Source organism: uncultured Chryseobacterium sp., from assembly GCF_936933875.1.
Lineage (GTDB): Bacteria > Bacteroidota > Bacteroidia > Flavobacteriales > Weeksellaceae > CAKZIK01.
Genome location: NZ_CAKZIK010000068.1, coordinates 1 through 57,671, shown reverse-complemented (window position 1 = coordinate 57,671; position 57,671 = coordinate 1). Strand labels below are relative to the sequence as shown.

Sequence of the window (57,671 nt, the reverse complement as noted above, 5' to 3'; positions counted from 1 at the left end):
GTTCCGGCGAAAAAAATTAAAGATATTTCCTGTGAACTTTTAGAAGGTGAAGTGAACAGAATTGCGAACAATTACGTGAAATATTCTTCATGGTATAAGGAAAGTGAATAAGTGAATTGTGAAATATCAAAGTTGAATTAATTTTCAGAATTTTTAAAGTTTTTTACATATAAATCATCCCTAATTTTTTAGGTACAGATTTGGAATTCTGATTTCCAACCATGACAAAGTACCTAAAATATACTTGGGAAATTCTTAAAGAAACCTTCTCCGAATGGAACAATTCTCCGGCATCCAAAGATTCTGCGAGTATGGCGTATTATGCCATTTTTTCTTTACCCGGATTGCTCATTATTATTGTTTGGGTTGCTGGTGGATTTTTAGGTGATGAAGCGATTCGCGGCGAAATTCAGAAACAAACGGCCGGAATAATGGGTAAAGACGTTGGTGATGCCATTCAAAATCTGATTACGAGCGGCGTTCTGGACAATAAAAATGTCTGGATGAAAATTTTCGGTATCGGAACCCTTCTTTTCGGTGCTACTACCCTGTTTTTTCAAATGCAGAAATCCCTCAATGCCCTTTGGGATGTTGAAGCAGCTCCTAAAAAAGCCATCGAAAAATTTTTTTTGGATCGTGCCAACTCTTTCGGAATGATTTTAATGATAGCGTTTCTGTTGCTGATTAGCTTATTAATTACGTCCTTTATCGGCATTGCCAATGAGTGGATTACAAGACAGTTCAGCATTGAAACGTATGTCGCTCTAAATATCATGAATTTCCTGATTGGATTCATCTTCGCAACTGTACTTTTTGCATTGATTTTCAAAGTGTTACCCGACGTTGAAATTTCCTGGAAATCAGTTTGGATGGGTGCATTTATTACTTCCGTTCTGTTCGGTCTCGGAAAATTTTTGTTGGGAATTTATTTTGATATTTCGAAGCCAACTTCAGTTTTCGGCGCTGCAGGAACCATTATATTATTGATGATGTGGATCAATTATTCCTGCCAGCTGTTGTTTTTCGGGGCAGAATTCACCAAAATATTTTCAAAGAAAATGGGTTACCACATCAAACCTTCGAGACACGCCAAATGGAGTGCTACCAAAAATATTAAAGATAAACTGCCCGAAGAAGTACAGAAAAATTTTTATTGAATGCTTTCGTTGGAAGAAATAAGAACTGCTTTTCCATTTTCACATTTAACTCCGGAAGGAGGCATTACCATCATACAATCCGAAACGATGCCGTATTTTTGGTTAAAAGCAGATTGCTGTCTTGTATATTTTTGAATTTTAGGAAGAATGTCGTCCTCTTTATCTTTCGGGTAAGCCAAATAAGAAGCAGGACCACCACAAGCCTTAGAACCTATTGGTGAAATCCTCCAATCTTCAGCATTAGTACAAGTTTGAGCATTAATTAAATCATCAATTTCCGCCCTTAATTTCGATAAATCTTCATTGTCTTTTTCCTGAGAATTATTTTTCACAGGCTTCTGGGAAATATCTTTTGGCAAAGTATCATCAGGTTCAACTGATTTTTTGGATTTGCAGGCAGCGAGCGACAAAAGTGCGATTCCGAAAACGGCGATGATTTTCATTCGAGATAATTTTCCTCAACATCAGCAAAAATGTTGCCTTTTTTGCGAAAAAATATAGCAAATTTTCAAAATCCTATTCTTTTCATTTTTTTTAAATTTGAACAATGAATGATTCTCTGTTCAATTTAGCAGAACACACCAACCGAAGCATATTTCTTACCGGAAAAGCCGGAACTGGAAAAACCACTTTCCTCAACGATTTTGTGAAACGCACCCGCAAAAAACATATCGTTGTGGCTCCCACCGGAATTGCCGCCATTAATGCTGGAGGTGTAACCATTCATTCGATGTTTGGGCTGCCTTTGAGAACATTTTTGCCAACAACAGAGCGCATCGATGGAAATTTGGGGAACAATATTGCTGATTTGATGCATCATTTCAAATATCGAAAAGACAAACTGAAACTGCTGCGCGAAATTGAAATTATCATTATCGATGAAGTTTCAATGCTTCGGGCTGATGTTTTGGATATGATGGATTTTTCTTTGCGCCATGTCCGAAGAAATCAGCAGAAGTTTGGTGGAGTTCAAATGTTGTTTATCGGAGATTTATATCAGCTTCCACCGGTTGTTCGGGACGAATATGTTTTGAGCCAATACTACAAATCGCCGTTTTTCTTTGACAGTTTAGCTTTGCAGGAACTTCCTTTAATTACGCTTGAACTCACCACAGTTTACCGACAGAAAGACGAGAAATTTCTTGAAATCCTCAACGAAATCCGCGATGGAGAAATTGGTGATATCGATTTTGAAACTTTAAATGAACGTTACATTCCGGATTTTGAACCGAAAGATGAAGCCTACGTTTATCTTACTTCGCATAACCGAATGGCAGATGAAATCAACCAGAAAAAACTGGCCGAACTTCCCGGAAAAATTCATCAGTTTAAAGCTGCAATAACCGGAGATTTCAACGAAAACCAATATCCAAACGACGAAGTTTTAGAATTGAAAGTTGGCGCTCAGATTATGTTTATCCGAAATGACGCTAGTAATGAAAAACGTTATTTCAATGGAAAATTGGCCGAAATTGTTGATATCGACAACAATGAAATTACCGTTCTTATCGATGGCGACGACGAAATTTACAAGCTCAAAAAAGAAACCTGGGACCAAAAACGTTACACTTTAGGCGAGGACAAAAGCATTCAGGAAGATGTTTTAGGAAGTTTCGTTCAGTATCCGATTCGTTTGGCATGGGCGGTAACAATTCACAAATCACAAGGTTTAACTTTTGACCGACTCATTATTGATGCCGGAAAGTCTTTTGCTTCAGGCCAGGTTTATGTTGCGCTTTCGCGCTGCCGAACTTTAGAAGGAATTGTTTTAAAATCGAAAATTACGCCCGAAGTTATTTTTGCTGATAAAAGAGTTTCAAAATTTCAGGACGAAACCCATGCAAACGACCGTGTTGAAGAAATTCTGAACATTGAAAAATACGACTACAGCATCCAGAAAATTATCAACAGATTGGATAACCGTTGGTTTTCATTGGCTTTAGAAACTTGGTATTCGAATGCGAGAATCAGTAAGTTTTTGGATAAAGACAAAGCAAAATTTTTGTATGATGCCATTAAACCTCAAGCGCAAAACTTCAACGGAATTTATGAAAAATTTGAAAAAATAATTCGTCAGAAAACGCAGAAATTCATTTCCGGAAACGAAGATTGGAACGAAGTTGAAAGCAAAGCAAAAGGCGCTGTAAATTTCTTTTTCAAAAACGTAAATGAAAAAATATTCAATCCTTTAAAAGAATTTTATGCCGAAACAAAAGGCGTAAAAGGTTTGAAACAGTACAACGAAGATTTTCGCGTTATCCTCGATGATTTGGAAGATTATCTGAAAGATTTAAAAACGTTGTATCTTCTGGAAACCAAGCTTTTCGACGAAGCAAACGATGTGCAAATTACTTCAAAAGTTGCAAAAGTTCCGTCGCAGGTTCTCAGCTTTCAGCTTTTTGAAGAAGGAAAAACGATTCCTGAAATCGCCAAAGAACGCGGTTTGGTAACCGAAACCATTTACGGACATCTCGCTAAATTTGCTGAACAGGGATTGTTGGATTTAAACCGAATTTTCGCAAAGGAAAAGATTGAAATCTTCCAGGAAGAATTCAAAAAAAACAATCACGAAACTTTAACCGAATGGAAAAAAGCCTTGCCAAATGATTTTGAATTCAACGAAATCCGGTTACTGCAAAACCATTTTGTTTATCAAAAAGAAAAGAAGAATTCTGAATAATTTTTATAGATTTTAATGAGGAATTTTCCATTTGGGTCGCAATTAAGACGTAATCTTCGCCTGTAGTAAATGCTTAAATGAGTATTAAAACCGCTAAAACAATCCAAATAATGATGACTGAAAAAATAAAATCGATGATGTAGTTAACAAAACGAACCCGCTTTTCAGATTTGTTTCGTTCGGCAATTCTGGAGATTTGTGTCATAAAGTTTTCAATTAGTTTTTTTACATTCCCTGCACCAACAGTTTCAATTGGGCATCGGTATCAATCACAGCTGTGATTCCTGACGAATTTAGTAAAATTTTCGAAGGTTTTAGACTAAAAACTTTCCCCTGCATTTTCAGACCTTTGTAATATTCTTTATTGAAGGCTTCTTCGATACTTTGTTTGGAGGAATCTTCAATTTCAGCAGTTGGAATTCCGTATTCATCCTGAATCATTTTCACGATTTTGCCCTGAAAAAGAAGCGTAGCTGTTTTCTGCAGAATATTTTTTGTTTTGAGTTTGAAATTGGTGTCTGAAAGAACGATTTTTCTTTTCAAAACATCATAAACAGGAATTCCGGAAATAAAAGAAGTTCCACTGACAGCGCCTTCCGTTGCGGCTTCAATCATAATTCGGTCTTCGTCACGATAAACTTTGATATCCGTAATTTTCACTTTTGATTTTCCTTCGCGGAAATCGAATTCTTTATTCAGAAACATGCTTTTTGCAATCGCCGTCGCTTCAGAAAAAGGAATATTTGCAGTAGTTTGAAGCAGAAATTTCTGTGGCAGATTCTGAATCGAATTAAAGTTCGCAACATTTTTAATTAAAGGCGAAGCTGCAGGTTTTTGTCCCGTAAAAGTCTCAGAATAAGCATCAATCCCAATGTTCGCATCAATCGCGTTTCCGTAAAAAGTTAGCGGCGTAATGTTCACACTTACCGGTGTAATTTTCAACCATGTATTATACTCCTCCGAAATATGAAACGGCTGCGAAAACTGATTCCAAGCCATAATGGCGTATTGCTGGAAATTTAGTTGTTTCGACATCATTTCGTCCATAGTTTTGCAGAAATCAGCCTGTTGTTTTTTCAGGTTCGTTTCCACCAAAGTGGTGATGGGAATTTTAATTTTTCCGTAATCCAAAACGGGTTTTGTTACCCATTTAAAACCATTCGGTGAAGTTTTGGTCATCACCGTCCAGTTGTTCAGAAATGAAATCTGTGAGTTGAAATACATCACCGTTTCGAACGTGGTGTTTTGGTAAGAATAAACACCCAAAGTTCCGACGCCTTTTTCAGCCCAAATTTTTAGTGGAACTTCAATCAATAAATTTTGTTTCGTTCCTCCAACCAATCTGATTGGACGTGTTTTCCAAACTTTAATTTTGAATTGGTCGTTATCGTTATCCGTGTACGAATTGTCTTCGTAAATGAGTTCTTTCACAGAAGCGTTCACAATATTTCCTACTTCGGAAAGCGGAATGCGAACTGGCATTGTGAGCGAAGATTTGATTTTAGGGAAATCGTAAACCGCAGTTTGCTGTGCAACAATTTTCAAAGTGAAAATCAGCACGAAAAAGGTAAAATATTTTTTCATCTTTTATCTCAAACTCTTTTCCATTTCCACACTTACGCCTTTCATTTCGCCTTTCATCGGTGGATTTGTTTTGGTAAGTTTTATCTTGATGAACGTAATTCCGGGAAAAGTATTTTCCAGTTTTTTGAAAATTCTTCCAATGACGTGTTCCAATAATTCGGAAGGTGTTTTCATTTCTTCGTGAAGAATATCATTGACCAAAGCATAGTTCACAGTATCATTTAAATCATCTGTATCCGCAGCTTTCCAAAGATCGGCATGAAGTTCAACATTCAGCAAATAATAAGTTCCGACGATTTTTTCTTCGGGAAGAACACCGTGATAAGCGTAGATTTTAAGGTCTTCGAGGATGATTTTTGAAGTCATGGTTTGGCTATAAAAAAAACTTTGTCAAAGATTTTAAAACTTTGACAAAGTGGTGTATGTTTTTATTTGATTGATTTTGAAAGTTCGAGCATTTCTTCAATTGGCTTTAATGCTTTCAGGCGAAGTTCTTCATCGATAAGGATTTCAGGAAGTTCATACTTCATGCACAGATAAAGCTTTTCCATCGTGTTGCGTTTCATGTAGAAACATTCGGAACAATTGCAGCTTTCATCAAAAACCAAAGCCGGAATTAACGTTTTGTGCGGAGCACGTTTTTTCATTTCGTGCAGAATTCCTTCTTCTGTGGCCACGATAAATTTGGTTGCTTCATCTTTTTCGACATAATTCAGCAAAGCTGATGTTGAACCGATGAAATGTGCCAAATCGAGAACAGGAGTTTCAGATTCGGGGTGTGCAATCAATTTTGCATCCGGATTTTCAGCCAATTGTTGCGCTATTCTTTCCATGGAAAATGCTTCGTGAACGATACAGCTTCCGTCCCACAAAATCATGTCGCGACCGGTTTTTTTAGAAAGATATCTTCCCAAATTTTTGTCCGGTGCGAAAATAATCGGACGGTCTTGCGGAAGCGCATTAATAATCGTTTCTGCATTGGAACTTGTTACAATAATGTCGGATTCTGCTTTAGTTTCCGCATTACAGTTGATGTAAGTTGCGATGAGAGCATTCGGATGTTTTTCACGCATTGCTCTCAAACCTTCACCACTACAACCGTCTGCAAGCGAACATCCGGCTTGAGTATCCGGAAGAACTACTTTTTTTGTTGGATTCAGAATTTTTGCAGCTTCTGCCATGAAATGTACTCCGCAGAACGCAATCATGTCTGCATCGGTTTCTTTTGCCTGTCTCGCCAATTGCAAAGAATCTCCAAGAAAATCAGCGATATCCTGAATTTCTGCAGGTTGATAATAATGTGCTAAAATAACAGCATTTTTTTCCTTTTTCAAATCCAAAATTGCCTGAACTAACTCTTCTCCCTGCGGAATTTTAAGGTCGTCCAGTTTTAAAAATCCTCTTACAGGAAGATTGGCTTTTGCTTTTTCTAAGGTTTCAGTGCTCATATTTTTGGTTCGTTATATTTTGTTAATTGCTTAAAGTTAAGCATTTAAAAATTGGGTAATTAAATTTTCGGTTTCCGATTTTGCAGTGTCCAAATCTGTATTCACCACAATTTTGTCGAATTCGTTTTTGAAAGTCATCTCCTCTTCTGCTTTCGCAACGCGAGTTTTGATGGTTTCTGCATCATCTGTTGCTCTTGAAATCAATCTTCGTTCCAATTCTTCAATGGAAGGAGGCATGACGAAAATCGACAAAGCTTTTTCGCCGAAATATTTTTTAAGAGAAATTCCACCTTTTACATCTACATCGAAAATAACGGCTTTTCCACTGTCCCAGATTCTTTCCACTTCGCTTTTGAGGGTTCCGTAATATTTATCGGTGTACACTTCTTCAAACTCTACAAAGGCATCTTCTGAAATTTTCTGACGGAATTTGTCAGGAGAAATAAAATGATAATCAACACCGTTTAGTTCGGTTCCGCGAGGATTTCTCGTGGTGCATGAAATGGAGAACGCGAGTTGCGGAAACTGCTCCAAAGCATGTTTTACCAAAGTTGTTTTCCCACTTCCGGAAGGTGCTGAAAATATGATAACTTTTTGCATAAATTATTTTTGAGGGCGTTTGAAAGGTTTAAATTGATTTGAATTAGTTTGAATTAGTTTGATAATATTTTTTGTTTATCAACCGAACAATTTCAAACGCTCAAACAAAAACAAACTATTCTATAAAACATTCAACGTTTGTTCCTTGATTTTTTCCAAATCGTCTTTCATCATCACCACCAGTTTCTGAATATCAGCGTGATTGGCTTTTGAACCCATCGTATTGATTTCCCGACCAATTTCCTGAGCGATGAATCCGAGTTTTTTTCCATTAAAAGATTCATTGTCCATCACCTCAACATAATATTTCAAATGCTGCGCAAGACGGACTTTTTCTTCCTGAATATCCAGTTTTTCGGTGTAATATGCCATTTCCTGATAGAAACGGGTTTCATCAATATTATCAAACTCGCCCAAAACTTTGCGGTAACGCTCTTTCACACCGTCCAAACGTACTTCTTCGAAAGGTTCAACCTGAGATAGGTAATTCTCAATATTTTTAATATTTCTTTCCAACTCCTCATGCAAAATTTGCCCTTCAGTTTTTCTGAAATTTTCGAATTTATCAATAGCGTCATTCAACAGACCGTTCAGGAAAATCCATTCATTATCGTTCAGTTCATCGGGTCTTGAAGAAATAGCTTCAGGCATTCTGATCGCCATTTTAAGGTATTCGAAATCTGGACCGTCGTTGGTAACTTTTTTCAATTCAGAAATGTAGGATTTCACCAGTTCATGGTTGATACTCACATCGTTACTGTCGTCCAAAACTTCACAATTGATATAGCAATCCACTTTTCCGCGCAACACTTTATCATTTAAAACTTTTCTGATGTCGAATTCCTTTTCTTTATAACGAAGCGGCATTTTCACATTCAGATCAAAAGATTTGCTGTTGAGCGACTTGATGTCGATGCTGATTTTTTTGCCTTCGAAAACACCTTCGGTTCTTCCGAAACCGGTCATGGATAAAATCATAGAATCATTTATTACTGCACAAAGATAATTAATTTTGATTTCTTGTTTTCATATCAAAATATGCAGAAACTAGAAGAAATTTTTATATTTGATGACACGGTTTACCACGCTCAAACCTTTTGAATATTTGGTTTTGGTAAAATAATTGCTACTTTTAGGTCATGAAAAACTTACTTCTGGCAACCACTTTTTTATCACTTTTAGCTTTACAGTGTAAAAAGGATGAAAAAATAGAAAATGTAGAACATCAAAACGCACTTCCCGTTCCTGCAGTAGATTCTTCGTTGGTAAAAAATGACTTAGAAATGAAAGCTACACCCGGAACCGACGCTTTGAAAGTCGTTCCGTTTGCTGAGAAAGCAGAACAGGGAAAAGCTGTTTTCACTTCTAATGGAAATACCGTTTTCAGTTTTAATTCAGTGAATCAAACCGGAAAAATTATCATCAACGGAACCGAATACAAACTGAACAAAATGGATTTTTCCGAAAACACCTATCATTTCTATGGTGAGAATATCGAAATCAACGCAGAAGATGGCGCTTTTGATGAAATGACTACCGATTGTATGTACGGAAGTTTTGCCGAAGTTTTTGTTACTCTCAATGGAAAACAGACTGTTCTTAGAAATGTAAAAGTTCAGGACTGTCCAAAATATTAAGCCAAAATTTTAGTGATGAAAGCAATTTTGGTGAATAATTTCGCTGCGGAAAAAGAATTTCTTGAATTTCAGCCCAGACTTTACAAAAAAGATAAAAATTACATCCGTCCTTTAGACAGGGATATTGAAGCGGTATTCGATAAAAAAAAGAACAAACTTTTTAGAACTGGAGAATGTGAAAGATTTCTTTTCGTAGATGATAACAACGAAACGGTGGGAAAAATTGCCGTTTTCATCAACAAAAAATACAAGCAGGAACAACCAACCGGAGGAATTGGTTTTTTTGATTGCATCAATGACCAAGAAACTGCCAATTTTATTTTCGGTTTTTCTAAAAACTGGCTTCAGGAACGCGGAATGGAAGCGATGGATGGCTCCATTAACTTTGGAGAGCGTGATAAATTTTGGGGCGTTCTGATGGATGGCTTTACAGAGCCTCTTTATGGAATGAACTATAACTTGCCCTATTATAAAGACCTTTTTGAAAATTACGGATTTCAGGTTTATTTCAACCAACTTTGCTATAGTAGGCCTGTTCATGCAGATGTTTCCAGGGTTTTTACGGTAATGCATGCAAAGCACTCCAAAAATCCGGCAATTACTGCAAAACCAATGAAGAAAAACCAACTTGAAAAATTTGCCAAAGATTTTACAGAAATTTACAATAAAGCCTGGGCTAGTCATGGTGAAGGAAAGCAACTTGAAGAAGCAAAGACTTTGAAAATGTTCAAAAGCATGAAGCCCATCATCAACGAACATATTTCCTGGTTTGTTTACGTAAACCAAAAACCAATTGCAATGTGGATTAACATTCCGGACGTTAACCAATGGTTTAAATACCTGAATGGAAAATTCGGCATTTGGGAAAAACTGAAATTTTTGTGGGTGAAAAAATTCTCAAAAAACACCAAAATGGTGGGGCTTGTCTTTGGGGTAATTCCTGAATGGCAAAGAACGGGAATTGACGGGTATATGATTTGGGAAGGCACCAAACATCTCAGAGAACACACCGATTTTAAAGTAACCGAACTACAGTGGATTGGTGATTTCAACCCAAAAATGATGAAAATTGCAGAAAGTTTAGACGTAAATGTTACCCGAAAATTGGCTACTTATCGATATTTATTTGATAGAGCTAAAGAATTTCAGCGCCACAAAATGCTGTAATTTCCATTTGGAATATGGATAGAAGTGAACCTAACATACCAAGCGTTGTTGAACCTCACCAATGAAGCTGATTCAAAACAAATTTCATCCTTTTAGATAAAATTTAAAATAATTCTCTCGCCACTTTCTTAATATTATCGCTCTTCCCCATCGAGTAAAAATGCAGCACAGGAACGCCGAAATCCAAAAGTTCTCTGCATTGCGCAATCGCCCATTCAATACCGATTTGTTTCACTGCGGTGTTGTCTTTCGCTTTTGTAATTTCAGAAATTAAGTCTTCCGGTAAATCAATTTTAAAGGTTTTCGGAAGCATTGAAAGATGTCTCTTCGTCGCAATAGGCTTAATTCCCGGAATAATTGGAACATTAATGCCAATTTCTCGTGCCTGTTTCACGAATTCAATGTATTTTTTATTGTCAAAAAACATTTGAGTTACTACGTAATCTGCACCTGCATCTACTTTTTCCTTCAATTTTTGCAAATCGTATTTCATAGATGGTGCTTCAATATGTTTTTCAGGATAACCTGCAACACCAATACAAAAACGATTGTCATCCGCACAATTGATATCGCCGCTTAAATATTTTCCTCGTCCCAAATCGTTGATGTGTCTCACCAAATCAATTGCGTACTGATGACCTCCTTCTGTTGGGACAAAATGGTTTTCGCCTTTCATCGCATCGCCACGAAGAGCAACTATATTATCAATTCCCAAATAAAGACAATCCACCAAAAGATATTCGGTTTCCTCCTTCGTAAAACCGCCACACAAAACGTGCGGAACCGTATCCACATCATATTTATGCTGAATTGAAGCACAAATTCCCAAAGTTCCCGGACGCATTCTTGTGATTTTACGCTCCATCAAACCATTTCCCTTTTCGATATAGACGTATTCTTCGCGAGAGGTCGTCACGTCAATAAACGGCGGATTAAATTCCATCAAAGGGTCAATATTTTTGTATAAATCTTCAATTCCTGTCCCTTTTGTCGGCGGAATTACTTCAATTGAAAACAAAGTTTTTCCGTTTGAGTTTTTTATGTGTTCTGTGATTTTCATATTTATAGATTTCAGATGTTAGACATCAGATTTCAGATTATTTTATTTAAAATTTGAGCGTGTTTTTTCTTTTGCTAAACCTTATAGCTTTCGGAAATCTATAAGGTTTTCCATCCACAAAAAACCGCGCTTTCCGTTACAAATCGAGCAACGAGATTCGCCGATTCCTTTAAAAATAAATAATAAAAGAGGTAATTCCTCGCTCCCACGGTTTTTCCAGAGCTTGCTCCGGGATTGCCAATGCAATCGCTCACGCAACAATTCGGCGTTCCAATTATTATTTATTTGATGTCGCCACTTCGTGGCTTGGTTGAAATCTCGTACTTTCATTCATTGGGCTTCACCCAATGCTAGTGATTTCACCGCTTCGCGGCTTCACAAATTCCAAATTATTTCTCTCAAGAAAGTCCGTGAAAATCTGTGAAATCTGTGCGAAAAATTACGCCAAATTCGGAGCCAACCATTTTCTTGCGAAATCCTCGTCAACTCCCTTTCTTTGAGCATAATCTTTCAACTGGTCTTCCGAAATTTTTCCAACCCCAAAATATTTAGATTTTTCATTTCCAAAATAATATCCCGAAACTGCCGCGGTTGGAAACATCGCCAATCCTGGAGTTAGCTCCAAACCGATGTTTTCTTTCACTTTCATTAATTCCCAAATGGTTTGCTTTTCCAAATGGTCCGGACAAGCCGGATAACCAGGAGCCGGACGAATTCCTAAATATTTTTCAGCGATTAAATCTTCGTTATCTAAACTTTCATCTTCAGCGTATCCCCAAAATTCGGTTCTTACCTTATGGTGTAAATATTCTGCAAATGCTTCTGCAAGTCGGTCTGAAAGAGCTTTTGCAAGAATAGCGTTATAATCATCGTGGTCATCTTTAAATTTTTTGACCAATTCATCGGTGCCAAAACCTGTCGTTACTGCAAAACATCCGATATAATCCTGTTTTCCACTTTCTTTTGGTGCGATAAAATCTGAAAGCGCGAGATAATCTTTTCCTGCAGACCTTTTCAATTGCTGACGAAGCGTGTGGAAAGTTGAAATCACCTTTCCATTTTCATCATAAACTTCGATATCATCCTGGTTTGTAGCATTTGCAGGAAAAATTCCGAAAATGGCTTTCCCAGTCAATAATTTTTCGTTTAAAATTTTATTGAGCATCTTTTTGGCGTCATTATAGACTTCTGTTGCCTGTTCTCCAACGATTTCGTCGGTCAAAATATCAGGAAATTTTCCGTGTAATTCCCAACTTCTGAAAAACGGCGACCAATCAATAAAAGGCAATAATTCTCTTAAATCCTGGTTTTCAATAATTTGAATTCCTAATTTTTTTGGCTTAAAAATTTCTTCTTTTTCCCAATCAATTTTGAATTTTTGGGCTCTCGCTTCCTCAATCGGGACATATTCTTTTTCAACTTGACGGCTCAAAAATTTTTCACGGAAATCGTCGTATTCTAATTTTAAATCAATTTGATACTGTTCAGAATTTCTGTCCAACAACTGCGAAACCACACCTACAGCACGAGAAGCGTCATTAATATGAACAACCGTATGGGAATATTTTGGCGAAATCTTCACAGCAGTATGCGCTTTGGAAGTGGTTGCACCGCCAATTAACAAAGGAAATTTTAATTTTTTTCTTTCCAATTCCGCCGCAACGTGAACCATTTCATCCAGACTCGGTGTAATTAATCCACTCAAACCAATCGCATCCACATTTTCATCAATCGCGGTCTGAATAATTTTTTCTGCAGGAACCATCACTCCCAAATCCACGATTTCATAATTGTTACAACCTAAAACTACCGCCACAATATTTTTTCCAATATCATGCACATCGCCTTTTACGGTTGCCATCAACACTTTCCCATTGGCTTTTTGGGTTTGGTCTTTTTCGGCTTCAATAAAGGGTTGCAAATAAGCCACCGCTTTTTTCATCACTCTCGCCGATTTTACCACTTGCGGAAGGAACATTTTTCCACTTCCGAAAAGATCACCAACAACGCCCATTCCTGTCATCAAATTGCCTTCAATCACATCTAAAGGTCTGGAAGTTTGTGTTCTGGCTTCTTCTACATCTTCAATAATGAAGCGGTCAATTCCTTTTACCAAAGCGTGCGTAATTCGGTCTTGCAAAGGTTCTCTTCTCCAAGCCAAATCTTCAACCACTTCTTTTTTGGTGGATTTTACTCTTTCGGAATATTCTAAAAGCCTTTCTGTGGCGTCATCTCTTCTATCCAACATTACATCTTCCACCAACTCCAATAAATCTTTTGGAATTTCGTCGTAAACTTCCAACATTGTTGGGTTAACAATTCCCATATTCATCCCCGCTTTTATGGCGTGATAAAGGAAAACGGAATGCATTGCCTCGCGAACGCTGTCATTCCCACGGAACGAAAACGAAACATTGGAAACACCGCCTGAAACCGAAACATTCGGAAGATTTTCGCGAACCCATTTTGTGGCTTCAATGAAATCTAATGCATTTCTGCGGTGCTCCTCCATTCCTGTAGCAACGGGAAAAATATTCAAATCAAAAATGATATCTTCTGATGGAAAGCCCACTTTATTAACCAAAATATCATAGGAACGCTTGCAAATTTCTATTCTGCGGTCGTAATTATCGGCTTGTCCATATTCATCAAAAGCCATTACAATTACGGCTGCACCATATCTTTTTATTTTCTTGGCGTGGTCTATAAACTCTTCTTCACCTTCTTTCAAACTGATGGAATTTACCACACACTTTCCCTGAACAACCTGCAGTCCGGCTTCCAAAATTTCCCATTTTGAGGAATCAATCATAATCGGAATTCTTGCAATATCAGGTTCGGAAGCGATTAAATTTAAAAATTTAACCATGCAATATTTCCCGTCCAAGAGTCCGTCATCAAAGTTTACATCTAGAATTTGTGCACCACCATCCACTTGATGTCTCGCAATATCCAATGCTTCCGAAAATTTTTCTTCTTTAATGAGGCGAAGAAACTTTTTGGAACCCGCAACATTGGTTCGTTCCCCGACGTTGATGAAGTTGGATTCGGGAGTCACATAAAGCGGCTCTAATCCCGATAGTTTTAATATTTTTTGATTGTTCATCATTTTTAATTTTGTTTAAAGAAGGTCTGAAAGACCTTAATCATTAACATGGGGCAAAGCCCTATGAAAAATATGTAGCGAAATTGCGAAGCCACGAAGTGGCGACATCACTAAGCAAGGGTAAAGCTTTTGGATAAATAATCCCACAGAATTGCGGAGCGCTGAAAGCGCGACATCCTAATCCCAAACATATCTTTCATCATATTCAACATCGTATTTTTTTAGAAAAGCCACAAATTCTTCTTGAAAAGATTTCTTTTTATGTTGCTCCTCTTGATTTAAAATATAATTTTTTACAATTTCTATTTCTGTTGGATTTATAGAAAAAACACCATAACCATTCTGCCAATAAAAATTTTCAAACTCCTTTCCTTTGGTTTTTATCCATTTTGAGGAATTGGTTTTTACTTTTTCAATCAAATCCATTAATGCAATTTTCTTTGATAGCAAACAAAGAATATGAATATGGTCTTTATGTCCGCCAATTTGAATAGGATTACATTCCAAATTTTTACAAATCCCACCTAAATATGAAAACAATTCTTCTTCAATTTCTTTTGAAATCAAAGGTACCCTGTGTTTCGTGCTGAAAACTATGTGGATATAAATCTTATTTAATGACTGTCCCATTTTTTTGATGTCGGTCTTTCAGACCTCCCAAATTTATTTCATTTCATTTTTCTCATAGGGCTTTACCCTATGCTGTTGATGTCGCCACTTCGTGGCTTTTCCTTTTCCTACATTTTTTATAGCGCTTCGCAATATTCTTTTGATGTCGCCACTCCGTGGCTTTTCCTTTTCCTACATTTTTTTATAGCGCTTCGCACTATTCTGTTGATGTCGCCACTTCGTGGCTTTTCCTTTTCCTACATTTTTTTCAAAGCGCTTCGCACTATGCTTTTGATATCGCCACTTTGTGGCTTTTTCTTTTCCTACAATTTTTTTTCATAGCGCTTCGCACTATGCTGTTGATGTCGCCACTTCGTGGCTTTTTCTAGATCACATCAATTAATTACCAATAAATTAGTAGATTTTCAAATTGATACATTGTTATATTGATTAATTTTCCTCGGGTTATATCCCTTCACCAATTCCGCAATTGCTTTAATATGCGGCGGTGTTGTTCCGCAACAACCACCAACAATGTTGATTAAACCTTTTTCGGCATATTCACGGATTTGTTCTGCCATAAATTCTGGTGATTCGTCGTATTGACCAAAGGCATTTGGTAATCCCGCATTTGGATACGCGGAAATATAGAAGTCAGAATTATTGGCAACTTCTTCTAAATAAGGTGTCAGTTGTTTGGCTCCTAAAGCGCAGTTAAACCCGACACTCAACAAATTCAAATGCGAAATGGAAATCAAAAATGCACCTGCGGTTTGTCCGCTCAAAGTGCGTCCTGAAGCATCGGTAATGGTACCCGAAACCATAATCGGAATTTGAATTTTTCTTTCTTCCTGAATTTCATCAATCGCAAACAGTGCGGCTTTTGCATTCAAAGTATCAAAAATAGTTTCAACCAATAAAATATCGGAACCGCCGTCTAAAAGTGCTTCTGCTTGTTGTTTGTAGGCAATTCTCAATTCATCAAAAGTAATCGCACGAAATCCTGGGTCATTCACATCGGGTGAAAGTGACGCCGTTTTGTTGGTTGGACCAATAGAACCTGCGACAAATCTTGGTTTTTCAGGATTTTTGGCGGTGAATTCGTCGCAAACTTTTCTGGCGATTTTCGCAGAATAAAAATTGAGTTCGTAAACCAAATCTTCCATGTGATAATCGGCCATGGCAATGGTTGTCCCCGAAAAAGTGTTGGTTTCTATAATGTCCGCGCCGGCTTCTAAATATTTTCGGTGAACCTCTTCAATCGCCTGTGGTTGGGTGAGCGAGAGTAAATCGTTGTTTCCTTTTAAGGGATGTTCCCAATTTTTGAATCTTTCGCCACGATAATCTTCTTCCTCAAATTTATAGCGCTGCAACATCGTTCCCATTGCTCCATCGAGAACGAGAATTCTTTCGGAAAGGGCTCTGTATAATAGTTCTGTATTTTTCATTTTTTCTAAAATCTTGTTTTATATCCGAATTTCGCAGCCCGACTTGAGCGGAGCTCTTTTTGCCGCAGCTAAGCGGAGGCAAAAAAGCGGGAGCGGAAGGCGGAAAAAGCTGCCCAAATTATTTTAATCCAACGCCTGTTTTAAATCGTTAATAATGTCTTCCACATTTTCCAAACCTACGGAACAGCGCACTAAACCGGCAGAAATTCCAACCTCGTTTCTTTCCTCATCAGATAATTTTGAATGCGTTGTAGAGGCAGGATGCGTGACAATCGTTCTTGTATCTCCCAAATTGGCGGAAAGGGAAGCCATTTTGATTTTGTTCAGAAAATTTCGGCCGCCTTCGATGCCGCCTTTTACTTCGAAAGCGACGATGTTTCCACCCAATTTCATTTGCTTTTTGGCAATTTCATAACTTGGATGTGATTTCAGGAAAGGATATCTCACAAATTCCACATTCGGATGAGTTTCCAAAAATTCGGCGACTTTCAAAGCGTTTTCGCAATGTTTTTCTACGCGAACGGCCAAAGTTTCTAAACTTTTGCTCAAAACCCAAGCATTGAAAGGTGAAAGCGAAGGTCCGGTTAAACGGGAAAACGAATAAATTTCCTGAATTAAATCTTTTCTTCCAACTGCAACTCCACCCAAAACACGACCTTGACCATCAATTAATTTTGTTGCGGAATGCACGACAACATCGGCTCCATATTTTATTGGTTGCTGCAAATACGGTGTTGCAAAGCAATTATCTACGATGAAAATCAAGTTGTGTTTCTTGGCCAAATTTCCATAAAATTCTAAATCTAAAATCTCAATCGCAGGATTGGTCGGCGTTTCGAGATAGAGAATTTTGGTATTGGGTTGAATTAAACTTTCAACCTCAGCGGAATTTTCAGCTTTAAAATAAGTATAATCAATATTCCATTTTGGAAAATATTTGGTGAATAAAGCATGCGTCGCTCCAAAAACCGACTGACAACTCAAAACATGATCTCCGGAATTCAGCAAAGCCATGAAAGTAGAATAAATCGAAGCCATTCCTGTTGCGAAAGCGTAACCTGCTTCCGCTCCCTCCATTTTTACAATTTTTTCGATGAATTCGTTTGTATTCGGGTTGCTGTAACGGCTGTAAAGATTTTTTTCTTTCTCTTCGGCAAAACTTGCGCGCATGTCTTCGGCATCCTCAAACACGAAACTGGAAGTCAAATATAAAGGTGTGGAATGTTCATCAAACTGACTTCGCTCGGTTTGGGTTCGTATTGCTGAAGTTTCGAAATTGGTTATCGGTTGATGGTTATCGGTTGACGGTTGACTCATGGTATTTTTTTTTTCTGATTTTATCCACATTGGTTTTACCAATGATTTTTTTCGATTAATTTCCTTTGGTTGCACCAACGGCTATTCAAATTTGACCACTTCGTGGTCTGCTTTTTCTTGGTTCCTGATTCTTGGCTCTTTACTTATGTTCACTAATTCTTAAAATATCTCCGAAAACGCCTCTTGCAGTGACGCTTGCGCCAGCTCCGGCTCCCATAATGACGATGGGATTTTCTCCATAACTTTCGGTATAAATTTCAAAAATAGAATCGGATCCTTTCAATTGTCCAAGCGCTGAATTTGCCGGAACAGAAATTAGTTTTACATCCAATTCGCCTTTGTCTTGCTGCAAATCTCCATGTAAATCTCCGACGTAACGCAGAACGTGATTTGGCTTTTGGTTCTCTTTTATTTTTTGATATTCTTCGTCCAACTCCGGAATTCTTGAGATAAATTCATCCTTTGAAATTTCCAAAAGATTCTGAGGAATTAAATTCTGAACGTTGATGTCCGAAAATTCATTAATTAAATCCAATTCTCTGGCTAAAATCAAAAGTTTGCGCGCAACATCATTTCCGGATAAATCTTCACGAGGGTCAGGTTCAGTAAATCCTTTCTCCATCGCTTCTCCAATAATCGTCGAGAATTTATCGTCTCTTACCGAAAAATTATTGAAAATATAGCTCAAAGAACCGCTAAAAACACCTTTAATTCTAGTGATATTTTCGCCTGAAAGATGCAGGAGTTTGATGGTATCGATTAAAGGTAAACCTGCACCAACATTGGTTTCGTAGAAATATTTTTTCTTGTTCTTATTCAAAACTCCACGGAAATTACGGTATTCCGCAATGGGCAAAGTATTGAAAACTTTGTTAGAAGAAACCACATCAAAACCACCATCTACGAAGGTTTCGTAATTTTTTACAAAATCTTTGCTTGCGGTGTTATCAACCATAATAAGGTTTTCGAGGCTGTGTTCGTGTACGAAATCAATTAAATTCTCAACACTGGTTTCGGTTTGGGAATAATTGATTTTCTGTCTCCAATCGCTTCCAAAACCGGCCTGGTTCAAAGCCATTTTTCTGGAATTTGAAATAGCGACAATCTTCAAGTCAATTCTTTTTCTATTCAAAATATCATAAGCGGAATCCAAAATTTGTTCGATTAAAGTGGAACCCACATTTCCGTGACCAATTAAAGCCAAATGAACAGGCTTAGGTTTGCCATAAATTTCGGTTTCGATAATGTTTTTGCAGATTTCGGTTTGATTTCTAGTGACTACCAAATTCACTCTTCCTGCAGAAGCTACCTGATTCAGCAACAATGGAAATATCTTGTTGCGCTGAAGTTCCGAAAGAATTTTGTTATAATTTTCAGATACAAATCCCACAACCGACAAATCCATAATGCTGTAAATCGCACTTACAATTCCTTTTGATTTCTCTTTTGTAAATTCAGTATTCAATAATTCTACTGCATGTTCTGCATCTTTTTCATCCACCAATACGGAAATTCCGTTTTCGATGGCCTGTTGTGAAATAACGCCCACACTAATTCCTCCGTTATTCAGCGCTCTGAAAATCCGCGAATCTATCCCAATTTGACCTAAAAAATCCTGTCCCTCAAAGTGCACCAATGCTTTATCTCTGTAAATATTGATGGCATTTTTCTCCAAAACCATTGTTATAAAATTTGTTTTAATATTGTGTTAAGCTGTTCATATTCCATCAGAAAGGCATCATGTCCGTGGATTGATTTTATTTCGTGGTAATGAACGTTTTGATTGTTCTTTTTTAAATTTTTGTAGCAGTTTTCAATTTCGAAAGCCGGAAAAAATAAATCGCTGTCAACGGCTATTAAATGAATTTGCGCGTTGATTTTCTTGATTGCATTTTTATCTGCGTCAATTGATTTCAACAGCTGATTCATGAGTTTATACGCTTTTAAACTAAATCTTTCGTTTAAAGCTTTTCCGTGATAATTAAGCCAATCGTGAGATTTTAGAATTTTGGAATCTGTTTTTTCAAGATTAAATCTTTCGTTGATGCTTTGTGGTGTTCGATAACATAACATCGCATGAATTCTAGCTTTTTGTAGCGGTTCCGATTCAGCATTCAGCAAAAAATCCTGAACCAAACACTGCGAATGCAGCCAATCTGAAGTTTTGAAATCTGAAGCCACCGGAACAAATTTTTCAGCCAAATTGTTTTCCAAAGCCAACATTTCCCAACCAATTGCTCCTCCAACGGAACCTCCGACAATCGCATAGAGTTTAGAAATATTCAGTTCTTTCAAACCCGAAAGAAAAATTCGGGCAATATCTTTGGTGGTGAAATCTTCGAAATTTTCAATAAAAAATCCGTCAAATCCATTTCCGGGAATGTTGAAAGAAAGAAGAGTATATTTTTCTGTATTAATCGTTTTTCCGTCGCCAACAACATCGTTCCACCATCCTTTTTCGCCGCAAACATGGGAATTTCCCGTCAAGGCATGATTAACCAAAACAATGGGTGCCGTTTTCAATTCGCAGCCAAAAGTTTCATAACTCAAGGGAATATTAAAGATTTTCCCTGAGGTTGTTTCGAAGTCGTTGATAATGATATGTTGTAGCGGATTTTTCAATTCTTAAAATTTAAAAAATTGAAAATGCTACCTGAAAAGGAGAATTGGGATTGTCGTTATCTTCCTCAAAAAATCTGAGTAGAATGTAGCACCTTCTCGCCGTATTGCAAGGGTTGCCAAGGTTTCAAAGGGTCTATTCCCTCCACCTTTCTGGATAACATTTTCAATATGTAAATGAACAAATCTGTTGCAAAAGTATCAATTATTTTTAGAAATCCAAAACATCACTAAAAATGATTTCGTAAATAAATATTTATTTTTGTAGCTAAATGAAGATTTTATGAATGCAGAAAAGGACAGATTGCAGAACCCCGACTGGAAAAAATGGGGACCTTACGTAAGCAACAGAGCATGGGGAACCGTTCGCGAAGATTACAGCTCGAACGGAAACGCATGGGAATATACCAATTACAATGACGCCATAAGCAGAGCTTATCGTTGGAACGAAGACGGAATTGCCGGAATTTGCGACCCTAAACAGAGACTTTGTTTCTCTTTGGCTTTCTGGAACAGGAAAGATAAAATGATTAAAGAGCGTTTCTTTGGCTTGAGCAATTACCAGGGAAACCACGGCGAAGACTTGAAGGAGCTCTATTACAATTTGGATAATACTCCGACGCACTCCTACATGAAGCTGCTTTATAAATATCCAATTGAAGCGTTTCCTTACGATGAACTGATTATCAAAAACGGCGCTGCATCAAAGCACGACCCGGAATTTGAGCTTGTTGATACCGGAATTTTTGAGGACGATAATTACTTCGATATTTTTATTGAATATGTAAAAATAAATTTCGATGACATTTTTATACGAGTTTCAGCAACAAACAGAAGCAAAAAGAAAGCGCCTCTTGTAATTTTACCGACTTTATGGTACAGAAACAACTGGAGTTGGGGTTATGGAACTTATAAACCGGAACTGAAATCAACACAAAAAAGTGTTATCGATATCAATCACGAAACTTTGAGGATGAAAAAGTTTTATGCGAGAAATCCTGAAAGTGAAGTACTTTTTTGCGAAAACGAAACCAATACACTGAAAATTTTTGGCGTTCCTTCGGAAAATAAATTTTTCAAAGACGGAATTAATGATTTTCTTGTTCATGACGATAAAAAATCTGTAAATCCTGATAAAAAAGGTACGAAAGCATGTTTCCTTATAGATGCAGAAATTGAAGCCGGAGAAACAAAAGTTTTCGATTTCCGCTTGAGTCCACACTCCATGGATGATGCTTTTTTTAAGGTGGATGAAGTTTTTGAACAGAGAAAACAGGAAGCTGACGAATTTTACGCAGAATTGCAGTGCGAAATTACGAATGAGGAGGAAAAATCTGTGCAAAGACAGGCTTTTGCAGGACTTCTCTGGAACAAACAGTTCTACCATTACACCGTTTCAAAATGGTTGAAAGGCGACCCGAAATTTCCTGTTCAACGCGATTTCAAAACTTATGTGAGAAATGCAGAATGGGAACACATGCAGAATAAGGACATCATTTCGATGCCCGATAAATGGGAATATCCGTGGTTTGCAACCTGGGATTTGGCGTTCCATTGCGTTCCTTACGCTTTAATTGATTCTGCTTTTGCGAAACATCAGCTGAAAATTTTAACTAAGGAATGGTATCTACATCCGAACGGACAACTTCCGGCGTATGAATGGGATTTTAGTGACGTCAATCCGCCGGTTCACGCTTGGGCAACTTTCAGGGTTTTTAAAATTGATGAAAAAATTAACGGAAAACCCGACATTCCGTTCCTGGAAAGCGTTTTCCAAAAATTACTGCTGAATTTTACATGGTGGGTGAACCGAAAAGACAAAAACGGAAACAACGTTTTTGGCGGTGGTTTCCTTGGTTTAGATAACATCGGCGCGTTCGACAGAAATATGCAATTTAAAAACGGAGAACATCTGGAACAAGCCGACGGAACAAGTTGGATGGCGATGTTTGCACTGAATATGATGCGGATTTCAATGGAACTGGCGCTGCATAATCCTGTGTACGAAGATATGGCCATCAAATTTTTTGAACATTATCTCTACATCGCCGAAGCCATGGAAAATCTTGGTGAAGTTTCCGACGGATTATGGAATGAGGAAGACGGATTTTTCTATGATGTATTGCAACTTAATGACGGAAAATCAGTCTCCCTGAAATTGAGAAGTATTGTTGGTTTAACACCAATGTTCGCAGTAGAAGTTATTGAGCATGAAATGCTTGAAAAACTTCCGGGCTTCAAAACAAGGATGGAATGGATTCTGAAAAACCGTCCGGAACTCGCGAACGTCGTTTCGCATTGGGAAGTGGAAGGAAAAGGCCGAAAACATTTGATGAGTATCCTTCGCAGAACGCGTTTAACAAGAATTTTGGAGAGAATGGTGGACGAAAAAGAATTCCTTTCGGATTACGGAATTCGTTCCATGTCCAAATTTTATGAAGAAAATCCGTATGAATTTACAGTGGAAGGCATGAATCTGCGTGTAAAATACACTCCTGCAGAAAGCGACAGCAGCATGTTTGGTGGAAATTCTAACTGGAGAGGCCCGATTTGGTTCCCAATTAATTTCCTGATTGTTGAATCTTTGCAACGTTTCCATTATTATTACGATGAGAGTTTCCAAATAGAATTCCCGAAAGGCAGTGGAGAAATGCGCAACCTGAATTTCGTAGCTGATGATTTAAGCAAACGTCTCTGCTCTATTTTCTACGAGGATGAAAAAGGAAACCGTCCTTGCAACGGCGGAAACGAAATGATGGATACCAATCCAAATTTCAAAGAATACATCACCTTCTACGAATATTTCAACGGCGATACCGGAAAAGGAATCGGCGCATCACATCAAACGGGATGGACTGCGACGGTTGCTAAACTGATACAGCCGAGGATAGGGTGATTTGATAAGTAATGAGTAATAAGTAATGAGTAATTGCAAAAGCAGTTACTCATTTATTTTTTGTCCGTTGACAGATACTTCATAACTAACTTCAACATTTGGCTCCAACGTTTTGGAAACCGAACAGTATTTTTCAAAAGATAATTGCGCTGCTTTTTTGGCTTTATTAGAATCTATATTTCCTTCGAGGAAGAATTTGACGATGATTTTCTTGAAAGGTTTTGCTTCATCCACCTGAACACGTTCTCCTTCTACTTCAGCTGAAAAATTCGTGATTTCCTGACGCTGTTTTTTCAGAATAGAAACGACGTCAATTCCGCTACATCCGGCTACAGCCATTAAAACACTTTCCATTGGAGAAACACCTTTTGCACCTTCCTGAGAAGTATTATCAAGTAAAACTTTGTTTCCAGCGGCGTTGGAACATTCAAATAAATAATCGTCGTTAATTCGGTTTAGGGTAATTTTCATGATTTAAAAATACATCATTTTGCGTATTGTTCGAAAAATTGCGCGATCTTAATTTTACATAAAAATATTTAAAATGAATTTTTTCGAAATTCTTGTTATTGCCATTCTTGTTTTTAGCTTTTTCAGTTATCTCGCGAAAAAGAAAAGACAGTATTAAAGTATCCCTCTTGCTTTAATCTCAAGATATTTATTAATCACTTCTATATTGAGGTTTTCAGGAAGGGTGTAAACGGTGTAAATGCCGTATTTACGCAGTTCCTGTATGATTAATTTCTTTTCAAACTCAAATTTTTCGGCGATAATTTCATCATAAACTTCCTGCATATTTTCCGGATTTTTATGAATCAGCTCCTGCAATTCGGAATTTTTGAAGAAAACTACTACCAATAAATGGTTTTTCGCAATTCCGCGCAGGTATTTCATCTGTCGGTTTACTGCATCTAAAGTTTCAAAATTGGTGAATAAAAGAATCAGACTTCGTTGTCCGATATTCATCTTAACATCCTGATAAAGCCTATTGAAATCGCTTTCAAAAAAATTGGTGTTGATGTTATACAGCGCTTCCGAAATCTTTTTGAGCTGACCGGATTTGTTATCTGCAGGAACTTTATTTTCGGTTTTTTTAGCAAAAGTCATCATTCCGGCTCTGTCCGATTTTTTCAGGATAATGTGGCTTAAAGCCATGGTAGCATTAATGGAATAATCCAGTAAACTTAAGCCATTGAAAGGCATTTGCATCGTTCTGCCTTTGTCAATCAACATAAAAATTCTTTGCGATTTTTCATCCTGAAACTGATTCACCATCAGTTGATTTCTTTTCGAAGTCGCTTTCCAGTTAATCGTTCGAACATCATCTCCGGGAACATATTCTTTAATCTGTTCGAATTCCATCGTATGTCCCAATCTTCGGATTTTTTTAATTCCACCCAACAAAAATTCGTTCTGAAGCGCCATCAGTTCATATTTTCTGAGATGAATGAACGACGGATAACTCGGAAGCATCGCATCTTTTTGGAAAATAAATCTTTTGGAAACAAAACCAATCGGAGATTCCGCAAAAACATTTAAAGCTCCAAAAGTGTATTCTCCCCTTTCTTTTGGCTCCAAAGTATATTGGAAATAAACGTTTCGTTGGCTTTCTATTTCTTTTTCAATGAGAAAATCTCGCATTTGAAACTGAAACGGAATTTCATCGATGATTTTGGTTTTAATTTTAAAAGGATAAGAATTCTTGATGTCAATTTTAACAGCATTTTCATCTCCGTTAGAAAATTTTTCGGGCAAAATACGTTGAGCCAGAACTGCATTTTTCTGATTGAAAAGCAGCATATAATCGACGACGAAAGCAATGACTGTTAAAGCCAATAAACCATGTGCAAACCACATCAAAACCGGAAAGAAAAACGCAAGAATGTACAACACTCCTACAGCGAAGAGCGTGAAAAAAAAGCGGTTGTTGAGGTGTAAATATTTCATTGTTTTGATTGGTCAATGGTCAATAGTGAATTGTCAATTTAAAATTTTAGTGAAGATTCTATATTTAAATTCCGAATGACAAACTGCGAAAGATTCACATTTGACCATTCACAATTCAATCTTAATTATCTCGGAATTTCAATCGCTTCCAAAATTTGTCTGATAATTTCGTCGGCTGTTAAACCTTCCATTTCCCGTTCCGGAGAAACCATCACTCTGTGGCGAAGTACCGCGAAACTCGCTTCCTTAATATCTTCCGGCGTCACAAAATCTCTTCCGCGGATTGCCGCAAAAGCTTTCGAAGCCATCAACAACGCCAAACTTGCTCTTGGAGAAGCACCCAAATACAGAAACTGATTTTCTCTGGTGTTCACAATAATTTTGGCAATGTACTCTAACAATTGTGTTTCTACGATGATTTCTTTTACAATCTGCTGATAGTTTTTCAGCTGCGCTCCGGAAAGGACTTTCTGTACGGCATCGGTTTTATCTTCGAGTTTGTTTTCGTGCTGATTTTTGATGATTTCCACTTCCTGCGAAAGATTGGGATAACCCACATTTATTTTGAACAGAAAACGGTCGAGTTGTGCTTCCGGAAGACGGTAAGTTCCCTCATGTTCGATTGGATTTTGTGTTGCCACTACCAAAAACGGTTCTTCCATTATGAATTTATTTCCGTCCATCGTAATTTGCCGTTCTTCCATCACTTCAAACAATGCAGCCTGCGTTTTTGCGGGAGAACGGTTGATTTCGTCAATCAAAATAAAATTGGAAAAAATAGGTCCTTTTTTAAACTCAAATTCAGAATTTTTCATGCTGAAAACTGAGGTTCCCAAAATATCAGAAGGCATCAAATCCGGCGTAAACTGAATTCTGCTGAAGGCAACATCCACGGTTTTCGCCAACAATTTTGCAGTAATGGTTTTTGCAACTCCGGGAACACCTTCAATAAGAACGTGACCATTCGAAAGCAGCGCCGCCAAAAGATGCTCTATCATGGATTCCTGACCCACGATTACTTTCCCGATTTCGGATTTTACACGTTCCAAACTTGCTCTAAGTTCCGTGAGCTCAATCCTCGACTCGAATTGTGGTTGCGAGTTTTCCTGCGGTTGCTCTATTTCCTGATTTTGGTTTTCAAAATTATCCATGTTTCTATAATTTACTAATGTATCAATTTAGCAATGGTACGTATTGCTAGATTTTCACACTGTTGGATTGTTACATTAAGATTTCATCCAACAATTTATTCATTTTTATTAAATCTTCCTTCATCACACTTGCATAAGGGTCTTGTCCTTTTTTGATGAGCGTGATAGCCTCGTTTATTTTGTCTAAACTTTTTCCGGTTTTCAGTTGTAATTTGTGAGCAAATTTTTCGTCAAGCGTTTGGGTTTCAATCATTAAATCCATTCGAACCCTGTTCAGGAAATACTGTGCTTTTTTCGCCATCATGTCGTGGAAATCGCCTTCCTGCAGATATAAATTCCCGATACTTTTCACAAATTCTACTGATTTATTTTTTAAAGGTTCCACAATCGGAACGATACGCTGTTTTCTTTTCGAATTAAAAATTACGAACAATAATAAACCTCCCAAAAGCAGCCACCATGCATATTTCAGCGCTGGTTTTGAAAGAATAAAACGCATCACAGAACCCGATTCCACCATATTTTCTCCGGTAAACCAAACGGTTTCGCGGTTCGGAAGATAGGAAAACACGTCTTCTGCATATTTTTCATTTCCTTTTTTCAGCAAATAATAATTGGTGATGAAAAGTGGTTCTGAATGCAGATATAAATGCCCTTTCCCAAGATTGATTTTGATGAAATTGGCTTTTGTACCATCATTGGCATCAATTGTTTTCCCTAATATTTCGTGGTCTTTCTTTATGGAGACAAAACCTTTTCCAGACGGCAGTTTATCAAGTTTCAGAGAATCATTTTTAAACTTTTTATCAGTGAGCAATAGCAGATTTTCATCTCCATAATTGATGTAGGATTGATAAAACTTAAGCGTATCCTGAAGTTCGGGATGGAAAGACTCCGAAATCACCATCGCATCAGAACCTTCCGAAACCTGCTGCAAAATCTTCTTCCAGGATTCCAAATCTGTTTCGGTTTGGATTAAAAGATAGTTTTTAGGCTGCTGTTTTCCGGCCTTAAAATATTCGTAAGGTGAAAGTGAACTGCGTTTTATTTTTTTTTGTAAAAGCGCGTCTGCTTCTTTGTTAAAAACGAAGAGTCCGAACGCTGTTTTCTCGTTGACGTCATAATTTTTGCGCCAGTCTGTAACCTCTGTTTTGTTGAGTTCCAGCAATGCCAAAACCACCATCACGACGATGAAAATAATTCCATATAAGCGAAAAGTCTTATTCACAATCTATGGCTTAAAGTTTAAGAATTTCTGTTTGAAAATGCTGTAGCTGTTCTCATCAATATCGAATTCGCCGTACCAAACGTAATCGAAAATGTAGATTAAATCTTTGAAACGGTCTTTCAGACCTTCATGGTTCATTTCTGCAAAATAATCGCGGTTGGTTTTTTCGGGATTCCAGTCAATATACTTTTTATCGGAAAGCTGCTTCAACACATATAGAAAACGGTAACGAACTGCTGAACGAAAATCCTTTTTTCTTTCGAACTCGTCGATAGTTTGCGGAAAATTAATTTCATGAATATTTTCGTGAAGTTCCGTATCGGCAATGATGATTTTTTTGTTCTTTTTGCTGAAGAAGAAATTTCCGTCTTTGCCCAGCAAAAATTTTATTAGAAAATACAGTACAAAACCAATAATGATAATCGCTAAAACTCGCATAATGTTTTCGGCATAATTTGAAGTTTTGTTGGTGTCAACCTCACCGAAAATAGACTCCAGAATTTTTTTAATTCTTTTCTGAATTTTCTGCCACAAAGATTCCCTTGGCTTTATGGTAGTGTAATCGTATTCCGGACCTTTGTATTTTTCCTGAAATTTTTCATCAAATTTTTTGGGATAAACGATATTATCCGAAGTTGCATTATTCTTCAACATCGAATCCGTTCCAACTTCTGCGGTATCCAACTCTACTACAGCAGTAGCAACAGGAGGTGGCGGTGTTGCATATTCCTGCGCCATCGTTTTAAAAGAAATTAAAAAGATAAATGCTAAAAAAAATCTATGCATTGTTTTGTCCAATCGTGTCAATCTCCGTTAAATCCACTGCTCTGTGAAGGTCGGTTCTGCTGTCGTAATACTGCAATCCGGAAGTTACATAAATCACATTCATCATCATGAAAGAGCACAAAATCGCTACTCCATACAGTGCGAAAAATATAATTCCGAACGTGCCTTCAAATGGGTTTTGTTGAAGCTGCCCGTTATTTTGAGGAACGGTGTAAATGGTTGCAAACAGCATAATCATTGGGATTAATGTAAAAACAGAAGTTACCACCTGAACAATCATATACATCACAAATGTGGAACCCCAATATTTCCAGAACGGTGATTTTTCGTTTCCGTTAGGATAAGAAAACTGTGACCTTATTGCGTAACTAAGGGATTCAAAAAAGCCTTTTTTGGTGTGAAAATAATCGAACAGCAAGAAGTTAATGACGTTCATCATTGCAGGCATCACCAATATCATTAAAAAGAAACCGATGATTAAGAAAATAAGAATATAAGAAACCCCGAAAATAAGCAATGCGAGAGGCATCACAATGAACATCAATCCTAAAAATAATTTAAGAAATCTTCCAACATTGCTTTTAATATCGCCCAATATTTCGTCTGCTTTAATATTTTTATTTCCGGTTTCGCTCAATCTTTTCAGGTACAGAACCGGATAAGAGTACGAAACCATCGATACCGCAATAAACAAAAGGAAAATTACTGCTGCCACCAAAATCAGCATCAACCGGTTTTCCTGAAAGTAGGCTTCGAAATAATAACTTTCGCCACCTGTGTTGGAAGCAAACATTTGCCCGAAAATTTCGCGGTAACCAAATACAAAAATGACTACCAACAAAATCAGCAGCAATCCATTAATTAAGATATAATTTTTGAAATAATTTTTTCCGTTTTCTTTAAAAAAGGCGAAAGTATCACTCACCAAGGTTCCGAAGTCCCTCTTTTGATAAAACTGCATCATTTTTTCGTGTTTTTCTTGAAACAATATATGGATAAATAAAATAATAATAACCGATGAGAGAAAGCGTTCCGAAAATGATTAAAATGTTCAGAATTTCAGGCATTTTCAAAGCATATCTCGTCACAAAACCTTCAATAATTCCGGCGATAACCGTAAATGGAACGGTACTTAAAAATATTTTAAAGGCGTCTTTAAAGCCTATTTTAAATGAATTAAATCTGGAATATGTTTTTGGAAAAAGAATAGAAGCGCCTAAAATTAAGCCGGCCATTGCTTCTACCACCATCGAAAAAATTTCGAAAACCCCGTGAAGCCAAATTCCTCTTGCACTTTCCTTCAAAGCGCCATGTTGATGGAAAAAGTATTGAAACGAACCAAGCATAATACAGTTCTGCAGCAGCGCAAACAAAGTTCCAACTCCCCCAAAAATCCCATAAATAAAAAGAACTGCTCCAACTTTTAGGTTATTGAAAATAATGGAAATTGCACTTCCCCAATTCGAGCCTTGCTGATAAACGCCCACCGCATTTCCTTTCTGAATATTCTCGATGGTTTTATTCACATACTCGTCACCAAGAATGATCTTCACAAATTCTTTGTCATAATAAGCTGATATAAAGCCAATCAAAGTAAACAATATGAAAAAACCGAAAGCATAAAAAAGATATCTGCGGTATTGGTAAACCAAGAGTGGCACTTCAGTTTTAAAGAAAAATAGAAGCCTGTTCTGCTCTGCCCTTTTAGTTTTGTAAATTTTTTGAAAAATGAGTGAAGAAAGGTTATTCAGATAAACCGTTGTTTTACTTTTCGGATAATACGTTTGAGCAAAAGAAAGGTCGTTAACAAGATTAATGTACAGGGACGACAAATCATCCGGGTTTTTTTTCACTTTTCCGGAGATAACTTCCTCAATTCCCAACCATTTTTCTTTATTTTGTTTAATGAAGGCTACTTCTCTCATGCTAAGGCTAAAATAATAAAAATTATGTCGCTTATTGCAATAAATACTTCCCAAAATGTAAATATTAATTTCAACACAGCAAGTGTTGGAGAACGCATTGCGGCGTTTGTTATAGATATGCTGATTAAAGGGGCTTTTGTTTTGGTAATTTTCCTAATTCTTTTTAAAATTTTTGATTTTGGTTTGTACATCAACGGGCTAGACGATTGGTCTCAAATGGCGCTTTTTATCATCATTACATTCCCAATTTACATTTACACTTTAGTTTGTGAAAGTTTAATGGAAGGACAAACGTTCGGCAAGAAAATTATGAATATTAAAGTGGTGAAAATTGATGGTTTTCAGGCAAGTTTTGGCGATTATTTGATGCGCTGGTTTTTCAGGCTGATTGATGTTTTTTCGAATTCCGGAGCAATAGGTTTGTTAACGATGATTGTTTCAAAAAATAATCAGCGATTGGGAGATATGGCTTCTGGAACTGCCGTGATTTCTCTGAAAAACCATGTCAATATTTCGCACACCATTTTGGAAAATCTTAAAGAAGATTATTTACCTGCTTTTCCGCAGGTTATTGCACTTTCTGATAACGATGTAAGGATTATCAAAGAAAATTATCAAAAGGCCCTTAGAATTGATGACAGACAAGTGATTTCAAGACTTTCCAACAAGATTAAAGAAATTATTAAGGTGGAAGTTGACCCAACACAGTTTACAGAGCGACAATTCATTAATACCGTTATTAAAGACTATAATTTTTACACCGGAAAGGATTTCTAAAAATTTTACTATATTTAAGTTGAAATCTTAAAAAATAAAGTAATGAAATACGAAAACAACAAATCCGGAAATGGCGGCGTCATTACTCTGAACAATGATGAAGAAGAAATCGGGAGGCTTACTTACACCATTTTCCCCGAAAAAGACCAGTTCATTATTTCCTTTGTGTTGGTGCATCCAAAATTTGAAGGTCGTGGAATGGGAAAATTTTTGGTAGAAGAAGCCATTCGTTTCGCTCGAGAAAATAATTGGAAAGTATATCCGCATTGCTCCTACGCAAGGTCTGTGATGAACCGAATGGGCGATGTGCAGGATATATTACTTACCAACAGATAATAAAAAACTCAAAGAAATTCTTTGAGTTTTTTGTTTGTTTTAATTGATTTGAATTAAATGGTTTCCAATAATTCGTCTGTGATTTCCATGTTGTGGTAAACGTTCTGCACATCATCGTCTTCTTCAAATCTTTCCAGCATTTTCATATTTGCTTTGAACTGATCTTCAGTTACTTCCTTTGTATTGTTTGGAATTCTTTGAAGTTCTGCACTTTTAGCTTCGATACCTAGTTCATCCAACTTGTGAGAAAGCGCTCCAAAATCTTCAAAAGCGGTGGTTACCAATACTTCCTCATCATCGCTGTCGATTTCTTCAGCACCACCGTCAATCATTTCCATTTCGAAATCGTCCCAGTCCATTTTAATTAAGGCTCTGTCGATAGTGAAAATTCCTTTTCTGTCGAAGATGAAAGCCAGTTCACCATTCTTTCCAAGGTTACCGTCAAACTTATTAAAAACAGCTCTTACATTCGCTACAGTTCTTGTTGAATTATTGGTCGTGCACTCCACAAAAAAAGCAACTCCACCTTGTCCGTAACCTTCATATGTGATTTCTTCATAATTTTCTGCATCTGCACCACTTGCTTTCTTAATCGCTCTTTCAACATTGTCTTTCGGCATGTTGGCTCCCTTCGCATTCTGAATACATCTTCTTAATGCCGGGTTAGATTCCGGGTCCGGGCCTCCGGCTTTTACTGCAAGAGCAATATCTTTCCCGATTTTTGAAAATGTTTTGGCCATTTTATCCCAACGAGCCATCTTTGAAGCTTTCCTATATTCGAATGCGCGTCCCATATTGATTTCTAAATTTTATGTGTGCAAAAATAATGAAAAAACTACACAAAAAAAACATCCGCTACTAGAGCGGATGTTCTTTATATTTATTTGTTGTTACTTCTTAGTAATCTCTTTTCTTAAGTGCTTCCCAAGCAGCAGCATCTACTGCAGATACAACAACTTTTCTGTCTTTCATTCTTTCAGCATCAGAAGCAGATTCAGCAACTACAGCTTCAGCTTCTCCAACACCTTTAGATTTCAATTGGTTTCCGTTTACTCCTCTTGCTTCTAGTGCAGCAACTACAGCAGCAGCTCTTTTTCTAGAAAGGTTAAGGTTGTAAGCTTCAGATCCTTTTTTGTCTGTGTGACCAGTCAATAGGAATGTTCCACCGTTAGAAGACTTGATAATTTCAGCAGCAGCATCCAATTTAGACTTAGATTCTGGTCTTAGAGTAGACTTGTTGAAGTTAAACAAGATATCTTGCAATGCTACTGTAGCATCATCAGCGTAAGCAGACTGTGGTTTAGGACATCCGTTGTATTGTGCAAGACCTGGAACTGTAGGACAAGCATCGTCTTTGTCAAGGATACCATCACCGTCAGTATCTGGCCAAGGACATCCGTTGTTTTCAGCTGGACCAGCAACATCTGGACAAGCATCATCTTTATCTACAACTCCGTCACCGTCAGTATCTGGCCAAGGACATCCATTGTTTTCAGCTGGACCAGCAACATCCGGACACTGATCATCTTTATCTGGAACTCCGTCTCCGTCAGTATCTGGACAACCTTGGAATTCAGCTAAACCTGGAGTATCTGGACAAGCATCATCTTTGTCTAAGATTCCGTCTTTATCTCTATCAGAGTTACCGAATCTGAACAATAATGAAGCACCAGCTTGCCAGAAGTTAGCAGCGAATGAGTCATCAGTTGGAGTAGAAACATAATCACCTTGAATACCAAGACCGAAGTTCTTAGTCAACCAGAAGTTAGATCCTAAACCTGTAGCCACCGCAAAGTGGTTAGCTCCGATGTTATCTCCATCTCCGTTAACTGCATTAGACTGACCTGTATAATCATGTCTAAGGTAGTTAGCTCCAACTCTTACATATGGATCAAACCAAGACTCTTCATTCCAAAGAGAGTTAGCTTTCCACTGAAGACCAAGACCTGTCATAAGGAAAAATTCCTTACCCATTCCCAATCTTTGGTTGTCAACATTCCCAACAGTTGTTTGCCAGTCTAACACTAAACCTTTCGTAAGGTTTCTTGCAACTGTTAATTTTGAAAGGGGTGGTGTAATGGTAAAGTTATTGATGTTATATAAATCACCAATTGTTTTGCTACCAAAAGCAGTCCCTAGAACTTCACCAGCATCTCCGCCTGCTGCTACGTGATTTTCTGCGTGAGCACCAACACCGATTAACCACTTGTTGTTGGTAGTCTGAGCAAAAACAGTAGAGGCAACAGTAAGTGCCAAGGCTGAAATTCCTAATTTTAGATTTTTCATAGAATTAAATGATTAAATAATTGATAATGCAAATTAAAAATAAATTTTCTTTATAAACAAAGAATATTCAGAGTTTTTTTAACTTTTCTTTAATATTCTGTTCAGATTTCTCTTATTTTCTCTGTCTTTTATAGTTTCTCTTTTATCAAAGAGTTTTTTACCACGTCCCAATGCAATGAGGATTTTCGCCTTTCCTTTATCGTTGATATACAGTTTTAAAGGGATTATCGTATTGCCAACATCTTTGAGTTTTTTTTCAAACTTTTGCAATTCCCTTTTATGAAGCAAGAGTTTTCTTTCTCTTTTGGTTTTATGATTATAGAAGGTTCCAAGCTTATATTCATCAATCATCATGTTAATAATATATAGCTCACCATCTATAAACTGGCAAAAAGATTCCGTTATACTTGCTTTGGAAGAACGCAACGACTTAATCTCGGTTCCAGTAAGAACCATCCCTGCTTCAGCTTCCTCCAAGATTTCGTATTCGAAACGGGCTCGCTTGTTTAAAATATTTACCGACTTCTCTATCTTCATAAGATATTGCAAATTTCTACAATTGCCGAATTTATTTAATTATACAATTTTATTTATATATTTCAAAATTTTCTGACTTTTTATGACTATTTTATCACTAAAAGTACTTTAAAATTAAAGACTTACAGTATGTCTTAAAAACTCGTTTTTTTTCGTAATTTTGCGCCAAATTTACAAAACTATATGTTAACAGTATCTAATTTATCATTACAATTCGGAAAAAGAGTGCTTTTCGATGACGTAAACATTATGTTTACCAAAGGAAACTGCTATGGAATTATCGGCGCAAACGGTGCCGGAAAATCCACTTTCCTAAAAATATTGACCGGAAAACAGGAAGCAACAACGGGAAATGTTTCTTTGGAACCCGGTAAAAGAATGTCGGTTTTAGAGCAGGACCACTTTGCTTACGATAATTACACAGTTTTAGAGACGGTTTTAAGAGGAAACAAAAAACTTTTCGACATCAAAGAAGAAATGGACGCGCTTTATGCAAAAGAAGATTTCTCGGACGAGGACGGAATTAAAGCCGGAGAATTGGGAGTTATTTATGACGAAATGGGCGGATGGAATTCTGAATCTGATGCAATGACGATGCTTTCCAACGTTGGAATTAAAGACGACATGCATTGGCAAATGATGGGCGAGCTAGAAAACAAAGACAAAGTAAAAGTGCTCTTGGCACAGGCTTTATTCGGAAATCCGGATGTTTTGATTTTGGACGAACCTACCAACGACCTTGACATCGAAACAATTTCCTGGTTAGAAGATTTCTTAGCAGATTATGAAAACACAGTAATCGTGGTTTCTCACGACCGTCACTTCCTGGACACCGTTTGTACCCACATCGGAGACTTGGATTATTCTAAACTTAATCTTTACACCGGCAACTATTCTTACTGGTATCAAGCTTCTCAGTTAGCAACAAGACAGAGACAACAAGCCAACAAAAAAGCTGAGGAAAAGAAAAAGGAACTTCAGGAATTTATCGCGAGATTCAGTTCTAACGTAGCGAAAGCTAAACAGGCAACCGCACGTAAGAAGATGATTGACAAGCTTAATATCGACGAAATTAAACCTACTTCAAGAAGATATCCTGCCATTATTTTCGAAACAGAAAGAGAAGCAGGAGACCAAATTTTGGATGTAAAAGATCTTGAAAAAACCAAAGACGGCGAATTATTATTCTCTAATATCGATTTGAACCTTAAAAAAGGCGATAAAGTTGCTGTTCTTTCTAAAAATTCATTAGCAATTACGGAATTTTTCCAAATTTTAGCGGGAGAATCTCAAGCTGATAAAGGAACGTTTAACTGGGGAATTACGACGACACAGTCTTACATGCCTCTTGACAACACAGATTTCTTCCAGGAAGACATCAACCTTGTAGATTGGTTGAGACAGTTCACAAAAAATGACGAAGAGCGCCACGAAGAATATATGAGAGGTTTCCTTGGAAAAATGTTATTCTCGGGTGATGAAGCTTTGAAATCTTGTAAAGTGCTTTCCGGAGGTGAAAAAATGCGTTGTATGTTCAGCCGAATGATGTTGCAGAGAGCAAATATTTTGTTGATGGATGAACCAACCAACCACTTGGATTTGGAAAGTATCACCACGTTGAACAACTCTTTAACGAACTTTAAAGGAACTATTTTGCTGGCTTCTCATGACCACGAAATGCTTCAAACCGTTTGTAACAGAATTATCGAGTTAACGCCAAAAGGAATCATTGACAGAACAATGACTTACGATGAATATTTGGCTGACAAAAAGATTAAAGAACTTCAGCAGCAAATGTATTCGTAAAGACGAATTACGAATTTGTAATACAAAACCGCGCAAGAAATTGGGCGGTTTTTTGTTGCTGAAATTTTTTATTATTTGGTTTGAATGATTGTATGAAAACTGAATTTTCTTTGAAATCCTGCGTTCATAGCCCTGGTTGGAGCGACATCCTTTCTTTTAGGCGCGGCGGCTTCGCCGCCGCGCCTAAAAGAAAGATACAGCGGAAAACAGGTTCCCGGCTCCAAAAAGATTGTAAAAAATTCCCTATTTTTGTAAGATTATGAGTCAAAAATGGATTTATAAACCCGAACCCGATGAAGATGTTGTTGATGGATTGAGCTCCTCGCTTGGTTTTGGAACTTTTGAATCCAAAATCCTCGTTCTGCGCGGCATCGACAATTACCAAAAAGCCCGCGAATTTTTTAAACCGAACGCCGGAGACATCCACAATCCTTTCCTGATGAAGGATATGCAGCTTGCTGTGGACCGTATTGCTACGGCGATTGAAAATGGCGAAAAAATATTGGTTTACGGCGATTACGATGTGGACGGAACTACCGCGGTTGCGCTGGTTTACCTTTACCTCAGCAAAATTGTTGAGAAAAAATATCTGGATTTCTACATTCCCGACAGAAATTCTGAAGGTTACGGAATTTCCACTGAAGGAATTGATTTCGCCAAAGAAAACGGGTTCAGCCTGATTATTGCGCTGGATTGTGGCATAAAAGCCATTGATAAAATTGAATACGCCAAAAGTTTAGACATCGATTTCATTATTTGTGACCACCATTTGCCGGGAGAACAAATTCCGGATGCTGTTGCAGTTTTGGATCCGAAAAGAAGCGACTGCCGATATCCTTTCAAGGAACTTTCAGGTTGTGGCGTTGGGTTTAAGCTTTGTCAGGGTTTAAATACGATTTACAAAATTCCTGAAGCCGAACTTTTTGAATTGACAGATTTACTGGCGATTTCAATTGCCGCAGATATTGTTTCGATGACGGGGGAAAACCGTGTTTTAGCGAAACAGGGATTGAAAATTTTGCGTAAAACAAGAAATCTTGGTCTCAGAATGTTGATTCCGGAAGATAAACTCGCGACGTTTGAAATTTCGAATATTGTTTTTGAAATCGCCCCAAAAATTAATGCTGCCGGAAGAATTTCGCACGGAAAAGCTGCTGTGGAACTGATGGTTTCTGATAATTTGAAACACGCCCATCAAATCGTGAACGAAATTGTGGATTTGAATGATTCACGTCGTGAAATGGATATGAGCAGCACCACAGAAGCCTTGCTTCAGGTGGAAACTACGGGACAAATTTCGAATTTCACCACCATCGTTTACGGACCGGACTGGAACAAAGGTGTTATTGGAATCGTTGCGTCAAGGCTTACGGAAACTTATTACAAACCTACCCTCGTTTTTACTGACGGAAATAATGGAGAAATGGTAGCTTCGGCGAGATCTGTTGCAGATTTTGATGTTCATGATGCGTTGGAAGACTGTTCTTTTCTATTTTTGAAATTTGGAGGACATCCAGCTGCAGCCGGACTTTCGATGGCAAAAGAAAATTTTGAAGCTTTCCGCGAAAAGTTTGAAACTGTGGTAGCCCAAAAAATTCAGGAACATCAGAAGGAACCCAGTATTACAATAGATTCTGATGTCGAAATTGATGATTTGAATAAGGATTTCTTCAATTTCCATAGAAAATTAGCACCTTTCGGTCCACACAATATGAAACCTGTTTTGGTTTTGAAAAATCAGAAAGTTTCAGGTTACGTGAAAACGATGGGAAAAGATAATTCTCACCTTAAATTTTACATCAAACAGGAATCTACCGGAAGAAATATTGAATGCGTTGGTTTCAAACTGGGAAAATATGCAGATGATTTCCGCGAGAAAACTTTCGACATCGCCTTTACAGCTGAAGAAAATCACTGGAAAGGAAATGTGACGTATTATTTGAACATTCGGGATGTGAGGTTTCATGAAGAGCCAAGTAAAAAGAGCCAAGATCCAAGTTCAAACTAATCTGTGAAAACTGTGTTAAATAATAAAAAAATCGGTCTTTTTTTTGGTAGTTTTAATCCAATACATATTGGTCATGTGATTTTGGCGAACTATATTTTGGAGAATTCGGATATGGATGAACTGTGGTTTGTGGTGAGTCCGCAAAATCCGTTTAAAGACAAAAAATCTTTGTTGAAAGACAATAACCGTCTTGACATGGTGCAATTAGCAGTGAAAAATTACCCGAGAATGCGCGCTTCGAATGTGGAATTTTCGCTTCCAAAGCCAAGTTACACGATTGATACACTGACTTATCTTCACGAAAAATATCCTGATGTTTCTTTCTCATTAATTATGGGCGAAGACAATCTCGAAAGTTTAGGCAAATGGAAAAACGCTGAAACGTTGATTAAAAACCATCAAATCATTGTTTATCCAAGAATTTTTGAAGGCGAGAAAAAAGATTCGGAATATCTTCAGCACGAAAATATTTCTTTAATAAAAGCACCAATTGTAGAACTTTCCGCCACAGAAATCCGCAATATGATTAAAGAAGGTAAAAACGTTCGACCAATGCTTCCACCAGAAGTTTTTGAATATTTGGACGGGAGTTCTTTTTATAAGTAATGAGCAATAAGTTATGAGTAATATTCTCGAAAAATTCTTTTCAAAATATCCTGAGGAAAAAATCATCAAATGGTTTCGCAATGTATGTTTATTGGAAGCGATTTCCTGGGCTTTTCTTTTTTCTGCAATGATTTGGATTCGCACTGATAAGGACGGTTTGCTTCCCATCATTTACATTGCAACCATCGGAAATATCCACGGTTTATTCTTTACGCTTTATCTTTTGCTGATTCTTCCGGCGAGAAAAATTTTCAAATGGGATGATGAAGATTTTGTTTTCGCACTGATTTCTGCATTCTTTCCTTTTGCGACGATTTGGGTGGATAAAAAACTGGCGCAGTTTGATAGAGAATAATTTGTGACTTTGAGCAAATGAGATTTTTGAGACCTTGTGATTAGATATCGACAAATCTTTTAATAGAAATTGAACCTGGATGTAACCGATTCGGGTTTTTTGTTGTCTTCTAAAATATACTCAAAATTTTAATTGAAATTTTTCATTTTGATTATCAATAAGTTAAAGCAAATTAAAAATATTTTTTACTACTTTGTATTGCATAATACTAAAATAATAATATATCTTTGTGATGTAAAATAATAAACAAAACTTACAACTAAACAAAAACTAATAGCCAACTAATAACCATCTTAAAGTAAAGCCGCAGCAAAAACTAATACCAAACACAAAAGCTAATACCGAAAATTATAACCAACTGCGGCTTTCTTTTTAAAACCTAAAAAAAACCAACATTATGAAAACGCTCATCACCTCAATCGCACTTCTTTCCGGTATGGTTGCTTTCGCACAGGAAAATCCAAAAAAAGATTCATCAAGAACTCAAAACATTCAGGAAGTAGTTGTTACCAAAAAAGTATTTCAGAAAAAAGCCGACCGTTTGGTGTACGAGGTTGCAGCTTCACCCATTGCAAAAGGATCTAACGCGTTTGATTTGCTGAAAGAAACACCACTTCTTTCTTCTACCGACGATAAAACATTGCAGATTGTAGGAAAAAATGATGCGCAGATTTATATCAACGGCCGAAAAAGCAATATGAATCCTGAAGCTGTGGTAGAAATGATGAAAACCATGCCTTCCGAAAATATTCAGCGGATTGAAGTGATTACGGTTCCGTCTTCGGAGTTTGCAGTAGAAGGAAACCAAGGAATCATTAATATTGTTCTGAAGAAAAAACCAACAGACGGACTGAACGGAAACCTGAAATTTGAAAACAATCAGGCTTATTTTAACAGTCAGAATGCAGCTGCGACTTTAAACTACAGAAAAGGAAAATTAGGAATTGCCGCCAATTTGAACAATGCATACAATAACCGCAGACAGTTTTTGAAACTTTCCAACGGAAATGCAGATTTTGCCCAAACTTCCGAAGGAAATATTGATGAACCATCAAGAAATTTAAGCGGCTATCTTAATATAGATTATGAGCTCAATGAAAAACAAAATCTTGGTTTTTCTTACAACAATTACACTTACAGGTCCAAAGAGCTTCATACAGATTTGTACAATGAATACAAGGATTTAACAACCGGTGATATTTACAGAAGTCAGACTGAAAATTTCGGAACTTCAAAATCCAACGACCATTCTTTTAACCTTAATTACGAACTGAAAACAGATGACAAAGGAAGCAAATTAAGCCTTAGTTCATCCTATTTAATTCACAGAAAAACGGATATTGTAAATGGTTCAACTTACGAAATGGATGCGGCAAGAAACCGCGTAGATTTAATGAAACAGTTTCGTCAGGATATGCCATTAAATATTGATAATTATGGAGTTTTGGCAGATTACATCAAAAAATTCAAGAATGATTATACCTTAAGTTTTGGCGCAAGTTACAACCACACAAAAACCGACAGCGACACTCAGTTTTTTAATTTAAAACCACCTACAGGAACAGAGTCAAATCAATCCAACCATTTTGTTTACACCGAAAAAATTCCGAGCGCTTATGTAACTTTAGAAAAGAATTTTGGTGAAAAATGGACTTCAAAATTAGGTTTCAGATACGAAATCACCAAATCTGAAGGCGTTGTTTTGGATAAAGACATCACGATAAACCGCGACAACAAATCTTTTCTACCCTACGTAAGTATTGGTTACAATCCAAGCCAAAATCACAGTTTTTCTTATAGCTTTTCCAGCAGAATTGAAAGACCTGCATTTTGGGCAATTGCTCCGAACAAAATTTATTTAACAGCCAATAATTATGTACAGAACAATCCTTTTGCAAAGCCGGAAACCTATTACAACCAAGAGTTGATGTACATGTACAAAAGCGCATACTTTCTTAATTTGAGCCACAGTTTCGTAAAAGATGCTGCAGAACAAATTCCGTTACAGGGAATTAATAATCAAACCGGAGAAAATGTTTTAGCATATATCCGAAACAATTATGGCGACAAACAGGAAATGACGGCTTCAGTTGGGATGCAGAAAACATTTTTCAAAGGAATCTGGACAGCCAACAACAGTGTTTTTGTAGGGCACAATATTTACAAAGGACAAGTAAGCGGAGACCCAACAGATACTAAAAACGAAGTAACCTTCAACACCAATGTTATCGACTACTCCTCTACATTTATGGGCTTGAATCTAAATAACACCATCAGGTTAAGCAGCAAAAAAGACTGGTTCTTGGGAGTTAATTATTTCTACACTTCAAGCTTGATGATAGAATTAGGAAAACTGGAACCTTTCCACGGTTTGAACCTTTCTTTGAAGAAAACTTTAGACAACTGGACTTTTAATCTACAAGCGAGAGACGTCTTCCATACTTCAGAAAACAAAATTATCGGCTATCAGAACAACGGCGATTACAATATTGTGGATCAAAACCAATACAGAAGAAGATTGATTTTCACGGCAACTTATACGTTCGGAAATCAAAAAATTCAGAAAGTAAGAAAAATTGGTGGAGCAAATGATGATGTTAAAAACAGAACCGGAAACTAACAACCATTGTCACGCTGATCTTGTTGAAGCGTCTTTCTCAAACTAAATTTTTCAAGAAGAATCCGCCTCATGTACTTTGAGACGGATTCTTTTGATTCTTACACTCTCAAGTCTTGATTCTTGGCCCCTAATTCTTGGCTCTTTTGCTACTTTCTCGGCAAAAAAACCTCAGCCAACATACATCTAGCGCTTCCTCCTCCGTTGGTTTCAATCGTATTCAAGCCGGAATAAATAATTTCAGAATATTTTTCGATGGCAGAAATTTGTTCTGGCGTTAAGGATTTGTAAGCCGTTTCGCTCATTACCAAAAAAGTTTTTCCTTCAGAATTTCTTACCTGAAGCATATTTCCGGCGAACTGCTGCATTTGTTCCTCCGAAATTTCGATAATCTCTTTTTCAGAATGTTTAATCATCTCCTGCACTTTTTCACGCTCCATTTCATCATCAATACAGTCCAAACAAATCACAACAAATTTGTCCGCAACACACATCATCACATTCGTGTGGTAAATTGGAAGCCTTTCCGCTCCTGCGTTTTGGAAAGAATGAAAAACTACCGCTTCGTAGCCAATTTTATGACAGAATTTTCTGAAAAGTTCCTCATCCAAACGTAAAGAAACCGAGCCGTAAACAATTTTGAAATCATGGTCGAAAATCATACTTCCTGTTCCTTCCAGGTATTTTTCTTCGTTTTCGAAATGGGAAATATCATCAACTTCTGCAATTTCAAAGCCTTGGTTTTTAATCTCTTCTAAAATTTCGGAACGTCTTTCATCACGACGATTGGGTGCAAACATAGGATAAAGAAAAACTTTGCCGTCCGCGCCGAAACTTACCCAGTTGTTAGGGAAAATAGAATCCGGAGTATGTGGTTGCAAAGTGTCTTTCACTGTAATGACGTTAATTCCTTTGGAACGCAGTTTTTCAGCAAAATTTTTAAATTCATGCAGTGCTTTTTCCTGCGTATCAGCATTTTCAGAATTGACCTGGAAATAATTGTTTTCCGCAGTTTGAGTGTTATAACCGAAAGCAATCGGCTCTATCATTAAAACGGTGTCCGTTGTTTGCATTTTGTGACTTTAATTGGGTAAAAATAATTAATTTTAAAGGGATAAAACGAATAAAATGTTAGAAATTGCCTGTTTTGAAATTACTTCCGCCGAAACCGCACTCCGTTCTGTTGCAGACCGAATTGAAATTTGTGCAGAGCAACAGTTGGGTGGAATTACACCCAATATCGAAGAATTCCGGTATTTGAAATCCGTGTACATGAAACCAATTTTTGTGATGCTTCGTCCGAAAGGTGGCTCGTTTTTGTATTCTGAGGATGAATTTTTACAGATGAAACAAAGCCTAATAGATTTCAAAAAATCCGGAGCGGATGGTTTTGTTTTTGGAATTCTGAATTCGGGAAATACGGTTGATGAAGCGAGAAACAGAGAGCTCGTCGAACTTGCAGGAGAAATTCCGTGTACGTTTCACCGGGCGATTGACAGAACACCGGATTTGGAGGCTGCCATTCAAAAAATTATTGAAATCGGTTTTAAATCAGTTTTGACTTCGGGCGGAAAAAGTTCTGCAATGGAAGGAAAAGAGCAACTGAAAAATTTAGTTGAAAAATACAGCAACCAAATTGAAATTCTGATTGGCGGCGGTGTACGTTCAAATAATATTTCGGAGCTGAAAAATTATACCAACGGAACTTCTTTTCATTCGTCTGCAATTCCGTCGTATGAGCTGTTTGCGAATGAGGACGAAATAAAAAAACTGAAAAGCCGCATCTCGTAACTAGCCCCGATTGTAATGAAAATCCTTTTTTGTGAGAGGATATGCCGAACAAAAAAGATTGTAATGGAAAGCGGGAATAAGCTCCTAAAAAATTATTCCCTTACCAAAGGCATTGTGGAGCAACGCAGCAAACCGCCCATTTTCGAAATTTCGCGGTACGGAATTTCTTCCACCGTCATTCCCCACTCGTTTCGCATGTGGTTGTTCATTCTAATAAACGCTTTGTCGGAAACCACCACTTCCGGGGAAATGGAAAAAATATTCGGGTTCATTTCGTACATCTCTTCTTTGGTGACGTGGAAACAGTTTTCTTCGCCGAAAATATCGAGCAACAGTCGGTAATCGCTTTCGTCCACAAAACCGTCTTTGTAGATGATGCATTTGTCGGTTCCAACGGGGTTAAAAGTACAGTCGAGGTGAAGAATTCCTTCGTACGGAATGGTATCGTTTTTCTTGAGTTCCAAATCGATGATTCTTTTTTTCGGGAAATATTCTTTTAGAATTTCGATAGCATATTCGTTGGTTCTGGCGGTTTTGAAGTTTCTGTAATCTTCGCTGAAGCAAGTTCCGATAAACAGGAAATCGTTCCAGACAATCACGTCGCCGCCTTCTACATGGGCTGTTTCCGGAAGATTGATGATGTCGCGCCATTTTACCTTCTCGAAAATTTTGCGATAAGCGTCCTGTTCATCGGCTCTGTCCGAAATTACATTGGAAATAATCATTTTATCATCGATAACGAAAGCCACGTCGCGTGCGAAAACCTGGTTGTAGCCCTCGATAACTTCTGGGCGATAGACATTGACTCCATATTTCTGCAGCACGCTTTCGAATTCCGTCATTTCGTGGATGATGTCGTGCTCTGCAGGATAGATATTTTTCTGGATGCTTTCGTAGGATTTAGCGTCGTAGCTTTCTTCCAGTGTTGGGATTTTACCCATGGAATTGGGTTGACCTAATACTACGGATTTCAGCTTTCCTGTTTCGTTTTTGATGTTCAGTTTCATAAAATAGGAGAATGAAGCAAATATAAACAAAGGTTTTGGATAGGGAAAATTGGATTTTTCAATCTGAAAAATTATAGAAAATCCAAAGGACTTATCCGTTGCATCCAAAATACGTTTAATTTCGATGCTAAGAAATTTTGGCAATTTTTTCTGCTCGCGTTGGGGATAAAGATGCTGAAGATTTAATTTTCTTCCGTAGATTTCTGCATAAATTTGTAACTATCAATTGTATTTTTGGCAAATCGCTAAATTATGAGAACACTTTGGAAGCGCTCAACTAAAATATGATTTTTCATAATTGTTTCGTTTATCCACAATTATATATAATAAAAACACTGATAATCAATGACATAAAAAAAAACATCTGAGTTAAAGCAAATTCCGATGTAAGTTGTATAAACGAAATTCGTATATTTAGCCGTTATCTCCAACCTTATATCGATTATGGAAAAACAATTTATAGATATTTTTAAAGAATTTTTATTATCAAAAGGATATCCTGAAAATAGTCTATTGTTTGAATTCAAATCCTCTAAAATTCACCCAAAATTCAGACCTGATTTATTAGTTATTGATACAGAAAATGACAATTTTTTATGTTTATTTGAATTTAAATCTTCAACTTCGGAAAAAAGTGATTTAATTAATGAAATAAACTATTATCAAGATGATTTTCTATCAAATTTACAAGAAGATATACCTGTTTATTTAGTTTTAAGTTTTGGATTTGGAAAAGATTTTCAAATTTTCGAATTGATAGATGGGGCCCTAAAACTAATTCCAGATGATGAATTCCCAAGGTATGAAACCCTTGTATCACAACAAAAAACTGAAGAAAAAATTGAAAAAGAAAGAATCCAAAAATATAAAATTGGAGAATTAAAAGAAAGAAAAAAAAGAGTGTGGTTAAGCTCAATGCTTTCCATTTTAAGTCTTGTCGTTGGAATAATTACTGTGGTTTACTCACTAAATTTGAATAAAAAAACAAACAACTCCTCAACTTTTTCATCATCTTGCAATTGTGATTCGATTAAAACTGAAATAAAAAATTTGAAAAAATTAATAAATCAAATTGACAAAAAAACAAATCAAAATGTAAGTTCGTCCAAGAATAACCCTGTAAATTCGGATATAGCAGATTTAACAAATAGAATAGAAGTTATTGAAAAAGGAATTTCAGATAATCCTGAAAAAACACTTTCGTTACTTAATATGAATAACGACATTTCTCAATTAGAAAAAAGTGATGAATCTTTAAGGGAAATCAACAAAACAGAAATAGAATCTTTAAAAAATGAAATGGAAAATCAAAACTCGTGGATATCAGGATTACTAATTACAATTTTTGGCCTTGTTTTAAGTTTTGCAGTTCCAAATCTTTTGGCAAATATTAAAGAAAATAAATAAAACTAAAAAGGCTGCAGATAACATTGTATTTGTGCAATGTGGTTTGAATAGATTCTTTGAGAAATCAGTTAACAAAATCCGCAAAAATGATTTTAGTATTTCTTTTTTGCATAACTTAGAAATCTGAAAAAGCATTTTGCTTCGCGCTGTTTGTACCCACTTTCGGTTTGCATTAGCCCGCACTGCAAAAAATACTTTTTCCGTTATAAGACGTTTACCCACATTTCATTGGTCTCCGCTAAGCGGAGTTTTTTTATTTTTTTTTTGAAATTTATCTTCCTGTACAAAACCAAAAAAATCCCCGAAAATTCGGGGATTTTATATTTGATAACTTTAAAAAGATTTATCTGTTCTCCATGGTAATGTAATCTCTTTTCTGTGCGCCCTGGTAAACCTGTCTTGGTCTTCCAATTGGGTCGCCTTTTAAGCGCATTTCTTTCCATTGAGAAATCCATCCCGGCAGTCTTCCTAATGCGAACATTACGGTAAACATTTCGGTAGGAATTCCTAACGCTCTGTAGATAATTCCGGAGTAGAAATCTACGTTTGGATATAGTTTTCTTTCTACGAAGTAATCGTCTTCCAAAGCTACTTTTTCTAGCTGCATTGCGATGTCCAAAGCTTTGTCATCAATTCCAAGTGCATCCAAAATATCGTCTGCTGCTTTTTTGATGATTTTTGCTCTTGGATCGAAGTTTTTGTACACTCTGTGTCCGAAGCCCATCAAACGGAAATTATCGTCTTTGTTTTTTGCTTTTTCTACATATTTTGCAACGTCTCCACCGTCTGCTTCAATCATTTCAAGCATTTCGATTACCGCTTGGTTGGCTCCACCGTGAAGTGGACCCCAAAGTGCAGAAACACCCGCAGATATAGAAGCAAACAAACCTGTATGAGCAGAACCTACCATTCTTACTGTAGAAGTAGAACAGTTTTGCTCGTGATCTGCGTGAAGAATTAATAATTTATCCAAAGCATCTACAACAACCGGATTCATTTCAAATTCCTCGTTTGGAAGACGGAATGCCATTTTGTAGAAGTTTTCAACATAGTTTAGTTTATTATCTCCGTGGTTCATTGGAAGTCCCTGCGTTTTTCTGTACGTCCATGCACAAAGGTGAGAGAACTTCGCAATTAATAATTCTGCAGCATGATCCAAATCTTCTTTAGAGCTTACATCTACCGCTTTCGGGTTGAATGCTGTAAGAGCAGAAGTAAGGGAGGACAAAACTCCCATAGGATGCGCAGAACGAGGGAAAACATCGATAATTTTCTTCATTTCCTCTGCCACGAAATTGTATTTCTTGATGTTGGCTTCAAACTGAGAAAACTGATCTTTATTCGGAAGTTCGCCATTCAGCAAAAGATACATTACCTCTGTAAAGTTCGACTGCTCTGCAATTTGCTCAATAGGATAACCACGGTAGTACAATTCACCTTTGTCGCCATCAAGGTAAGTGATATCACTTAACGTCGCTCCGGTATTTTTGTAACCCAGGTCTAAAGTAATAAGGCCGGTTTGGTCTCTTAGTTTGGAAATGTCTATTCCTCTGTCACCAATGGTGCTATCTACAATCGGATATTCGTAAGAATTACCGTCATAGTTCAATACAACTTTATTATCTGACATCTTAAAAATTATTTTTTACTAATGTATGAATTTTGATAGAGAGCCACAAACGAATTGCACCCTTGTCAATTTATCCTGTCTATTATCTTTTTACTTTAAATGCATCAAGACCCGGGAAAATTGCGTTTTCTCCCAAAGCTTCTTCAATTCTCAACAACTGGTTGTATTTCGCCATCCTGTCCGAACGGGAAGCTGAACCTGTTTTGATTTGTCCACAGTTGGTTGCCACCGCCAAATCTGCAATGGTTGAATCTTCAGTTTCACCAGAACGGTGAGACATTACTGCTGTGTATTTGTTGTGTTGAGCCATTTGAACAGCGTTCAAAGTTTCAGTAAGAGAACCGATTTGGTTTACTTTTACCAAGATTGAGTTTCCGATTCCTTGGTTAATACCTCTTGAAAGTCTTTCAACATTGGTTACGAAAAGGTCATCACCCACCAACTGAACTCTGTCGCCAATTTTGTCTGTCAACATTTTCCAACCTTCCCAATCGTTTTCCTGCATACCGTCTTCAATAGAGATAATTGGATATTTGTTAGCCAGTTCTGCCAAGTAAGAAACCTGTTCTGAACTTGAGAATTTCGGTGCATCAGCAGTTTGGAATTTCGTATAATCGTAGATTCCGTCTTTGTAAAATTCTGAAGCAGCACAGTCTAAAGCCAGCATAATATCGTCACCAGGTTTGTAACCTGCTTTTTCAATTGCCTGAAGCAAAGTATCCAAAGCATCTTCAGTTCCTGTGAAAGTTGGCGCAAAACCTCCTTCATCACCTACTGCAGTAGAAAGACCTCTGTCGTGAAGAATTTTCTTAAGGTTGTGGAAAATTTCAGTTCCTTTTCTCAATGCATGAGAGAAAGAATCTGCTTTTACCGGCATTACCATAAATTCCTGAAACGCAATTGGCGCATCTGAGTGAGAACCACCGTTGATCACGTTCATCATTGGAACAGGAAGTGTATTTGCATTTACACCACCCACATATTTGTAAAGCGGCATTCTCAATTCCGTTGCAGCGGCTTTTGCAGCAGCAAGTGAAACTCCAAGAATGGCGTTTGCGCCAAGATTTCCTTTATTTTTAGTCCCGTCCAAATCAATCATAATTTGATCGATGAAGTTTTGGTCGAAAACTGGAAGACCAACCAATTCCGGAGCGATTACATCCTTAACATTTTCAACTGCTTTAAGAACACCTTTCCCCATAAATTCTGAACCTCCATCGCGAAGTTCAACCGCCTCATGTTCTCCTGTTGATGCTCCCGAAGGAACAGCAGCGCGTCCCATTGCACCACTTTCGGTAAATACGTCAACTTCTACAGTAGGATTACCTCTTGAATCCAAAATCTGTCTTGCTTCAATGTAAGAAATGTAACTCATTGTATTTTTTGTTTAATTTTTTAATATTTAGACATACAAATTTACGGAATATTTTCCGAGAACAGACGCTTTTAAACCCTTAAAAAAAGCATAAAACTTAGATTTGAATCAGAAGAATCAGACCGTCATTCCTAAGATTAAGAAAATAAGAAAGCCCATGAAAAAAGTTCCGGTGTACAGCGGTTTGTCTTCTTCTGAATGCGCTTCTACCAAAAGTTCTTCGGTAACCAAATAAAGCAACGCTGAAAGCCCGAAAGAAAGTACCAGTTCCATCCAGTAATCCGGCAAATGCTGCAGCAAAGTTCCGCCCAAAGTTGCACTTACAATAAACAGTGACGAAAGTAAAATAATATGTTTAATGGTTGTTGCTTTTGAAATTCCTTCATTCTGCATTTCGAGTGAAGTTGCAATCCCCATGGAAAACATTTCGAGCGCAATGGCGAAAGCCAATAACATTCCGGCTTTTTCACCGGCAGCAAACCTAATTCCGAGTAATTAACCGTCGATAAAAACATCTACACCAATCGCAACGATGAACGCCAGCGGAACTTTGGGAACTATTTTAGTCGTTTTTTCGAGGTTGGAATCTTTCTCGGCAAATTGTTTTACCAAAAGCATCGTTAATGTTGCCACGACAAAACCTATAGCCACAAACAAAGGCTGATGCATTTCTATTACATCCGGCAAAATTTCTAGCCACAACAGAGAAAATTACACCGCCTGCAAAATGCAGAATAATGCTACGGAAAGCTTGGTTTGGTTTTTTAATAACTGCAAGAATTCCTCCAGCTACAAAAGTTACTAAAGGAATGCAGGTCCACAAAAGTATCGTTTTAAGTGTATCGGACATTTTCTGAAAATATTTAATCTAATTTACGGAAAATGGTGCGATATTCGCTGCGGTTTTGCTAAATTGTATCATTAAACAAAAGAATTATTATGAAAAAAATCCTTGTGTTAGCTGCAGCAGGTTTTCTTACCCTTACAGCCTGCAAAAAAGCAGAAAGCGGCAATAAAAATGTTTTGGTTGAAGAAAACACGTCAACCGAAATCTCCAACAATAACGGAGTTTCAGATACTGTTATGACTTCTTCCAAGGAAACTGTTGTGGACGGAAACAAATCCGGAAGCAATTCTTATACCTATAAAGGCACAGACGGAACACGTGCAAAAGTAATTTTCGAAAATTCCGACAAATCGAGTACGCTAACTATTCAGGCGAACGGCAACAAGTTTCAGCTGGATAAAAAAGCGGACGGACAATATGAAAGAAACGGCATAAAAGCTACGGTAAAAGGAGATTCTATTACCATTGATCAGGATAATAACGTGATTGATTTGGTGAGAGATAAATAACCTCCAAATCTTGAAAACAAAAAACCGCGCAACTTCGTTGCGCGGCTTTTATATATTAAAAACTTTAGAAATTATTCTTCAGTTTTTTCTTCTGTAGAATCTGCAGCTTCTGCTGTTGGTTCTTCAGTTTTCGCTTCTTCTTTAGCTGGAGCAGCTTTTACTTCAGCAACTGCTTCAGTTTTTTTAGTAGTAGCTCTTCTGCTTCTTCTAGTTGCTTTTTTCTCTTCAGCATTAGGGTTGTAAAGCTCGTTGAAGTCTACAAGTTCGATCATTGCAGTATCAGCAGCATCACCTGGTCTGAAACCTGTTTTGATAATTCTTGTATAACCACCGTTTCTTTCTGCGATTTTTGGAGCAACTGTTCTGAATAGTTCAGTAACAGCTTCTTTACTTTGCAGATAAGAGAAAACAGTTCTTCTGTTGTGAGTAGTATCTTCTTTTGCTTTAGTTAATAGAGGTTCAACATATACTCTTAAAGCTTTCGCTTTAGCTACAGTAGTGTTGATTCTTTTATGCTCAATAAGAGAACAAGCCATATTAGAAAGCATTGCCTTTCTGTGAGGCGCTGTTCTTCCTAAGTGATTGAATTTTTTACCGTGTCTCATTGTTTTTTATTTATCAGCGTCTAATTTATATTTCGCAACGTCAAAACCGAAGTTAAGACCTTTTGCATGCACTAATTCTTCTAATTCTGTTAAAGATTTCTTACCGAAATTTCTGAATTTCATCAAATCAGACTTACTGTAAGATACCAATTCGCCAAGCGTTTCTACTTCTGCAGCTTTTAGACAGTTCAATGCTCTTACAGAAAGATCCATGTCTGCCAATTTAGACTTCAAAAGTTGTCTTGTGTGAAGGGTTTCTTCGTCATACTGGATCGATGCTTTTACAGCTTCTGTCTCAAGAGTAATTCTTTCGTCAGAGAAAAGCATGAAGTGATAGATCAAGATCTTAGAAGCTTCAGTTAAAGCGTTCTGTGGAGAAATTGAACCGTCAGTTTCAATATCCAATACTAGTTTTTCGTAGTCTGTTTTTTGCTCTACACGATAGTTTTCAATAGAGTACTGTACTTTTTTGATCGGTGTAAAGATAGAATCGATAGCAATAGTTCCTACAGGAGCATTGTTCGACTTGTTTTGTTCGCTAGGAACGTAACCTCTACCTTTCTCGATGTTGAAAGTAATCTCGAAATTCACATCTTTAGTAGTGTTGCAGATCACCAATTCTGGGTTCAGAACCTCGAAACCGCTTACTGATTTCCCTAAATCTCCTGCAGTAATTACAGTTTGACCGGAAACTTTAGCAGAAACCTGTTCGTTCGCCTGGTTTTCTCCTTTAGCTTTAAGACGCAATTGTTTTAGATTCAGGATGATTTCGGTAACGTCCTCAATAACACCCGGAATTGTAGAAAACTCGTGCTCTACTCCTTCAATTTTGATAGATGAAATAGCGTATCCTTCAAGAGAAGAAAGCAAAACTCTTCTCAATGCATTACCGATCGTAAGACCAAATCCTGGTTCCAAAGGTCTGAATTCGAACTGACCTTTAAAATCATCTGAATTTAAAAGAATTACTTTATCGGGTTTTATGAATTGTAAAATTGCCATATTGTTGGGTTGAGCAAAAATTTGATTAAAATTATTTAGAGTAAAGTTCGACGATTAGCTGTTCTTTAATATCTTCCGGAATTTGGATTCTTTCCGGTGCAGAAATAAAAGTACCTTCTCTTTTCTCGTCGTTGAATTGTAACCACTCGTAGTTTGCTTTAGAAGCAAGTGAGTCAGCAATTACTTCAAGAGATTTTGATTTCTCTCTTACTGCAATTACATCACCAGCTTTTAGCAAATATGATGGAATGTTTACCAATTCTCCGTTTACTGTAATGTGTCTGTGAGATACCAATTGTCTTGCTCCAGCTCTTGTTTTCGCGAAACCAAGTCTGTAGACAACGTTATCTAATCTAGATTCACAAAGTTGTAAAAGAACTTCACCTGTTACACCTTTACTTCTGTGAGCTTTGTCGAACAAATTAGCAAACTGTCTTTCAAGGATACCGTAGGTATATTTTGCTTTTTGTTTTTCAGCTAACTGAGTAGCGTATTCAGATTTTTTTGCTCCTCTTCTTTTATTCGGGCCATGTTGTCCCGGTGGTTGGTTTTTTCTTTTCTCGAAGTTTTTATCATCTCCGTAGATTGCAGCACCAAATTTTCTGGCAATCTTAGTTTTAGGTCCAATATATCTAGCCATAATGGTAATTTCTAAAAATTAAACTCTTCTTCTTTTTGGTGGTCTACATCCGTTGTGCGGCATAGGTGTCACGTCAACGATTTCACTAACTTCAATTCCTGAGTTGTGGATTGATCTGATAGCAGACTCTCTACCTGCACCAGGACCTTTCACAAAAACTTTTACTCTTCTAAGCCCAGCTTCGTGAGCTACTGCAGAGCAATTTTCAGCAGCCATCTGAGCTGCAAAAGGAGTATTCTTTTTAGAACCTCTGAATCCCATTTTTCCGGCAGAAGCCCAAGAGATTACTTCTCCGTTCTTATTCGTTAAAGAAATAATAATATTGTTGAAAGAAGCTTGGATGTGTGCTTCACCAATAGCTTCTACCTTTACTTTTCTTTTTTTAACTGCTTTGGTTTGTTTTGCCATAATTAATTCTAAAGATTATTTACTTGCTTTTTTCTTGTTAGCAACAGTTTTTCTCTTTCCTTTACGGGTTCTAGAATTGTTTTTAGTTCTTTGGCCTCTTAAAGGTAATCCCAGTCTGTGACGTATTCCTCGTTGGCATCCAATGTCCATCAATCGCTTGATGTTCAATTGCACTTCAGAACGCAATTCACCTTCAACTTTTACGTTTTCAGTGATGTAGTTTCTGATTGCTGCCAATTCATCGTCATTCCATTCGTTGACTTTCTTGTCTTCGCTGATACCGGCTGCTTTCAAGATTTCAGAAGAAGTACTTCTTCCAATACCGTAGATGTAAGTTAAACCGATAACGCCTCTTTTGTTTTTTGGTAAATCAATACCTGAAATTCTCGCCATAATTTAATTTTAGCCTTGTCTTTGTTTAAATTTTGGGTTTTTCTTGTTGATTACAAACAGAACGCCTTTACGACGCACAATTTTGCAATCAGCACTTCTTTTTTTGATAGATGCTCTTACTTTCATTTGATGATGTTTATTCTCTTTTAAACGTCAAATGTAACCTTGCGGTTTCATTATATAGTAACTTATTAATATCTAAAAGTGATTCTTCCTTTGGAAAGATCATAAGGAGACATTTCCAGCCTCACTTTATCTCCCGGAAGAAGTTTGATGTAGTGCATACGCATTTTACCAGAAATATGAGCGATAAGCATATGCCCATTTTCCAGCTCCACGCGAAACTGCGCGTTTGAAAGCGCTTCAGTTATTACGCCATCTTGTTCAATATGTTTTTGTTTTGCCATGTACAAAAATTAGTTTGTTGTTCTCGACAATTTTGATTGCATTAAGCCGTCATAGTGATGGTTCAACAAATAAGTATTAATTTGCTGAACGGTATCTAAGATAACTCCCACCATAATCAAAAGCGATGTACCCCCGAAAAACAGGGCAAATCTATCTGTCTGAACTAGTGTTCCGTACACAAGTGCCGGAAGGACTGCAAAGATAGCCAAAAATATTGAACCCGGCAATGTAATTTTGGACAAAATGTCATCCAAGAAATCTGCCGTGTCTTTCCCCGGTCTTACCTTCGGTACCAAACCTCCGTTTCTCTTCAGATCATCGGCCATTTGGTTTACCGGAATTGTAATTGCGGTATAGAAAAATGAAAAAATGATAATTAAAATTGCAAACAAAACATTGTATTGCCAGCTAAAAACATTTTTAAATCCTGCTAAGAATGTATTACTCTCATCTACTTTTGTCAACAATCCCGGAACAAACATCAATGCCTGTGCGAAGATAATCGGCATTACACCGGCAGCGTTTACCTTCAAAGGAATCCACTGTCTTGCACCCTGCATCAAGTTTCTGTTTGAACCACCTCTTGCCTGAGCTCTGCTTACATACTGAATTGGAATTTTTCTTACAGCAACGGATAAAATAATTGCCAAAAGAACTACCAACATCCAGAACAATACTTCGATAAGAATCATTACAGCTCCTAAACCTTCTTTACCATTTTGAGTAGCAACTTCCTGAATGAAAGCTCCCGGAAGATCCGCAAGAATCCCCACCATAATAAGGATAGAGATACCGTTTCCGATACCTTTGTCTGTAATTTTTTCTCCTAACCACATTGCAAATACAGATCCTGCCACCAAAATTACAATACTAGGAAGCCAGAACATAATAGAGTTCGGCTCGATATAGTATGCTGATGAAAACTGCGAATAAGGCAGAAACATCTGTGTAATTGAGGTAAGGTAAGAAGGCGCCTGAACCAAACAAACCGCGATGGTTAACCATCTTGTAATCTGATTCAAAGTATTTCTACCACTTTCACCGTCTTTCTGTAATTTCTGAAGATAAGGAATTGCCATCCCCATCAACTGTACAATAATGGATGCCGAAATGTAAGGCATGATTCCCAAAGCCATAATAGAAGCTCTGGAGAATGCACCCCCTGTAAACGAAGAAAGCAACCCAAGAAGACCAGCTCCCTGTTTGTTGCCACCTTGGTTTTGGTAATGCTCCAAAAGACTTCCCACCTCTGCCATGTTAATGGCAGGAAGGGAAATATAAGATGCGAATCTATACACAAGAATCAACCCAAGTGTAAATAGGATTTTATCTCTAAGCTCTTTAAGACTCCAAATGTTCTTTAGTGTTTGTATAAATTCTTTCATTCTAAATGATTAAAGAGTAATTGCTTTACCTCCTGCTTTAGAAATAGCTTCTTCTGCAGATTTTGTGAATTTGTGTGCAGAGATTGAAACACCTGTTTTCAATTCTCCTCTACCCATAATTTTCACAATTTCGCTTTTCTTAGCCAATCCGTTTTCTACCAAAACATCTTTTGTAATTTCAGTAATGTTTTTAGCGTCTGCTAAATTTTGGATGGTATCAAGATTAATTGCTCTGTATTCTTTTCTGTTGACGTTGTTGAAACCGAATTTAGGAAGTCTTCTTTGCAAAGGCATCTGTCCACCTTCGAAACCGATTTTCTGGGAGTAACCAGCTCTTGCTTTCTGACCTTTGTGCCCTTTTGTCGAAGTTCCACCGTATCCACTTCCCTGTCCTCTACCAATTCTTTTTGAACTGTGAGTTGAACCAGTTGCTGGTTTGATATTATTTAAATTCATTGTTTTGATTTTAGATGTTAGACGTTAGATGTTAGATCAAAAATCAGATTAAGTTTCGAAAGATTCTACAATCTGATTTCTAACTTCTAACTTCTATATAAAATTATTTTTGAACTTCAACTAAATGACTTACTGCAGCTACCATTCCTAAGATAGAAGGTGTAGCTTCGTGTTCAACAACTTGGTGAAGTTTTTTTAATCCTAATGCTTCAAGCGTTCTCTTTTGGGTTTTTGTTCTACCAATAGCGCTTTTTACTTGTTTTACCTGAATTTTTGCCATTGTTTTAATATTAACCGTTAAATACTTTGCTTAAAGACACCCCTCTCAATTTTGCAATTTCTTCTGGTCTTCTGATATCCAATAACGCTTTGAAAGTAGCTTTCACTACGTTGTGTGGGTTAGAAGAACCTTTAGATTTCGACAAGATGTCGTGTACACCAGCAGACTCCAATACCGCTCTTACCGCACCTCCGGCGATAAGTCCAGTACCGTGTGAAGCAGGTCTCAAGAAGATATCTGCACCACCGTATCTTGCTGAAGTTTGGTGAGGAATAGTGTGATTGATTACAGGAACTTTTACTAAATTTTTCTTAGCATCTTCTACCGCTTTAGCAATAGCAGAAGCCACTTCTTTAGATTTTCCTAAACCGTAACCTACAGTTCCGGCTTCGTCTCCTACAACTACAATTGCAGAAAATCCGAAAGCTCTACCCCCTTTAGTTACTTTTGTTACTCTATTAACAGCTACGAGACGATCTTTAAGTTCTAATCCTCCCGGTTTTACTTTTTCTATATTATCTAGTCCTAACATATTTTCCGAAATTTAATGATTAGAATTTAAGTCCTCCTTCTCTCGCACCATCAGCAAGAGCTTTCACTCTACCGTGGTAAACGAAACCGTTTCTGTCGAACACTACATTTTCGATTCCTGCAGCTTTAGCTTTTTCAGCAATTGCTTTACCTACTTCTGCAGAAACTTCTACTTTAGTTCCTTTAGCGTTCAACGCTCTTGAAGAAGCTGAAGCTAAAGTTTTACCGTCTTTATCGTCGATTAATTGCGCGTAAATCTCTTTATTACTTTTGTAAACAGAAAGCCTTGGCAATTCTGAAGAACCAGAGATTTTTCCTCTTACTCTTCTTTTAATTCTATTTCTTTTTTCTAATTTGCTTAGTGCCATTTTCTTAAGTTTTAAAATTAAGCAGATTTACCAGCTTTACGTCTAACATTTTCTCCAACGAATCTAACTCCTTTTCCTTTGTAAGGTTCAGGTTTTCTGAAAGATCTGATCTTTGCAGCAACCATACCAAGAAGTTGTTTATCGTGAGAAGACAAAGTAATAATTGGGTTTTTACCTTTTTCCGTCAATGTATCTACTTTAATTTCGCTTGGAAGCTCCATTGTGATACCGTGAGAGAATCCTAAAGCCAACTCAAGTTTTTGTCCTGAGTGAGAAGCTCTGTATCCTACCCCTACCAATTCTAGTTGCTTAGAGAAACCTTCAGCTGCTCCTTGCACCATATTATTAATTAACGCTCTGTATAAACCGTGTAGCGCCTTGTGTTGTTTAGAATCAGACGGTCTGCTCACTGTAAGTTCACTATCGTTCTGTTCTAAAGAAATTCCGCCTGTAAGTTCCTGAGAAAGTTCTCCTTTAGGACCTTTTACAGTTACAACACCTTCGTTTTCGGTAATTGTAACTCCTGCTGGAATTGTTATAATTGCTTTACCAATTCTTGACATTTTCCTTTGATTAAAAATTAATAAACATAGCAGATTACTTCACCGCCTACTTTTTCTTCTCTGGCTTTTTTATCTGTCATAACTCCTTTAGAAGTTGAGATAATTGCCACACCCAAACCGTTGAGTACTCTTGGAAGTTCACCGGAACCTTTGTACTGTCTTAGACCTGGTCTTGAAGCTCTTTGGATGCTCTTGATTGCAGGTTTGTTGGTTTGTTTGTCATACTTCAAAGCGATTTTGATATTTCCCTGAACAGCGTTGTCCTCGAACTTGTAGTTCAAGATATAACCCTGGTCAAACAAAATTTTCGTAATCTCCTTTTTGATTTTCGATGCAGGAATTTCCACCACTTTGTGGCCTGCGCTTTGTGCGT

Annotated in this window: 59 protein-coding genes and 1 riboswitch (1 of these 60 running past the window's edge); of the genes, 16 read left to right on the top strand and 43 right to left on the bottom strand. The window is 37.2% G+C overall.

Features of this window, described 5'->3' with window-relative positions; translation table 11 throughout:
- On the top strand, window positions 1-111 hold the end of the coding sequence (locus Q0252_RS09425; protein ID WP_297985610.1) for a gamma carbonic anhydrase family protein. The gene continues 411 nt to the left of window position 1, outside the view; the window shows 111 of its 522 coding nt (coding positions 412-522); its start codon lies beyond the left edge, outside the window; its stop codon occupies window positions 109-111.
- Between the two features lie 110 nt (window positions 112-221).
- On the top strand, window positions 222-1,157 hold the full coding sequence (locus tag Q0252_RS09420) for a YihY/virulence factor BrkB family protein (protein ID WP_297985608.1): 936 nt from the start codon (window positions 222-224) through the stop codon (window positions 1,155-1,157).
- Here Q0252_RS09420 and Q0252_RS09415 read toward each other — a convergent pair.
- On the bottom strand, window positions 1,151-1,600 hold the full coding sequence (locus tag Q0252_RS09415) for a hypothetical protein (RefSeq protein WP_297985606.1): 450 nt from the start codon (window positions 1,598-1,600) through the stop codon (window positions 1,151-1,153). The two genes, Q0252_RS09420 and Q0252_RS09415, sit on opposite strands and share 7 nt — an antisense overlap.
- Before the next feature lie 104 nt (window positions 1,601-1,704).
- Here Q0252_RS09415 and Q0252_RS09410 point away from each other — a divergent pair, with 104 nt between their 5' ends.
- A complete protein-coding gene (locus tag Q0252_RS09410) occupies window positions 1,705-3,837 on the top strand; it encodes a helix-turn-helix domain-containing protein (protein WP_297985605.1) in 2,133 nt (710 codons plus the stop codon).
- Window positions 3,838-4,062: 225 nt separating this feature from the next.
- Here Q0252_RS09410 and Q0252_RS09405 read toward each other — a convergent pair whose 3' ends face one another.
- From Q0252_RS09405 to Q0252_RS09385, 5 genes are all read right to left on the bottom strand, one after another.
- Complete coding sequence (locus tag Q0252_RS09405) at window positions 4,063-5,421, bottom strand: DUF4403 family protein (protein ID WP_297985604.1); 1,359 nt, start codon at window positions 5,419-5,421, stop codon at window positions 4,063-4,065.
- A gap of 3 nt (window positions 5,422-5,424) precedes the next feature.
- A complete protein-coding gene (gene folB / locus Q0252_RS09400; protein ID WP_297985602.1) occupies window positions 5,425-5,787 on the bottom strand; it encodes a dihydroneopterin aldolase in 363 nt (120 codons plus the stop codon).
- 62 nt (window positions 5,788-5,849) lie between these two features.
- Window positions 5,850-6,869: a quinolinate synthase NadA gene (gene nadA / locus Q0252_RS09395; RefSeq protein ID WP_297985600.1), complete on the bottom strand. Its 1,020-nt coding sequence runs from the start codon at window positions 6,867-6,869 to the stop codon at window positions 5,850-5,852.
- Between the two features lie 36 nt (window positions 6,870-6,905).
- Window positions 6,906-7,469: a guanylate kinase gene (gmk, locus tag Q0252_RS09390; protein ID WP_297985598.1), complete on the bottom strand. Its 564-nt coding sequence runs from the start codon at window positions 7,467-7,469 to the stop codon at window positions 6,906-6,908.
- Window positions 7,470-7,589: 120 nt separating this feature from the next.
- Entirely contained in the window at window positions 7,590-8,447 is an 858-nt protein-coding gene (locus tag Q0252_RS09385; RefSeq protein WP_297985596.1) for a DUF1732 domain-containing protein, read from the bottom strand.
- A 161-nt stretch (window positions 8,448-8,608) separates the two neighbouring features.
- On the opposite strand from Q0252_RS09385, the gene Q0252_RS09380 reads away from it, so the two are divergent.
- Together Q0252_RS09380 and Q0252_RS09375 are read left to right on the top strand one after the other, a co-directional pair.
- On the top strand, window positions 8,609-9,106 hold the full coding sequence (locus Q0252_RS09380) for a hypothetical protein (protein ID WP_297985594.1): 498 nt from the start codon (window positions 8,609-8,611) through the stop codon (window positions 9,104-9,106).
- Between the two features lie 15 nt (window positions 9,107-9,121).
- Window positions 9,122-10,273: a hypothetical protein gene (locus Q0252_RS09375; protein ID WP_297985593.1), complete on the top strand. Its 1,152-nt coding sequence runs from the start codon at window positions 9,122-9,124 to the stop codon at window positions 10,271-10,273.
- 103 nt (window positions 10,274-10,376) lie between these two features.
- Here Q0252_RS09375 and metF read toward each other — a convergent pair whose 3' ends face one another.
- From metF to Q0252_RS09340, 7 genes are all read right to left on the bottom strand, one after another.
- A complete protein-coding gene (gene metF, locus Q0252_RS09370; protein ID WP_297985592.1) occupies window positions 10,377-11,333 on the bottom strand; it encodes a methylenetetrahydrofolate reductase [NAD(P)H] in 957 nt (318 codons plus the stop codon).
- Between the two features lie 439 nt (window positions 11,334-11,772).
- The gene (metH, locus tag Q0252_RS09365; RefSeq protein WP_297985590.1) at window positions 11,773-14,442 is read right to left on the bottom strand and encodes a methionine synthase; all 2,670 of its coding nucleotides are present in this window, start codon (window positions 14,440-14,442) and stop codon (window positions 11,773-11,775) included.
- A 174-nt stretch (window positions 14,443-14,616) separates the two neighbouring features.
- On the bottom strand, window positions 14,617-15,069 hold the full coding sequence (gene tnpA, locus Q0252_RS09360) for an IS200/IS605 family transposase (protein ID WP_297985589.1): 453 nt from the start codon (window positions 15,067-15,069) through the stop codon (window positions 14,617-14,619).
- A gap of 404 nt (window positions 15,070-15,473) precedes the next feature.
- Window positions 15,474-16,496, bottom strand: coding sequence for a homocysteine S-methyltransferase family protein (locus Q0252_RS09355; RefSeq protein ID WP_297985587.1), 1,023 nt, complete (start codon window positions 16,494-16,496; stop codon window positions 15,474-15,476).
- A 123-nt stretch (window positions 16,497-16,619) separates the two neighbouring features.
- Window positions 16,620-17,780 (bottom strand): aminotransferase class I/II-fold pyridoxal phosphate-dependent enzyme, encoded by a 1,161-nt coding sequence (locus Q0252_RS09350; RefSeq protein ID WP_297985643.1) that lies wholly within the window; start codon window positions 17,778-17,780, stop codon window positions 16,620-16,622.
- 172 nt (window positions 17,781-17,952) lie between these two features.
- Window positions 17,953-19,494 (bottom strand): ACT domain-containing protein, encoded by a 1,542-nt coding sequence (locus Q0252_RS09345; RefSeq protein WP_297985585.1) that lies wholly within the window; start codon window positions 19,492-19,494, stop codon window positions 17,953-17,955.
- A gap of 2 nt (window positions 19,495-19,496) precedes the next feature.
- Window positions 19,497-20,435: an alpha/beta fold hydrolase gene (locus tag Q0252_RS09340; RefSeq protein ID WP_297985583.1), complete on the bottom strand. Its 939-nt coding sequence runs from the start codon at window positions 20,433-20,435 to the stop codon at window positions 19,497-19,499.
- A 53-nt stretch (window positions 20,436-20,488) separates the two neighbouring features.
- Window positions 20,489-20,596, bottom strand: a riboswitch (SAM riboswitch).
- Window positions 20,597-20,715: 119 nt separating this feature from the next.
- On the opposite strand from Q0252_RS09340, the gene Q0252_RS09335 reads away from it, so the two are divergent.
- Window positions 20,716-23,328, top strand: a complete 2,613-nt coding sequence (locus tag Q0252_RS09335; RefSeq protein WP_297985581.1) for a glucosidase — start codon at window positions 20,716-20,718, stop codon at window positions 23,326-23,328.
- A gap of 45 nt (window positions 23,329-23,373) precedes the next feature.
- On the opposite strand, the gene Q0252_RS09330 is transcribed toward Q0252_RS09335, so the two are convergent.
- From Q0252_RS09330 to Q0252_RS09300, 7 genes are all read right to left on the bottom strand, one after another.
- Window positions 23,374-23,799 carry an OsmC family protein gene (locus Q0252_RS09330; protein WP_297985579.1) on the bottom strand — a complete coding sequence of 142 codons (426 nt, stop codon included), beginning with the start codon at window positions 23,797-23,799 and terminating at the stop codon, window positions 23,374-23,376.
- Between the two features lie 153 nt (window positions 23,800-23,952).
- Window positions 23,953-25,275 carry a DUF58 domain-containing protein gene (locus Q0252_RS09325; RefSeq protein WP_297985577.1) on the bottom strand — a complete coding sequence of 441 codons (1,323 nt, stop codon included), beginning with the start codon at window positions 25,273-25,275 and terminating at the stop codon, window positions 23,953-23,955.
- A gap of 125 nt (window positions 25,276-25,400) precedes the next feature.
- Window positions 25,401-26,426 carry a MoxR family ATPase gene (locus tag Q0252_RS09320; protein ID WP_297985575.1) on the bottom strand — a complete coding sequence of 342 codons (1,026 nt, stop codon included), beginning with the start codon at window positions 26,424-26,426 and terminating at the stop codon, window positions 25,401-25,403.
- A 70-nt stretch (window positions 26,427-26,496) separates the two neighbouring features.
- Window positions 26,497-27,654, bottom strand: coding sequence for a hypothetical protein (locus Q0252_RS09315; RefSeq protein ID WP_297985573.1), 1,158 nt, complete (start codon window positions 27,652-27,654; stop codon window positions 26,497-26,499).
- 3 nt (window positions 27,655-27,657) lie between these two features.
- The gene (locus Q0252_RS09310; RefSeq protein ID WP_297985571.1) at window positions 27,658-28,392 is read right to left on the bottom strand and encodes a DUF4129 domain-containing protein; all 735 of its coding nucleotides are present in this window, start codon (window positions 28,390-28,392) and stop codon (window positions 27,658-27,660) included.
- A 40-nt stretch (window positions 28,393-28,432) separates the two neighbouring features.
- Window positions 28,433-29,404, bottom strand: a complete 972-nt coding sequence (locus tag Q0252_RS09305) for a DUF4013 domain-containing protein (protein WP_297985570.1) — start codon at window positions 29,402-29,404, stop codon at window positions 28,433-28,435.
- Complete coding sequence (locus Q0252_RS09300) at window positions 29,358-30,365, bottom strand: stage II sporulation protein M (protein WP_297985569.1); 1,008 nt, start codon at window positions 30,363-30,365, stop codon at window positions 29,358-29,360. The genes Q0252_RS09305 and Q0252_RS09300 overlap by 47 nt, the downstream gene beginning before the upstream one ends.
- Before the next feature lie 24 nt (window positions 30,366-30,389).
- Between Q0252_RS09300 and Q0252_RS09295 the strand changes: the two genes are divergently transcribed.
- The gene (locus Q0252_RS09295) at window positions 30,390-31,142 is read left to right on the top strand and encodes an RDD family protein (protein ID WP_297985567.1); all 753 of its coding nucleotides are present in this window, start codon (window positions 30,390-30,392) and stop codon (window positions 31,140-31,142) included.
- 42 nt (window positions 31,143-31,184) lie between these two features.
- Window positions 31,185-31,478 (top strand): GNAT family N-acetyltransferase, encoded by a 294-nt coding sequence (locus tag Q0252_RS09290; RefSeq protein ID WP_297985565.1) that lies wholly within the window; start codon window positions 31,185-31,187, stop codon window positions 31,476-31,478.
- Window positions 31,479-31,531: 53 nt separating this feature from the next.
- Here the strand turns inward: Q0252_RS09290 and Q0252_RS09285 are convergent, their stop codons facing one another.
- The 3 genes from Q0252_RS09285 to smpB form a co-directional block, all read right to left on the bottom strand.
- The gene (locus tag Q0252_RS09285) at window positions 31,532-32,272 is read right to left on the bottom strand and encodes a YebC/PmpR family DNA-binding transcriptional regulator (RefSeq protein ID WP_297985563.1); all 741 of its coding nucleotides are present in this window, start codon (window positions 32,270-32,272) and stop codon (window positions 31,532-31,534) included.
- 103 nt (window positions 32,273-32,375) lie between these two features.
- Window positions 32,376-33,764, bottom strand: coding sequence for an OmpA family protein (locus Q0252_RS09280; RefSeq protein ID WP_297985561.1), 1,389 nt, complete (start codon window positions 33,762-33,764; stop codon window positions 32,376-32,378).
- Window positions 33,765-33,842: 78 nt separating this feature from the next.
- Window positions 33,843-34,301 (bottom strand): SsrA-binding protein SmpB, encoded by a 459-nt coding sequence (gene smpB, locus Q0252_RS09275; protein ID WP_297985560.1) that lies wholly within the window; start codon window positions 34,299-34,301, stop codon window positions 33,843-33,845.
- Between the two features lie 183 nt (window positions 34,302-34,484).
- Between smpB and Q0252_RS09270 the strand changes: the two genes are divergently transcribed.
- The 5 genes from Q0252_RS09270 (at window position 34,485) to Q0252_RS09250 (ending at window position 41,696) form a co-directional block, all read left to right on the top strand.
- Entirely contained in the window at window positions 34,485-36,107 is a 1,623-nt protein-coding gene (locus Q0252_RS09270; RefSeq protein ID WP_297985558.1) for an ABC-F family ATP-binding cassette domain-containing protein, read from the top strand.
- A gap of 259 nt (window positions 36,108-36,366) precedes the next feature.
- A complete protein-coding gene (gene recJ / locus Q0252_RS09265) occupies window positions 36,367-38,115 on the top strand; it encodes a single-stranded-DNA-specific exonuclease RecJ (RefSeq protein WP_297985556.1) in 1,749 nt (582 codons plus the stop codon).
- Window positions 38,116-38,127: 12 nt separating this feature from the next.
- Complete coding sequence (gene nadD, locus Q0252_RS09260) at window positions 38,128-38,721, top strand: nicotinate (nicotinamide) nucleotide adenylyltransferase (RefSeq protein ID WP_297985554.1); 594 nt, start codon at window positions 38,128-38,130, stop codon at window positions 38,719-38,721.
- 13 nt (window positions 38,722-38,734) lie between these two features.
- Window positions 38,735-39,076, top strand: coding sequence for a DUF3817 domain-containing protein (locus Q0252_RS09255; RefSeq protein WP_297985552.1), 342 nt, complete (start codon window positions 38,735-38,737; stop codon window positions 39,074-39,076).
- Window positions 39,077-39,473: 397 nt separating this feature from the next.
- A complete protein-coding gene (locus Q0252_RS09250) occupies window positions 39,474-41,696 on the top strand; it encodes a TonB-dependent receptor (protein WP_297985550.1) in 2,223 nt (740 codons plus the stop codon).
- Between the two features lie 146 nt (window positions 41,697-41,842).
- On the opposite strand, the gene ctlX is transcribed toward Q0252_RS09250, so the two are convergent.
- Window positions 41,843-42,766, bottom strand: coding sequence for a citrulline utilization hydrolase CtlX (ctlX, locus tag Q0252_RS09245; protein WP_297985548.1), 924 nt, complete (start codon window positions 42,764-42,766; stop codon window positions 41,843-41,845).
- Window positions 42,767-42,821: 55 nt separating this feature from the next.
- On the opposite strand from ctlX, the gene Q0252_RS09240 reads away from it, so the two are divergent.
- Window positions 42,822-43,484 (top strand): copper homeostasis protein CutC, encoded by a 663-nt coding sequence (locus Q0252_RS09240; protein ID WP_297985546.1) that lies wholly within the window; start codon window positions 42,822-42,824, stop codon window positions 43,482-43,484.
- Window positions 43,485-43,576: 92 nt separating this feature from the next.
- Here Q0252_RS09240 and Q0252_RS09235 read toward each other — a convergent pair whose 3' ends face one another.
- Window positions 43,577-44,491 (bottom strand): dimethylarginine dimethylaminohydrolase family protein, encoded by a 915-nt coding sequence (locus tag Q0252_RS09235; protein WP_297985641.1) that lies wholly within the window; start codon window positions 44,489-44,491, stop codon window positions 43,577-43,579.
- Between the two features lie 444 nt (window positions 44,492-44,935).
- Here Q0252_RS09235 and Q0252_RS09230 point away from each other — a divergent pair, with 444 nt between their 5' ends.
- A complete protein-coding gene (locus tag Q0252_RS09230; protein WP_297985545.1) occupies window positions 44,936-45,898 on the top strand; it encodes a hypothetical protein in 963 nt (320 codons plus the stop codon).
- Window positions 45,899-46,241: 343 nt separating this feature from the next.
- On the opposite strand, the gene Q0252_RS09225 is transcribed toward Q0252_RS09230, so the two are convergent.
- The 4 genes from Q0252_RS09225 to Q0252_RS09210 form a co-directional block, all read right to left on the bottom strand.
- A complete protein-coding gene (locus tag Q0252_RS09225) occupies window positions 46,242-47,528 on the bottom strand; it encodes a citrate synthase (RefSeq protein WP_297985543.1) in 1,287 nt (428 codons plus the stop codon).
- Window positions 47,529-47,610: 82 nt separating this feature from the next.
- On the bottom strand, window positions 47,611-48,903 hold the full coding sequence (gene eno, locus Q0252_RS09220) for a phosphopyruvate hydratase (protein WP_297985541.1): 1,293 nt from the start codon (window positions 48,901-48,903) through the stop codon (window positions 47,611-47,613).
- Between the two features lie 117 nt (window positions 48,904-49,020).
- Window positions 49,021-49,359 (bottom strand): hypothetical protein, encoded by a 339-nt coding sequence (locus tag Q0252_RS09215; RefSeq protein ID WP_297985540.1) that lies wholly within the window; start codon window positions 49,357-49,359, stop codon window positions 49,021-49,023.
- Between the two features lie 39 nt (window positions 49,360-49,398).
- Window positions 49,399-49,605 carry a hypothetical protein gene (locus Q0252_RS09210; protein ID WP_297985539.1) on the bottom strand — a complete coding sequence of 69 codons (207 nt, stop codon included), beginning with the start codon at window positions 49,603-49,605 and terminating at the stop codon, window positions 49,399-49,401.
- Between the two features lie 237 nt (window positions 49,606-49,842).
- Here Q0252_RS09210 and Q0252_RS09205 point away from each other — a divergent pair, with 237 nt between their 5' ends.
- Window positions 49,843-50,259, top strand: coding sequence for a hypothetical protein (locus Q0252_RS09205; protein WP_297985538.1), 417 nt, complete (start codon window positions 49,843-49,845; stop codon window positions 50,257-50,259).
- Between the two features lie 71 nt (window positions 50,260-50,330).
- On the opposite strand, the gene rplQ is transcribed toward Q0252_RS09205, so the two are convergent.
- The 14 genes from rplQ to rpsH all read right to left on the bottom strand — a co-directional run.
- Window positions 50,331-50,864 carry a 50S ribosomal protein L17 gene (gene rplQ, locus Q0252_RS09200; RefSeq protein WP_297985536.1) on the bottom strand — a complete coding sequence of 178 codons (534 nt, stop codon included), beginning with the start codon at window positions 50,862-50,864 and terminating at the stop codon, window positions 50,331-50,333.
- Window positions 50,865-50,870: 6 nt separating this feature from the next.
- Window positions 50,871-51,866 carry a DNA-directed RNA polymerase subunit alpha gene (locus Q0252_RS09195; protein ID WP_297985535.1) on the bottom strand — a complete coding sequence of 332 codons (996 nt, stop codon included), beginning with the start codon at window positions 51,864-51,866 and terminating at the stop codon, window positions 50,871-50,873.
- Window positions 51,867-51,897: 31 nt separating this feature from the next.
- Window positions 51,898-52,506 (bottom strand): 30S ribosomal protein S4, encoded by a 609-nt coding sequence (gene rpsD, locus Q0252_RS09190; RefSeq protein ID WP_297985533.1) that lies wholly within the window; start codon window positions 52,504-52,506, stop codon window positions 51,898-51,900.
- Window positions 52,507-52,524: 18 nt separating this feature from the next.
- A complete protein-coding gene (gene rpsK / locus Q0252_RS09185; protein WP_297985532.1) occupies window positions 52,525-52,914 on the bottom strand; it encodes a 30S ribosomal protein S11 in 390 nt (129 codons plus the stop codon).
- Window positions 52,915-52,929: 15 nt separating this feature from the next.
- Window positions 52,930-53,307, bottom strand: coding sequence for a 30S ribosomal protein S13 (rpsM, locus tag Q0252_RS09180; protein ID WP_297985530.1), 378 nt, complete (start codon window positions 53,305-53,307; stop codon window positions 52,930-52,932).
- 9 nt (window positions 53,308-53,316) lie between these two features.
- Complete coding sequence (gene rpmJ / locus Q0252_RS09175; RefSeq protein ID WP_007839480.1) at window positions 53,317-53,433, bottom strand: 50S ribosomal protein L36; 117 nt, start codon at window positions 53,431-53,433, stop codon at window positions 53,317-53,319.
- Window positions 53,434-53,498: 65 nt separating this feature from the next.
- Window positions 53,499-53,714: a translation initiation factor IF-1 gene (gene infA, locus Q0252_RS09170; protein WP_073177595.1), complete on the bottom strand. Its 216-nt coding sequence runs from the start codon at window positions 53,712-53,714 to the stop codon at window positions 53,499-53,501.
- 9 nt (window positions 53,715-53,723) lie between these two features.
- Complete coding sequence (gene secY, locus Q0252_RS09165; RefSeq protein ID WP_297985527.1) at window positions 53,724-55,100, bottom strand: preprotein translocase subunit SecY; 1,377 nt, start codon at window positions 55,098-55,100, stop codon at window positions 53,724-53,726.
- A gap of 9 nt (window positions 55,101-55,109) precedes the next feature.
- The gene (gene rplO, locus Q0252_RS09160) at window positions 55,110-55,556 is read right to left on the bottom strand and encodes a 50S ribosomal protein L15 (protein ID WP_297985526.1); all 447 of its coding nucleotides are present in this window, start codon (window positions 55,554-55,556) and stop codon (window positions 55,110-55,112) included.
- Between the two features lie 103 nt (window positions 55,557-55,659).
- The gene (rpmD, locus tag Q0252_RS09155) at window positions 55,660-55,836 is read right to left on the bottom strand and encodes a 50S ribosomal protein L30 (protein WP_088469638.1); all 177 of its coding nucleotides are present in this window, start codon (window positions 55,834-55,836) and stop codon (window positions 55,660-55,662) included.
- 10 nt (window positions 55,837-55,846) lie between these two features.
- Complete coding sequence (gene rpsE / locus Q0252_RS09150) at window positions 55,847-56,368, bottom strand: 30S ribosomal protein S5 (protein WP_297985523.1); 522 nt, start codon at window positions 56,366-56,368, stop codon at window positions 55,847-55,849.
- Window positions 56,369-56,387: 19 nt separating this feature from the next.
- Complete coding sequence (gene rplR, locus Q0252_RS09145) at window positions 56,388-56,735, bottom strand: 50S ribosomal protein L18 (protein WP_297985521.1); 348 nt, start codon at window positions 56,733-56,735, stop codon at window positions 56,388-56,390.
- Window positions 56,736-56,752: 17 nt separating this feature from the next.
- On the bottom strand, window positions 56,753-57,298 hold the full coding sequence (rplF, locus tag Q0252_RS09140; RefSeq protein ID WP_297985519.1) for a 50S ribosomal protein L6: 546 nt from the start codon (window positions 57,296-57,298) through the stop codon (window positions 56,753-56,755).
- Between the two features lie 17 nt (window positions 57,299-57,315).
- Window positions 57,316-57,671, bottom strand: a 356-nt coding sequence (gene rpsH / locus Q0252_RS09135; RefSeq protein WP_297985517.1) for a 30S ribosomal protein S8, incomplete at its 5' end; no start/stop codon positions are given.

Excerpts from the sequence above, each read along its gene's own strand:
- Q0252_RS09420 (WP_297985608.1), top strand. The coding sequence starts at position 222 with ATGACAAAGTACCTAAAATATACTTGGGAAATTCTTAAAGAAACCTTC.
- Q0252_RS09415 (WP_297985606.1), bottom strand. The coding sequence starts at position 1,600 with ATGAAAATCATCGCCGTTTTCGGAATCGCACTTTTGTCGCTCGCTGCC.
- Q0252_RS09410 (WP_297985605.1), top strand. The coding sequence starts at position 1,705 with ATGAATGATTCTCTGTTCAATTTAGCAGAACACACCAACCGAAGCATA.
- Q0252_RS09405 (WP_297985604.1), bottom strand. The coding sequence starts at position 5,421 with ATGAAAAAATATTTTACCTTTTTCGTGCTGATTTTCACTTTGAAAATT.
- folB (WP_297985602.1), bottom strand. The coding sequence starts at position 5,787 with ATGACTTCAAAAATCATCCTCGAAGACCTTAAAATCTACGCTTATCAC.
- nadA (WP_297985600.1), bottom strand. The coding sequence starts at position 6,869 with ATGAGCACTGAAACCTTAGAAAAAGCAAAAGCCAATCTTCCTGTAAGA.
- gmk (WP_297985598.1), bottom strand. The coding sequence starts at position 7,469 with ATGCAAAAAGTTATCATATTTTCAGCACCTTCCGGAAGTGGGAAAACA.
- Q0252_RS09385 (WP_297985596.1), bottom strand. The coding sequence starts at position 8,447 with ATGATTTTATCCATGACCGGTTTCGGAAGAACCGAAGGTGTTTTCGAA.
- Q0252_RS09380 (WP_297985594.1), top strand. The coding sequence starts at position 8,609 with ATGAAAAACTTACTTCTGGCAACCACTTTTTTATCACTTTTAGCTTTA.
- Q0252_RS09375 (WP_297985593.1), top strand. The coding sequence starts at position 9,122 with ATGAAAGCAATTTTGGTGAATAATTTCGCTGCGGAAAAAGAATTTCTT.
- metF (WP_297985592.1), bottom strand. The coding sequence starts at position 11,333 with ATGAAAATCACAGAACACATAAAAAACTCAAACGGAAAAACTTTGTTT.
- metH (WP_297985590.1), bottom strand. The coding sequence starts at position 14,442 with ATGATGAACAATCAAAAAATATTAAAACTATCGGGATTAGAGCCGCTT.
- tnpA (WP_297985589.1), bottom strand. The coding sequence starts at position 15,069 with ATGGGACAGTCATTAAATAAGATTTATATCCACATAGTTTTCAGCACG.
- Q0252_RS09355 (WP_297985587.1), bottom strand. The coding sequence starts at position 16,496 with ATGAAAAATACAGAACTATTATACAGAGCCCTTTCCGAAAGAATTCTC.
- Q0252_RS09345 (WP_297985585.1), bottom strand. The coding sequence starts at position 19,494 with ATGGTTTTGGAGAAAAATGCCATCAATATTTACAGAGATAAAGCATTG.
- Q0252_RS09335 (WP_297985581.1), top strand. The coding sequence starts at position 20,716 with ATGAATGCAGAAAAGGACAGATTGCAGAACCCCGACTGGAAAAAATGG.
- Q0252_RS09330 (WP_297985579.1), bottom strand. The coding sequence starts at position 23,799 with ATGAAAATTACCCTAAACCGAATTAACGACGATTATTTATTTGAATGT.
- Q0252_RS09325 (WP_297985577.1), bottom strand. The coding sequence starts at position 25,275 with ATGAAATATTTACACCTCAACAACCGCTTTTTTTTCACGCTCTTCGCT.
- Q0252_RS09320 (WP_297985575.1), bottom strand. The coding sequence starts at position 26,426 with ATGGATAATTTTGAAAACCAAAATCAGGAAATAGAGCAACCGCAGGAA.
- Q0252_RS09310 (WP_297985571.1), bottom strand. The coding sequence starts at position 28,392 with ATGGCGCAGGAATATGCAACACCGCCACCTCCTGTTGCTACTGCTGTA.
- Q0252_RS09305 (WP_297985570.1), bottom strand. The coding sequence starts at position 29,404 with ATGATGCAGTTTTATCAAAAGAGGGACTTCGGAACCTTGGTGAGTGAT.
- Q0252_RS09300 (WP_297985569.1), bottom strand. The coding sequence starts at position 30,365 with ATGAGAGAAGTAGCCTTCATTAAACAAAATAAAGAAAAATGGTTGGGA.
- Q0252_RS09295 (WP_297985567.1), top strand. The coding sequence starts at position 30,390 with ATGTCGCTTATTGCAATAAATACTTCCCAAAATGTAAATATTAATTTC.
- Q0252_RS09290 (WP_297985565.1), top strand. The coding sequence starts at position 31,185 with ATGAAATACGAAAACAACAAATCCGGAAATGGCGGCGTCATTACTCTG.
- Q0252_RS09285 (WP_297985563.1), bottom strand. The coding sequence starts at position 32,272 with ATGGGACGCGCATTCGAATATAGGAAAGCTTCAAAGATGGCTCGTTGG.
- Q0252_RS09280 (WP_297985561.1), bottom strand. The coding sequence starts at position 33,764 with ATGAAAAATCTAAAATTAGGAATTTCAGCCTTGGCACTTACTGTTGCC.
- smpB (WP_297985560.1), bottom strand. The coding sequence starts at position 34,301 with ATGAAGATAGAGAAGTCGGTAAATATTTTAAACAAGCGAGCCCGTTTC.
- Q0252_RS09270 (WP_297985558.1), top strand. The coding sequence starts at position 34,485 with ATGTTAACAGTATCTAATTTATCATTACAATTCGGAAAAAGAGTGCTT.
- recJ (WP_297985556.1), top strand. The coding sequence starts at position 36,367 with ATGAGTCAAAAATGGATTTATAAACCCGAACCCGATGAAGATGTTGTT.
- Q0252_RS09255 (WP_297985552.1), top strand. The coding sequence starts at position 38,735 with ATGAGTAATATTCTCGAAAAATTCTTTTCAAAATATCCTGAGGAAAAA.
- Q0252_RS09250 (WP_297985550.1), top strand. The coding sequence starts at position 39,474 with ATGAAAACGCTCATCACCTCAATCGCACTTCTTTCCGGTATGGTTGCT.
- ctlX (WP_297985548.1), bottom strand. The coding sequence starts at position 42,766 with ATGCAAACAACGGACACCGTTTTAATGATAGAGCCGATTGCTTTCGGT.
- Q0252_RS09240 (WP_297985546.1), top strand. The coding sequence starts at position 42,822 with ATGTTAGAAATTGCCTGTTTTGAAATTACTTCCGCCGAAACCGCACTC.
- Q0252_RS09235 (WP_297985641.1), bottom strand. The coding sequence starts at position 44,491 with ATGAAACTGAACATCAAAAACGAAACAGGAAAGCTGAAATCCGTAGTA.
- Q0252_RS09230 (WP_297985545.1), top strand. The coding sequence starts at position 44,936 with ATGGAAAAACAATTTATAGATATTTTTAAAGAATTTTTATTATCAAAA.
- Q0252_RS09225 (WP_297985543.1), bottom strand. The coding sequence starts at position 47,528 with ATGTCAGATAATAAAGTTGTATTGAACTATGACGGTAATTCTTACGAA.
- eno (WP_297985541.1), bottom strand. The coding sequence starts at position 48,903 with ATGAGTTACATTTCTTACATTGAAGCAAGACAGATTTTGGATTCAAGA.
- Q0252_RS09215 (WP_297985540.1), bottom strand. The coding sequence starts at position 49,359 with ATGTTATTGGCTTTCGCCATTGCGCTCGAAATGTTTTCCATGGGGATT.
- Q0252_RS09205 (WP_297985538.1), top strand. The coding sequence starts at position 49,843 with ATGAAAAAAATCCTTGTGTTAGCTGCAGCAGGTTTTCTTACCCTTACA.
- rplQ (WP_297985536.1), bottom strand. The coding sequence starts at position 50,864 with ATGAGACACGGTAAAAAATTCAATCACTTAGGAAGAACAGCGCCTCAC.
- Q0252_RS09195 (WP_297985535.1), bottom strand. The coding sequence starts at position 51,866 with ATGGCAATTTTACAATTCATAAAACCCGATAAAGTAATTCTTTTAAAT.
- rpsD (WP_297985533.1), bottom strand. The coding sequence starts at position 52,506 with ATGGCTAGATATATTGGACCTAAAACTAAGATTGCCAGAAAATTTGGT.
- rpsK (WP_297985532.1), bottom strand. The coding sequence starts at position 52,914 with ATGGCAAAACAAACCAAAGCAGTTAAAAAAAGAAAAGTAAAGGTAGAA.
- rpsM (WP_297985530.1), bottom strand. The coding sequence starts at position 53,307 with ATGGCGAGAATTTCAGGTATTGATTTACCAAAAAACAAAAGAGGCGTT.
- rpmJ (WP_007839480.1), bottom strand. The coding sequence starts at position 53,433 with ATGAAAGTAAGAGCATCTATCAAAAAAAGAAGTGCTGATTGCAAAATT.
- infA (WP_073177595.1), bottom strand. The coding sequence starts at position 53,714 with ATGGCAAAACAAAAACATATTGAACAAGATGGCGTAATAACTGAAGCG.
- secY (WP_297985527.1), bottom strand. The coding sequence starts at position 55,100 with ATGAAAGAATTTATACAAACACTAAAGAACATTTGGAGTCTTAAAGAG.
- rplO (WP_297985526.1), bottom strand. The coding sequence starts at position 55,556 with ATGAATTTAAATAATATCAAACCAGCAACTGGTTCAACTCACAGTTCA.
- rpmD (WP_088469638.1), bottom strand. The coding sequence starts at position 55,836 with ATGGCAAAAATTCAGGTAAAACAAGTAAAAAGCGCTATTGGTAGAACA.
- rpsE (WP_297985523.1), bottom strand. The coding sequence starts at position 56,368 with ATGTTAGGACTAGATAATATAGAAAAAGTAAAACCGGGAGGATTAGAA.
- rplR (WP_297985521.1), bottom strand. The coding sequence starts at position 56,735 with ATGGCACTAAGCAAATTAGAAAAAAGAAATAGAATTAAAAGAAGAGTA.
- rplF (WP_297985519.1), bottom strand. The coding sequence starts at position 57,298 with ATGTCAAGAATTGGTAAAGCAATTATAACAATTCCAGCAGGAGTTACA.